We start from the raw sequence: 43,051 nt of genomic DNA, 5'->3' as shown, positions 1-43,051 counted from the left end.
ATAATGTGGTGGTGGCATTGCACCCAATCGCTAAAGGCGAAACCGTTACAGAAGGTGACTTGTCGATTACAGTTAATGATGATATTCCTCAAGGACATAAGATTGCGTTGGTTGATTTAAAAGCAGGGGAAAATGTCATTAAATACGGTGCCCCCATTGGTCATGTGACGAAAGATGTAAAAGCCGGTGATTGGCTACATACTCATAATGTGAAAACCAATTTGCATGATGAACTAGAATATAGCTACCAACCAGACTTACGCCCAATCACTTATCCGAAAGATACGCGAACTTTTAAAGGTTATCGCCGAGCAAATGGAAAAGTAGGGATCCGAAACGATCTATTTATCGTTCCAACGGTGGGCTGTGTCAATGGAATTGCAGAACGGATTGTTGAGCTTTTTAAAGCCAATCACAGTGATATTGCGCCTTTTGATAATATCACGATTTTAAAACATCCCTATGGTTGCTCCCAATTAGGAGATGATCATGAAAATACACGGCGGGTGTTGGCCGATGCCGTCAAACATCCTAATGCAGGCGGCGTTTTAGTCTTTGGACTAGGTTGTGAAAACAATACTGTAGATGCTTTTCGGGAATTGTTAGGAGAAGTGGATCCTGATCGCGTAAAATTCTTAGTCGCTCAAAAAGTGGATGACGAAATCGAAGCCGGAGCGGAATTGCTTGAAGAAATCTATCAAGCAGCTAAAAATGATCAGCGAGAAGAGTTACCGTTATCTGAATTGAAGATTGGTTTAAAATGTGGTGGCTCTGATGGATTTTCGGGAATTACCGCCAATCCATTACTAGGCATGTTTTCTGACTTCTTAATCTCACAAAATGGCAGTACCGTCTTGACAGAAGTTCCAGAGATGTTTGGGGCGGAACAAATTCTCATGGCCCGGGCCAAAGATGAAGCTGTTTTTGAAGAAATCGTTCAATTAATCAATGGCTTCAAGCATTACTTTACCAGCTACGGAGAACCTATTTATGAAAATCCTTCACCAGGTAATAAAGATGGCGGAATCACAACCTTAGAAGATAAATCATTGGGCTGTACTCAAAAAGCGGGAACGGCTGCTGTGATGGATGTACTGAAATACGGTGAAAAAATCAAAAAACAAGGCTTGAGTTTGTTGGAAGGACCAGGGAATGACTTGGTTGCCGCAAGTAATCTAGCTTCTGCCGATTGCCAATTGGTGCTCTTTACAACCGGTCGCGGTACGCCTTTTGGTTCTTATGTTCCGACTATGAAAGTTGCTACTAATAATGAGATTTTTAATAAGAAAACCCACTGGATGGACTTTAACGCTGGTCGCTTATTGAATGAAGACAAAGAACAAGTGCTAAATGATTTTATCGATAAAATTATCGCCGTGGCTAGTGGGGAAGAAACCCGGAATGAAATGAATAATTTTAGAGAAATCGCTATTTTCAAAAACGGTGTAACACTATAAAAATGAGAAGGTGTAGAAATGCTTCGAATTGAAAATGATTTTTTAGTTGTTGAAATTGATCAAAAAGGGGCCCAGTTGACCCGTGTCGTAAATAAGCAAGCGCAATTTGATTACATCTGGAATGGAAGCCAGTGGCCAAAACATGCGCCATTGTTGTTTCCTGCTATTGGACGCTCCACCCAAGACAGCTACCTGATTGAGGGAAAGACTTACCCTATGCAGCAACATGGATTTGCCAGTGATTATCTTTTTGAGGTTGCCCAGCAGTATTCAAACAAACTCATTTTACGTTTGCGAGATAATGAGGAGACGTTCAAAAGCTATCCTTTCCATTTTGAGCTTCAAGTAACTTTTGAACTGGTCGATCAGCAATTGCGACATACCTTTACCGTTAAAAACTTGGATGAACAAGAACTGTCCTATTCATTTGGTTTCCATCCCGCTTTCAATGTACCGATAGACGATGAGGGAAGTTTTGAAGAGTATCAAATTTTGTTTGAAACCTCGGAGGCGACTTTAGAACAATTTGAAATCAAAAAAAATCCCTATCCGTATCGTTCAGGGAAGAAACATTTATTTAACAATGGGGCAAAAGTATTGCCACTAACTAGAAAGATCTTTGAATCGGGCTTGATCATATTAAACAATCAAATCGATCAAGTGATTTTACGTTCCGAAAAGTCCGCTCATCAAGTAAAAATGGCATTAAATGGCTTTCCATATTTCTGTTTGTGGACGAAAGAAGACGAAGACTTGGATTTCATCTGTTTAGAACCATTTTGTGGCTTGCCAGATGTCATTGATCAAAGCCAAGAAATCAGTCACAAAGAAGGAAACGCACACCTTGCACCAAAGAGTGAACAATCCTTAACTTGTACGCTAACCTTTGAATAAGCATAATTTAATCACAAGCTAAAATCACAAACAATCAGTAGTTCTTTAAAAATGCAGGAATCAAATGTGTAAGTTAGACATTTGGTTCCTGATTTTGGTAATAAGGAGATGTAAAGAATGAACTATCCTGCTCAGAAAAGCAGTTTGATTCATACGTTAGGTTTCAAACGGGTGTATCCCTCAGTTTTAATCCAATTGAAATTAACGCAACTGCCTCAAGTAAAACGACTAGAAGAAGCGATTGAAAAACTAATCGAGATTCTTCCTCAAATTGCTTGTGGCTATGATTTTACTGAAAACTGTTTTTATCTAGTCACCGAAAAAATTCTACAAGTCATAGATGGCAAAGGTAATATTTATGATACAAAACTTGATTTTCTACACCAGCCACAAGTAAAAATCTATTTACGCCAGCAAGGAGATACTGGCGAATTGATAATGATGGGTAGTCATATTTTTTCAGATGCTTCGGGTTTTAAACAACTACTCTATGCACTAATTGCTTTATATAATGGGGCTGAGGCTAGCGAATTAGGAGAAAACCAGTGGGAAATCATGGATGTGTACCGTTCTTTTAAACAAAAGACCTCCTCAGTCAGTCGGTCCGATTCATCCGAGCCTTTGAATCTCCCTTTTGCCAGTAATCAAGGAGAAAAAACATATAAAATGGCCAATCGAATCACGCTTTCAGTCGAAGAATTGGCTAAGCTGAAAGCCTACGGAAAGCAACGAGGCTTTTCGCTAAACGATAGTCTATTGGCAGGTTATATGCGCTTTTTGGCTAAATACAATCCGACACATTCAGAAATTCAGCTAGCTTGTCCCACTGATACACGGCAGTTTTTGGCTGAGGACAAAGGTTTGCGGATTGGTAACTATACGGCACGCTACAATCCGATTGTTTCTCTTACTCACCACGAACCCTTTTGGCAATCGGTTGCAAAAGTTCATGAAGAGATGGCTTTACTTAAACGCAATCGTGAGTTTATTGAGTCAATTCAGCCATTATTGTCTGATTCAGCTCAAAGCTTAGATGAGATCCGGGCGGCCTTAAAACAAACGTACCATCCTCGCAAAATTTCTTATACGAATATGATGACAATTGATGAAAAACGGCTAAATTTTGAAGATGCTCAAGTAGTGGATGCTTTTATGTCAGGATCTTTTCGCAAAACTCCCGGGTATCAAGTTTGCTTCAATACTTTTAAACAACAGTTAAATTTAGTCTGTACGGTAGAAGGCAGCCAAGAAAATCAACGACAGGCAATGAACTATCTATTTGAAATCAAACAAGAATTATTGACTGGTTTAGAGGAAGAATAGATAAATGGCTTTACTTTTGAAAAAAGGTGAATAGAGAAAGCATAAAATCTCATTGACGAATTTCCAAAAGAGTAGTAAGGTTTTACTGAATTGAATAAGAATCTTCGGGGCAGGGTGTAATTCCCGACCGACGGTGACAAGGCATACCTTGAAGTCCGTGACCCGCATAAGTATTTGCGGTTGATCCAGTGTGAATCTGGAACCGACAGTTAAAGTCTGGATGGGAGAAGAAAAACTTATCGAAAAGGATAGGAGAAGTGTCAGCTTTTTTTGTCGTAGTTTCTTTGAGTTTGCCTATTTAAGGCCTCGTGTGATGAATTGCACGAGGCCTTTTTCATTTGGAAAGGAGGAAGATGAATGCATGAAACCTATATGAGACTTGCCATTCAGGAAGCACTGAAAGGGGCGGGAAAAACCTTTACGAACCCTTTAGTCGGGGCCGTAATCGTCTCAGAAAATCAAGTAATTGCCGTGGGAAGTCACTTAGCTTATGGCCAGCCCCACGCAGAAATGAATGCTATTCAATCATGTAATACTCCCGAAAAATTATTCAATTCAACCATTTATGTGACCTTGGAACCTTGTCATCATTATGGGAAACAGCCACCTTGTACAAAGACCATTTTAGATAGTGGCATTAAACGAGTGGTGATTGGGCAATTAGACCCAAATCCATTGGTGGCAAGAAAAGGAAAACAGTTTTTAGAAGAACAAGGGATAGAAGTTATCAGTGGTGTGATGACTGAAAAAGTACGCCAACTAAATCCCTTTTACAATTTCTTTTATGAACATCAAAGGCCTTACATTACTTTGAAACAAGCAATTTCCTTAGATGGCAAAATTGCTTTAGCTGGTCAACGTACCTCTTTAACCAATGAGGAAGTATCACAAAGAGTTCATGAGGAACGGGGTGATTATCAAGCTATACTAGTGGGCAGTCAAACTTTGTTAATTGATAATCCCACTTTGGGCACGACGAAAGATGTCTTATTTCCACCGCTACGAATCATTCTTGATCGCAAAGGACAGACTTTGGAATACCCAGAACTAAGACTCTTTCAAGAGGACAAAGGACAGATATTAATCTTTACGGAAAGAAAGCCCGTTGCCAAAATGCCCAAGTGGGTGGAGGTCCTTTCATTTCCTGAGGTAACTATTGAACTGGTAATCGGTGAGTTAACTCGGCGAGGGATTCAATCTGTTTACGTTGAAGGAGGCGCACAAATCCATGATGCGTTCTTGGCCAGTGGGCTGTGGGATGAACTGATAACTTATGTAGCGTCTAAAGTGATTGGCGGAAATAGCACCTCGAGTTTTTCCAGTCAACGGCTAGTAGAATCTGTTACAAATCTTAGTGACTTAACAGTTGAAACCATTGACGGAAACCTCCGCATCGTTGGGAGGAGAAGATAGGATGTTTACAGGATTAATCCAAGAACAAGGACGAATTAAACAGATTCATCATCAAGGCAAGACGATTTTGTTAACTTGCCAGGCTTCCGAATCGCTAGTAGCGGATTATGCCATTGGCGACAGTATGGCTATTAATGGAGTTTGCTTGACTGCAGTGAAAAAAGAACAAACCCATTTCACGGTGGATATCATGCCGGAAACCTATCAACGAACGACCTTTGCCACAGCCAAAATCAACGACCTTGTGAATTTGGAACGGGCATTGCAGTTTAACGGTCGCTTGGAAGGACATCTGGTGGCAGGGCATGTGGACTGTACCACCCGGCTGGTAGACAAACGAGTCCTAGAAAATGCCTTGTTATTAACCTTTGATTACCCCAAAACGCTCCAAGGTGAAATTATTCCTCAAGGTTCCATTGCGATTAATGGGGTAAGCTTGACGGTGACGGCAGTTTCACAACAACGCTTTTCAGTGGGATTGATTCCTCATTCTAAAGATCAGACGAATTTAGGAAAGTTGAACCGGGGAGAACGAGTGAATATTGAGACGGATTTAATTGGTAAATATCTCAAAGCCCAAGGACAACAGGAAATCAGAAAGGAAATGGCATATGAGTGAAAGAATTGAAACTGCAATTAAACAATTACAAAACGGTGGATTGGTGATTGTGGCAGATGATGAGAACAGGGAAGCAGAAGGAGATTTAATCGGTATCGCCAACTTGGCAACTAGTGAAACCGTGAATTTCATGACGAAATTTGCTCGAGGATTGATTTGTGCCCCAATTTCCCAAAGGATTGCCCAACGTCTGGCACTTTCTGAAATGGTGGAACAAAATACCGATAGTTTTGGGACAGCCTTTACGGTGAGTGTGGATCATCGGAGTACGACTACCGGGATTTCTGCTTTTGAACGAGCCAAAACGATTCAAGCTTTGGCCAATCCACAAAGCGAGGCCGATGAGTTTCATCGTCCGGGACACATTTTTCCATTGATTGGGAAATCCGGAGGTGTGTTGATAAGAAGAGGCCATACGGAAGCAGCTTTGGATTTAGCCAAACTCGCCAATCAAAGCGAAGCGGCCTATATTTGTGAAATCCTCAATGAAGATGGCACTATGGCGCGACGCCCCCAATTGGAAGAACTAGCAAATAAATGGCAGTTACCTTTTATTACCATTGAAGAATTGGCAACGTATTTGTCCGCAAAAGGGCAATTGACCGTGGCATTACCAACAGCCTATGGGGACTTTCAACTCTCCCTATTTGAAGATCAAGAACAGCGGGAACACTTGCTTTTGTCAAAAGGAGATATCCAAAATTCTGAACAACCACTCCTAGTGCGGATTCATTCCGAATGTCTAACCGGAGATGTTTTTGGCTCTCATCGTTGTGATTGTGGGGAACAACTGCATCAAGCGATGAAAATGATTGAAGCAGAAGGTGCCGGTGCGATTCTTTACTTGCGACAAGAAGGGCGGGGAATCGGGCTGAAAAATAAATTGCGGGCTTATCAATTACAAGAAAAGGGTCGGGACACCGTAGAAGCCAATTTGGAATTAGGCTTTCATGCCGATGAACGGGAGTATCACTTTGCCGTTGAAATGTTGCAAGCGATGCAGATAAAGCAAGTTCGACTCATGACCAATAATCCTGACAAAATCCAAGAATTAGAAAAAATGGGGATTGAAGTGGTGGAACGCGTGCCATTAGAAACAACCCCGTTTAAAGAAAACCAAAACTATTTGAAAACCAAAAAAGAAAAATTTCATCATTTATTGACGGTTTAGTAAAGTATTTTAGATTTTCTATTAAAAAACAATTTTAGGAGGAATAGACAATGACACAATTTGAAGGCACATTTTCAGAAAAAGGAATCAAGGTAGGCATCGTAATTGCTCGTTTTAATGAGTTTATTACGGCAAAACTTTTAAGTGGCGCCAAGGACAATTTATTGCGTCACGGCGTGAATGAAGTGGATATCGATGTTTACTGGGTTCCGGGAGCATTTGAAATTCCATTTATTACAAAGAAATTAGTTCAGACGGGTAAATACGACGGAGTGATTACTCTCGGTGCGGTAATTCGCGGGGCTACCACCCATTATGAACTGGTGAGCAATGAAGTGGCCAAAGGAGTGGCCCAAATCGGCTTAAATTCAGATATTCCGGTGATGTTTGGTGTGTTAACTACGGAAACTATCGAACAGGCCATTGAAAGAGCTGGAACGAAAGCCGGAAACAAAGGATCGGAAACGGCCCAAGGGTTGATTGAAATGATTTCGTTGAATCGTCTGATTTAAAGCGTCACAGTTGGGGCTAGGCAAGTTTTTCATAGTGAGAGTTTAAGTCGTTTGTGAATTAATAAGAAACGCTCATAGTCACAAATTTTTCAAATATATTATCACGATGACCCGCAATCCTTCGTTTATGTTCGTAGGATTGCGGGTTTATTGGCGAAAAGGTGATTCAAAACTGTAAATACAGATATTTTAGTAGGCAATCTACATAATTCACCATATAATAGCTTACGAGTAGAAGTTAAAGGAGTGTATGATAAAGGAAGTAATTATATTGGCGATCTTCTGGCAAAACACCCATATTGAAAAAAATGAAGCACGTCGCTCGTATTTTAGTAGTCATTCGGCAGAAGTACCAGTGAAAACGAATTGGTCAATGCCTTTTTTCTCAGTTGTATTTTTAAGCAAAAGAAAATAAACTATCTCGAAACTTTGATGAGTGTTATAGGATAAAAAATTTAGTGTTGGAGAATACCAAAACAAATCAACTTGGAGGAAGAAATGAATAATAATGATCGATTATTGCGCTTGCGTTATGCCATCGACTTGAAGGATAGCGATTTAATCAAAGCCTTTGAGCTAGGAGGTGTACCCCTGACGAAAGACGAGGCGCGGGCGGTACTGACCAAAGTGCAAGACAAGCATGAAGACGATGAAAAACGCAATGTGTATGAAAAAGCCATCAATAATCAAATGTTTGATGCTTTTTTAAATGGCCTAATTCTTCTAGCCAGAGGACCACAAAAAGATAAACCGACAGAAACGGCAGTGCAACAGAGCAAAGAAATCAAACACATCAATAATGTGTTACTAAAAAAGCTAAAAATCGCTCTTTCCATGACTACAGAAGATATTTTAGCTATTTTTGCCGAGGTTGAGTTATATCCATCAAAAGGAGAAATCGGGGCTTTTTTGAGAAAAGAAGGGCAACGAAATTTTAAACCTTGTGGGGATAAATACATGCGTAATTTTCTCAAAGGCTTGGGTATTTATAATAGAAGAAAATAGCTAGGCTTAGGCTAACTATCTGCCAGAATCATCGAGATTCGCAGGGAGATCAAAGGAAAAAAGAGGGCGTTACTTAAAGGAAGGCCTGTTAAAAGAGGCAATCTTTATAGAAAAGAAGGCTAACGCTAATCTTAGCGCCTAACTTAAAATGATACTAAAAGTTGAAAAACCGCGAATCTACATTTAATGAGATTTGCGGTTTTTGTTTTCCTTGCATTTTTTAAGAGTACTTTTGCAAAACAGATAAAGTGACAAGTCGTCATAAATAATCGTATACTGTTCTTTGCACAGAAATAGGATAGATTTCGAGAAATAAGGAATGCAATCTAAGGAGGATGGAAAGAGATGTTCTTAGCCCGTAAAGAAATGCGTTATGCCAAATTACGGTATAGTTTAATCATCGGCATTATGGTGTTGGTGTCTTATGTGGTCTTTTTGCTTTCAGGCTTGGCGACGGGACTGGCTCATGAATTTGATCAAGGGATTGTCAATTGGCAGGCAGATGAAGTGGTTTTAGCCTCGGATGCCAATCAAAGCTTAAATGCTTCTCAACTAACCCAAGAAGATTTAGAGCGGGTTACGGCGAGTGAGAAAGCGCCAGTTGGAATCTTCAGTGGAGCGATTAAAAAAGAACAGGCAAAAGAAGACATCAATCTATTTGCAACGGAAAAAGATGCGTTTATTTTGCCCCAAGTGACCAGTGGCAAGAGTTTTTCTGCTAAAAATGAGATTATCATCTCACAAAATTTGGCGGATAGTGGCTATGAAATCGGTGATCAAGTCACGATTGGGAAATATGCGGAACCTTTGACGATTACGGGAATTTTTCCAGCTACTTATTATTTAGTATCACCAGTGATTTATACGTCATTAGAGACGTTTACTAGTCTGAAATATGGTGGGCAAGAATTTGCTGAGGCGACGCAAGAACCAATCAATGCGGTGGTAGTGAAAGGTGCGGCAAAGGTAGATAATGCTGATGCAGCTAGCGAAACTTTGGAAGCGATAAAAACCGCGGATTTCATCGAAGCGATTCCTGGTTATGCCGCTCAAAATCTGACTTTAAATGGAATGATTTACTTCCTATTTGTGATTGTAGCTGCGGTGGTGGGGATTTTTATGTACGTCATTACCATGCAAAAAGCCCCAATTTTTGGAGTGATGAAAGCCCAAGGAATTTCCAATGGCTTTATCGCAAAATCCATCATTGCGCAATCTTTTTTGGTAGGAATTATTGGTGTTGCGGTAGCGATTTTGTTAGCGCTGGGAACTAGTTTGATTTTACCGGATGCCATGCCGTTTTTAGTTGTGCCACAACAGTGGGGACTGTATAGTGTCATCTTATTAGTGGTAGCGATTCTCGGCGGACTCTTTTCGATTCGAACAGTGACGAAGGTTGACCCGATTACGGCGATTGGAGGATGAGAAAAGTGGAAAAAGCATTGGACATGCGTCAGATAAAAAAAGTTTTCGGGAGTGGGCATACTGAAGTTACTGCCCTAAAAGACATTGACTTTAGCGTTGCACCGGGAGAATTTGTCTCCATCATCGGGCCTTCTGGTTCGGGGAAGAGTACTTTTTTGACCATTGCAGGAGGCCTACAAAATCCTACCAGTGGCCAGATTTTTATCAATGGTCATGATTTTACCAGTCTCTCAGAAAAAAAGCGCAGTAAGCTACGTTTTAAAGAAATCGGCTTTATTTTGCAAAGTTCAAATTTGATTCCTTATTTGAAAATCGAGGAACAATTTTATTTAGTGGATAAAGTGAAAAAGGAAGCTCTTAATAAAGAGCGGGTCACCCAATTGTTGACTTCCTTGGATATTTTAGATTTAAAAGACAAGTATCCCCGTGATCTTTCCGGTGGAGAACGACAACGAGTGGCGATTGGCCGGGCTCTTTACAATGATCCAAGTTTGATTTTGGCCGATGAACCCACAGCTTCACTGGATACGGATCATGCCTATGACGTGGTCAAATTACTAGCCAAAGAGGCCCACGAAAATCAAAAGGCAACGATTATGGTTACCCATGATCCCCGGATGACCCAATGGAGTGACCGGATTTTTAGAATGGAAGATGGACTTTTGGTGCCAGAAGAAATGTCTTGAGGAAAATGATAAAAATTTTTTAAAAAGTGTTTTTTTAGAGCTAATCTTTTTGGAGTAGAGAAATCTACTCTTTTTTGTTGTCTAAAAAAACTGAGCGAAAGAGTGGGGCATCATGTAATCTTTTGAGGCTAGCGCTTAGTTTTAGTAATAGCTACACATAAAATGAAAGAATTATTAAAGTTATGCTTTGTTTGGAAATGGATAATCCAGTTATGATATAACCTTCAATTAGGTTGATAGAAAGAAATCAGAATTCTAGTTTTTATGAATTAACCATTGATAATAAAGAGAATTATGGAAATATCTAACTAGAAAAATTGAATCAATCGGCTCGTTAAATTTTTTTGTAGGAATTGATTTTATTATACTTTCTACTTTTTGCACATCATATTCTTATTGTGTTACTATTAAATTATAAAACAATAAGAAAGAAGGGCTGTCAGTGGAGGCAAGAAGGCGATTATTGGAAGCTAGTGATATCTATGACCAAGAGCAAACTAGTGAGGACTTTTTAGAAGCCATGAGAGATGTGGTTAATTGGCATGGGCAACAGAATGATTTTTATCAAAAGCTACTGGATGCAAAAGGATTTAGCTCTGATCAGCTACAAACAGAGGCTGATTTAGCGAAGATTCCTTTTATGCACGCCAATTTTTTCAAATACTATGTTTCGCTATCTGTGCCAGAAGAACAAATCGCCCAGCGCGCCACCAGTTCGGGAACTAGTGGTCAAAAGAGCCAGATGTTTTTTGATCAAGATAGTTGGGACTATGGTCAAGCCATGGTGAAGCAACAGTTTGGCTATCACGACTTTTTATCCGAGGAACAGACGAACTATTTGCTCTATACCTATGAACCTGTAGGAGAAAATGAACTAGGAACCTCTAAAACGGATCAAGGCTTATTACAGTATGCGCCAGTTCATGATACTTTTTTTGCTTTACGGTACAACGGTCAGGAACATGAATTTGATTTTTTTGGTACGATTGACTGTCTGAAACGCTATGAAAAACAAGGACTACCGATACGAATCTTTGGTTTTCCTTCTTTTTTATACTTTACTTTAAAACAAATGAAAGCGTTAAAAATGCCGCCTTTAACGTTACACCCAGATTCGATGACCATGTTAGGGGGCGGCTGGAAAGGTTATGGCGAGCAACAAATCAGTAAAGAAGCATTGTATCAATTGGTGGAAGAAATGCTTGGCTTTTCTGAGAAAAATTGTCGGGATGGCTACGGCTCCACCGAGCATTCCGTGCCGTATTTTGAGTGCAGTCATCATCAATTCCATATTCCTGTTTATTCCCGTTTAATTGTGCGGGATGTGAAGACGTTGGAGTCAGTAGCGGATGGCCAGCCGGGTTTTGCCAATTTTATTACGCCGCATTTACGCAGTGTACCCGCGGTTTCTGTATTAATGGGAGATTTGGTTTCCAAACATGCTGGTGCTGAATGTGGTTGTGGGATTTCTGCGCCTTTTATGAAAATTCTAGGTCGAGCCGGAACGTCCCAGGCGAAAAGTTGTGCCATCACAGCCAGTGAATTATTGAAAGGGTAGGGGGAAATGTCATGTGGTTATATCGGGGAAAACTACAAAGAAGAGCACAACTGCCAGAGTTCATGGCAAAATTAAATGAACAAGTCCAAGTAGATTTAAATCAAGAGTTACCCATCCGCACTGTTTTACAAGCTTTGGATCAATTAGGGCAACGTCTTGTGGAAGATCCATTGTTTTTAACAGAAGCTCTGACAAGACAAGGATTGGCTGAAGAACAAATTCAAGAAACCATTCAAGAAGCGGTGGGAATTTTAAATCAAGAAGCATTGATGAAAAAAATTCAGCGAGAACTTGGCGGTATTCCAGGGGAAATTGAGCACATCAATGAAGAGCAAAAAATTTTAGAGGGATGGTTGCCAGTAGGAGTTCTAGGGCATGTGACCAGTAGCAATGATCCATTAATTGGTTTTTTGAGCCTAGTGGAAGGCTTGATTACCGGGAACATTAATTTAGTCAAGACGTCCGTGGACAATTACGAAATTCCCTTGTTACTTTGCCAAGCATTGCTTGAGATTGAGCCTTTATTGGCCAGTCGTATTTATCTTTTTCCTATCCCTTCAGCAGAGCAAACTTTATTGGGAGAAATCTTTGCCTGTTGCGATAAGATTGCGGTTTGGGGTTCAGAAAAGGCAGTCTCAGGGGTGAAAAAATTAGCTCCTGTAGGTGTTGAAGTAGTGAGTTGGGGGCATCGGATTAGTTTTGCATATTTTACACCGGCTGGGAGAAATACTGAAGCGATGCAAGCATTAGCCAAAGAGGTTTGTCTTAACGAGCAACAGGCTTGTTCGGCACCACAAGTGGTCTATTTTGAGACCGCAGATAGAAAAGAATTAATGGCTTTTTCAAAGGAACTAGCGGCAATTTTTGAGGGAGTTTCTCCCAATTATCCCCAAGGCAAGTTGTCCATTGCCGAGCAAGCAGAACTCACCACCCAAGTGGAAGTTGCCAAACTAGCAGAAATTATGGGAGACCAAAACGTACTTGAAGGAGCGGATTATCGTTTATTCGTAAAATTTGATGCCAACTTAGAAGCAAGTCCCCTTTATCGCACCCTTATTGTCAAACCAATGAATCGCCAGGACATTATTAGCAATTTACGAGGTTTTCGTCATTATTTGCAAACGGTAGGACTGAGCTGTGGACAAAGTGAAATCGCTGAAATCAGCAGCAAGTTATACGCTGCTGGAGTGACTAAGATTACGAATCCAGGTCAGATGTTAATGGGGTATACAGGGGAACCCCATGATGGTGGCTATGCCTTGGCCCATTACGTAAAAAAAGTCAGTCTGTCTAATCAGAGTTTGCCAAAGGGACTAGCTTTATTAGCAGAAATGAAACCTCCTCAACCTATGAAAGTCAATACGCCAGTGCTACACAAAGAGGCGTTTGGCAAACAAGAATCCCCCACAGCAAATGGCCAATTAATCATAAAAAGTGGCGGGAGCAGTGGTCAGTCTGTATATGCTTATCATACTTATCCAGATGCTGCTGAAACGTATCGGTCCACGGCCCACGCTATGATTTCAGCAGGGATGAGAGCCGATGATCGTGTGATGAATCTTTTTTATGGTGGGGAGCTCTACGGTGGTTTTATCAGTATGTACGAAGCGGTAACAAGGGTTGGTGCCACGCAATTGCCGATGCAAGCGGCACCAGATTTGCAGTTTGTGGCTAAAGAAATCAAAGCTCATAAGGTAAATGTTCTAATTGGAATGCCTACTTATTTAATCAAGCTCTTTACAGAGGCTGGCGAGCAGTTGAAAGCGGCTAAACTTGAAAAAGTTTTTTACGGTGGGGAGCAGTTTGAGCCCGCTTTACAGCAACAGTTAGAAAAAGAGTTTGGGATTACCATTCACTCTTTGACTTATGGCTGCAATGAAATTGGTACCATCGGCTATGTGTGTGAATACTGTAAAAATGGAGAGCATCATTTGCATCCTACTAAATATTTAGAAATTTTGGCTTTGGATCAAGATGAGCCGGTACCTATGGGCGAAACGGGGCGCATAGTACTAACACCAGTCAACGGGGAAGCTACCAGAATCAAGCGGTATGAGCTTGGTGATTTAGGGCGTTTCGTAGTGGAACCTTGTCCTTGTGGTCGGCAAACACCAAAATTCGAATTACAAGGACGTTTTGGCGATAGCTTTAAATTTGCGACTAATCTAGTGAGCTACCAAAAGTTTCAACAGATTTTGGCTGAGCACTATGATTACCATGATTTTTTACAATTGGTGATTGATTATTATCACGACAAAGAACGACTGTTGATTGTAGCTGAAGAATATTTTCCTGATTTGGAGGCTACCTTGAAGAGGGAGTATCCAGAAATTAAAGAAACTCTCCAATATCAACTAGGAATCGTGACCCAGCAACTACAGGAGTATCAAATTAGCTCCAGTGGCAAAATGCGGCGAGTGGTGGATTTGCGGGTGGCTAGTACTTTAAGCGGGACTAAGACGTGTTAAGAAAAATGTCCCTAGACTATGTGAATTATTTGCTGAAATTTTAAATAGTCTGAAACTTACCAGAAAGGAAGAGAGTCGATGATTCAGTTAGTCAACCTGTCTTTTATTAATCATGAACGCTATTTGCCGGCTACATTAGATTTGATTGGAAAAACTGCAAAAGCTTTGGGATTACCCCATGAAAAAGTCAATAATCTGGTATTGGTAGCAGAAGAGCTTATTTTGCGCCGCTTGAAAAATGCCTTTGAAAAGCGAGGCTATCTTACCATGGAATTAGCTTGTAACGAAAAAGAGTTTGAATTTAGTCTTCAAGACAGAGGGACTCCTTACTGGTCTGTGGCAGCAAAAATTGGGGAGCTGGTCTACAATCCTAAACTAAGCGACAAAAGTTATGACCAGATTCGCCAAATGGTGGATTTTATCGGTACGGAATTCTTAGGTTTGGCGGGACAAAAAACCATTATTCGCATGAATATTCCCCGAGTGGAAATTAGAGAGCGAACCTTTTCTGAAAATAAGCCTAAAGATTTGAACTTTCACATTATAGAGGTGACCAGTGAACAAGAAATTCTACAAGCAGAGTTATGTATCTGGGATGAATATGGCTATTCTTATTCTTTTGAAAAATTCTATCAGCCTCCCTTGTTAAAGGAAACCATTGAGTCCGGTGAAATTCGTTCTTACTTAGTTCTAAATGAGCACGGCGAAGTGGCCGGGCACTATGCGTTGATGTTTTCTCGAAATCATCCTGGGCTGCCAGAATTAGCAAGTGTGGTTGTGCGCCATAACTTTCGGCGCTATGGGGTCTTTTCCATGATGATGGCCCATGGTGTGGAGCAAGCTCAAAAATTAGGTTATTCGGCGTTATTAACCAAGCCAGTCTTGTACCACACAGCGACTCAACATGTGGCTACAAAATTAGGCTTTGTACCTACCGCGGTGGCCTTTGATCACTTATTTGACAAAGTAGAAAGTGAATACAATCATGGAAAACGCCTTTCAGTGGCTTGTAGTGTGCTTTTATTTCAAGAAAAAACGGCAACTCTTTACGCCCCTGTTGAATTACAACCGCTGATTGAACAGACTTACCAAAAACTAGGAAAAGACTATCAATTTGTTCTGGAAGAAAGTAAAAGTCTAAATGAGACTAGCTGTGTACGCAGTGACAGTGATTGTTTGACTCAATCTGGGGGAATCACGGTGGAAGTTATCGGCAAAGACTTTGCGACCATTATTAAAGAAATTGATCGAGACTTCACCGCTAGAAAAATAGAAGTTGTAGAAGCCTTATTGCCTTTGGAAAAAACAGGCTGTCAGGAAGGGTATCGTTTATTAAAAGAATTAGGCTATTTCTTTACCGGTGTGATTCCTGGAGGTGTGACAGGGGATTTATTGATGATGCAAAAAGTCATTACCGCGCTTCCGAGCTGTGAAGGTATCGTCACAGAAGCCCCTTATACAGAACTTGTTACGGCCATTCTAAAAGAAATCGAGGAGTGAATTATGAAAAGTTATCCTTTATCTTATCTCATTGACTATGCGAGAAAACATTCTCCTTTTTACCAAGAACTTTACCGTGATTTACCAGAAGAACTGGATTTTTCTCAGCTTCCTTTCGTGGATCAAGGAACTTTCTGGAAAAATCCCCGCCAAGTATTGACCTATGCGCCAAAAGACGGTCATGTTTTTCGCAGTGGCGGTACCACCGGAAAGCCAAAGTTGACTTATTATGCTGAAGAAGAATGGCAAACCATGTGTGAATCTACTGCCTTTATGATGCCGCAATCTGGTTTGCAATACGGGGATCGGGTAGTGAATTTGTTTTATAGTGGCAATATGTATGCGAGTTTTTTGTATAGTTATAGTTTGTTTCGTTTATCGCCAGTGAAAGTGCAGCAGTTTGACGTCTCAGGGCAAGTGGCTATTGAGGTGGTTGCAGATTTGATTTTAGACAATCAGATTAATGTTATTGCCGGATTGCCTTCGATGATTATGAAAGTGGTCGCTTACGCACGGAAACAAAATTATGATTATTCTTTTATTACGGCCATTTATTATGCAGGAGAACCTTTATTTGAAGACCAAATGGCGGAAATTCGTCACTTTCTACCCAATGTTGATTTTCGTTCCATAGCCTACGCTTCCAATGATGGAGGGATTATCGGCTTTTTTGATACGAGTTGTGAATTAAATGAACATCGAGTCTTTGAAAATGTTTGTAAGCTGGAACTTTTGGATGAAGATACAGGAGAAGTCATTACAGAAGCGTATCGCCCTGGGAAAGTGTACATTACTTCCTTGTATCGGTTGTTAATGCCGATTATTCGTTATCCTGCAGGTGATCGAGCTCAGTATACGGAACCTGAAGGCATCCACCATCGGAAGTTTCAACTGTTAGGTCGCAGTGAAGAAGGCGTGCGGGTAGGGTATGCGACTTTTAAAATGGAACATTTCCAACGAGCCTTAGAAAAAGCCGATATTCAATGTCAAAATTATCAATTTGTTATCACCCACGAGGAGCATAAAGATCGTTTGGTAATTAAAATTGCAGAGGCTAGCCATCAAGATAGTGAAAGGCTATTACAATGTTTAACCGAAGAAGTTAGCCTTTTGAAAGAAGTCTTAGCAACGAAAGAAATCCATCCCATTGAAATTCAGTGGGTCACATTAGCTGATTTAAGCTATCATCCGGTAACAGGGAAATTGAAACGGATCTTGGACCAACGGATAAAAGCCAAAAGTGAATAAATAAGAACTAGTCAAAATGGACTGAAAAGGAGAAATTGATGGATCATTTGCACGAGCAAGCAAAAAAAGCTTTTATTATCGGCTTTCCCCTAGTTTTCAATCTAGAACAAATGCAACGCTTTACCAATCAAGGAGTGGGGAATTTACCTCCAGCACCTTTTAATCATTTTAGCCATGCAGTAACCAAAGCCAAACCTACAGATGAATTTGTCTCGGTGAACAATGATACATTGTATTCTGTCAGCCAAGTAGACCTATCCCAAGGGCCAGTGCTATTTCGAATTCCCGTAATTTCTAAGCGTTATTATGTCTTTCAATTAGTAGATACTTGGACAGAAAACTTTGCCTATTTGGGGCAACGTTCTTTAGGGGAAGCCGGTGGGGAGTTTTTACTGGTGCCACCGGGCTGGACTGAAACACTTCCCAAAGATCGAGAAATCATTCATTGTCCTACGAAATTAATTTCCATCGTGGGGCGTTGGGCCTGTGGCGAAGAAGAACTTGCTACAGTCAAAGCTTTGCAGGCACAAGTTACCTTAGAAAGTTTGACTCAAAGTAAAAGCGGCTACCAATGGCCTGAATTTACGGAACACAAACTAGTTTTTTGGGAAAAATTATGGCGTTATTTGCAAGATTTTCCCCTTAGTCCTGCTTTTGCCGATTTAGAGCCTATATTAGCCGATTTAAACTTATTGGCAGCTAAAAATCCCTTCCCCAATATGGAAGAGTCGCTACAATCAGCCTTGTTAGCAGGCGCTGAGGAGGGGGTAAAAGCCATTGATTACTGCTTATTAAATGGGAATGGGGAGCAGGAAAACGGTTGGCAAAAAAATTATCACATCTTTGATTACAATGGGGAATTTTTTGAGCGAGGAACGTTGAATCATCCAGATTGGATCATGCCTTGTGACACCCCAGATCAATTACTGGAACTTTCTTTGCGGCGGGCCGCGGCAGCCAAAGGAGGTCTGTGGGGCAATCACGGGTATGAGGCAATTTATTTACCGATTTACGTGGATGAACAAAAGGAACAATTAACTGGCAGTAAGAACTACAAAATTACTTTTCAAAAAACGCCACCAACCAATGCCTTTTGGTCGCTGACGATGTATGCTTTGCCAGATTATTATCTCGTCGCTAACGAGATAAAGCGCTATTCCATTGGCGACCGTACGCCGGACTTAGTCTATGAAGGGGAAGAATTGACCATTTATTTGTCTCATACACCACCCAAAGAGCCTACTCAAAAGCAAAATTGGTTGCCCACGCCAGCCGGTGATTTTCGCCCTTTATTAAGAGTCTATTTACCAAAAGAAGAATTCTTTAATGGCAGCTATCAATTGCCAGCGATTGAAGTGAGCTCGTTTTAGCATAGATGTTAAAAAAGAAAGCAGAAAAGTGATGCCCCCACAAAGAAGGGCATCACTTTTTAGTTATTGAAATTATCCGTGGTGTTAAGAATTAATAAGTTACAAGACAAATGTTGAGTGAGGTAAGTGGAGACAGAGCCGTATTTCAAAATATACTCTAGTTTTGAGTAATGGTGGTTGCCACAGATCACTAGACCACTTTTTTCTTCATTGGCTGTTTTTACAATTTCTTTTTTAGGATTCCCTACCGCGACTTTTGCAGCAAGGGAAAATGGAAGTTGCTCGTTGATTTTAACTAGCAATTGTTGCATTTTTGCTTCCCGTTCTTTTTGTTCCGCTACTACAATATCTCGTTGTTCCGCTTCGATAAGTTCCAATTCCACTGTGTCGATAATGTCCAAAAGAATCACTTCTTCTGGCGTGAAAAGTTTAGCAATCTTCAACCCTTCTTTTAAATAGGCTTGTTGATCTTGAAGTATGTCGAAGGTTAAAATGATGTTTTTCATGATATCCCTCCTTTAGAAAAATAAATAAGCACTAGTTCCAGCTAATAACAATAAACAAACAGAACCTAAAAATGAGGCTAAAAAGACATTACGTCCCCGAGCGATGATAACTTTAAAGTTCACGCTCATCCCTAAAGCAGCCATTGCCATGCCCAGACAGAGATAAGCTAAGGCGACTAAAGTATTGACTAAGCCAGCAGATAAAGGGCCGAAACTACCAATGGCACTGGTAATCAAAAAGCCTAGCATAAACCAAGGAATCGGCAATTTTTGTTTTTCAGTAGAATCTTTTTGGTGTTTCTTCTGGTAAATCACACCGACGATTAAAGCAGCAGGGGCTAACAATAAGACCCGAGAAAGCTTCATAATAATGGCATTGTCTAAAGAAATCGTCCCGCCAGCGCCACCTGCAGCTACGGCATGGGCAATTTCATGAAGAGAAGCGCCAGCCATTACTCCAAATTGGGTTTTGTCAAAGGGCAAGACATTCATCAAGCCTACTTCCACTAAAGTAAAAATCGTTCCCATAATACATACTACAGCTACTGCTAAAACAGAATTGTCTTTATTGGCTTTGACTTGTGGGGAAATCCCCATAACTGCTGCGGCACCACAAATGGCACAACCGAAGCTAGCTAAGAAGGACAACTCCTTGTCCACTTTGAATAAGCGACAAAAGCCATAGACCACGGCGATGGTAAAAGAAACCACCACAAAAGCTAAGAGAATCGTTTTAATCCCGGATTCAGCTAAAGTTACCAGGTTCAAGCGGAACCCCAATAAAATAATACCTAAACGTAAAAATTTATTCGAAATAAAGCTGACACCTTCTGCACTTTCATACATCAGTTTTTGATTAACTTGGAACAGCATTCCGACGATTAAGGCGATAACCAAAGCGCCAATCAGATTTAATCCTGGCAACAAGGCCAGATACTTACCTAATAAAGAACACACCAAGGTGGCGGCAAAGGCAAGCCAAAAACTTTTTTTCTTTACTATTTCAACCATTTTTTACATTCCTCCTAACCTACTAAGTGTATCTGGATAAAAGCAAATGTAAAATGAAGAATTCTAATCATACTCATTAAGTAATGTTATGGAAAGGCTTTGATGGATAGAAGATTTTGATAAAAAAAGTTCGGGAAGTTTTCATCCCGAACTCTTTTATCAACTTTATAACAATAGGGTAACTTTAATCAACGTAAGGATGACGTCCTTTTGAATTAACGCCAACCTAACTCAGGGGCAACATCTTTTAAAATAGAATTTAGCAGATGAATATTGTATTCCACCCCTAAAGTATTCGGAATGGTCACTAATAGAGTATCCGCTTCTTTAATTGCTTCATCTTCAGCCAATTCCTTGGCAATTTGATCAGGTTCCCCAGCAAAAGTTTTACCAAAGATAGTTGGATTTTGATGGTAAGCCAAGAAGCCCACGGAATCATATTTGGCATCGTCGCCTTGATTGCCGAATAATTGACGATCAAAATCGGTTGTGATTGGTTGAATGGAGCGGGTGACTAAGGTCCGAGGCTCAAAGTCGTGACCAGCTTTTTTCCAAGCTTCTTTATAAGCACGCAGTTGTTTTGCTTGTTGGATATGGAAGGGTTCTTTGGTTTCAAAGTTGACCAAGGTGGAAGACTGGAGATTCATCCCTTGTTCTGCTGCCCAAATGGCTGTCTCTGTAGAACCGGCGCCCCACCAAATCCGCTGGCGCAACCCTTCTGAATAAGGTTCCAAGCGTAATTTTCCTGATCCTTGAGGAAACATTGGTTGAGGATTTGGTTCTGCGAAAGGTTTACCTTCGAGAAGTTTTAAGAATTCCAAAGTCCGTTGCCGGGCGATCTCTTTAACTGCTTCTTCACTATAATCGTAGCCAAAATATTTCCAACCATCTAAAACTTGCTCCGGTGAACCACGACCAACGCCTAATTCCACACGGCCTTTGGTGATGATATCTGTTAAGCCAGCATTTTCCGCCATCATATAAGGATTTTCATAACGCATGTCAATTAAGCCCGTACCGATTTCAATCTTACTAGTTTTGGCACCAATCGCCGAAAGCAATGGAAATGGTGAGCCAATTTGATTAGCAAAGTGGTGAACGCGATAATAAGCACCGTCGATACCGATTTTTTCCGCTTCCACGGCAAGTTCAATGGATTGTAAGTAGGAGTCTTGAGCCGTTTTTACTACAGAACCTTGGTTCATCCAATGACCAAAACTCAAAAAGCCAATCTTTTTCATTTTATTACCTCCTAAATTCTTCGTGAGATACTTACTTTTTATAAGCAAATTGATTGTACATTCTTTTATTTGAAAAAGCGAGTAATTGTTCTCGAAAGAAGTGTAGGAAAAAATATCGGTAAGAGAAGTGGTAAAATAAAAATTAAACTGATGTTTTCTTGTTACTGAACCTGTTGAGGACTAAATGTAAAAGAAAGGAGGACAAGTATGAAGTTAAAAAAATGGCAAAAGATTATCTTAGGTGGGGTTATCATCTTAGTGATAATGGTAACCGGGGGACTGGCTTTTTTGAAAAGCAGTACCTATAATCCTTCGACAGCAGCGATTGTCAGCAGTGAAGCAAGTAAGGAACAGAAGGACTATTACTTATTTTCTGCCCCAGAAGAAAGTGATAAAAATCTGATTTTTTATCCTGGAGCTTTGGTGGAGCCGGCCAGTTACAACATTTGGGCAAAAGAAGTCGCAGCAGCGGGCTACAATGTGTATCTTTTAAAGATGCCGTTTAATCTGGCTATTTTTGGAGAAAATAAAGCTCAAGAAATCATTAATAAAGCACCCAATGAAACATATGTCTTAGCTGGACATTCATTAGGGGGCGTGATGGCGAGCCGTTTTGTGGCAAAACATGAACAAGAAGTGGTGGGGATGATTTATTTAGCAAGCTATCCTGATGAAAAGGGAGATTTGGCTAAAGCTAAACAATCTGTTTTGTCTATTTCAGCTACTGAAGATCAATTGGTCACAGCAAAGGATATCGCAAATACGAAAAAATATTTGCCAAAAGAGACTCAATACACGGTTATCGAAGGGGGCAATCACGCTGGCTTTGGTAGCTATGGTGCTCAGAAAAAAGACGGTCAAGCAACGATTTCCAATCAAACGCAACAAGAACAAATCAGCCAACTGATCATCAATTGGCTACAAGAAAAAATTACTGACTAAAAAGACAAGTAAGGATGGCTGATGATTAACCGTCCTTACTTGTCTTTTGTGGTTTTATAAAAGATTAGGATGCCAAATCTAAATCTTTTTCTTTAAAGGTATCTCCGTGTTCCAAATCGCCATACTTGTAGCCACGATTAAACCAGTTGATTCGTTGTTGGCTCGTACCGTGGGTGAAGCTGTCCGGCACCACATAGCCTTGGTATTCCTTTTGCAAGGTGTCATCCCCAATGGCGTTGGCTGCGGTAATCGCTTCTTCAATATCCCCAGCTTCTAAGATTGGTTGTCCATCGTGGGTTTCCCCAGCGAGGTATTTAGAAAAACAGCCGGCCAAGTAATCTGCTTGTAATTCTAATCGGACACTGTATTTGTTGTATTCCGTTTCAGAGACTTGCTGGCGAATTTTATTCAATTGATCGGTGATTCCCAGCTCATTTTGCACATGATGACCAACTTCATGGGCGATGACATAAGCCATGGCATAGTCCCCTGTGGCTCCATATTTTTGGGATAATTCATCAGCAAAACTTAAATCCAAATAGACATTTTCATCTCCGGGACAGTAAAAAGGACCGACTTGAGAAGTGGCTTGCCCACAAGCAGAATTCACACTATCTGTAAATAATACTAGATTTGGATTTTGGTAACTCTCATTCATCTGGGAAAATTCTTCATTCCAATAATCTTCTAGATGGGCAAAAACTACCGCAGCAAATTCCTTTTGTTCGGTGTATTCTGTGGACTGGACATTTTCGGTTTGATAATCTGCCGGGGTGATGCCCCCTCCTAGGGTATTGGTCACCGTACTTAAATCGCCACCGGAAATAAAGAAAACGATAATAGCAATTACAATGGCACCAATTCCACCGCCACCAGCTAGTTTACCCATGGAACGTCCGCTACTACCTGTACGATCGTCTATGTTTGAACTTTGCCGATCTCCTCGCCAACGCATAATAATTCCTCCTTTTTCATTTCACTTTAATTCTAATCGAAAAGAGCCTTTCTGCCAACGAATAGCCTTTCGCCACACTTTTCGTTCATTGGAGAAGGCTTATTTTGTTGGTTGGAAGGATAATCAACTATAATAGAGAAAACGAGCTTTAATAAAAGAGGTGAGAAAATGACAAATTGTCCATTTTGCCAAGCAGATTTAACTATTGTTTTTTAAAATCGTAGTTGTGTTGCTATTTTTGATTGTAATCCAGTTTCACCGGGGCATTTATTATTACTACCTAAGGCGCATCGTTTGGATTATTTTGCCTTAACTGAGGCAGAGAAAAAGGATATGGAAGACTTGATTTTGAAAAGTCGAGTTTATCTAGCCCAACACTTTGTACCAGATGGGTATAATATTGGCTACAATTGTGGTATTGCTGCCGGACAGTCGATTTTACATTGTCATTGTCACGTGATTCCTCGTTACTTGGGGGATACACAAGAGCCAAAAGGTGGCGTTCGTGGCGTAATCCCGGCAAAACAATCTTATTAACCAAATTAATTATTAGAAGAAGGGCTATTATGGAGTTAAAAAAAGCTGATTTTCAACTGTTTCACCGGACACATTTCGCTTTTAAGCAATTAAAGGCAGAGTTATCAGAAGTAGAAATCGCCAGTCTCAAAAATGAGTACCAACAACATTGGCAACACTGGAAACTTTTACAACTGACCGTAGCGGAGAATTTGCCGGAGGGTTTCGCCATGAATAAACCAAAAATCGAAAGCTGGACCAATGGCTGGAATTTGCGGAATCATTTTTGGTGCGCTTATCGTAGTGAAAACAGGCAAAAGGAAAATGCTTGTTTGGCTACATTGCTGAATCGAAAACAATATCAAGTTTATGTAATGTTTCAACATTACCAAAGCGAAAAGCGCAAAGGTAGTCCAGAAGCTTATAATCAATTGTTGGAATTACTTCCTCAATGGAGCCAAAATGTGGATTTAGAAAATTACTATATTTGGCCTAAAAGTGAAGATGAGCTAGCTGATCATTTACCTTTGACAACGTATTTGGCAGACGAACAAGTGCAAAAAGAATTTCGAAATTCTTTAAAGGGAGAAACTTTTCAGTTAGGCAAGTTGTTTTTTGAAGGAGAAATTTCTCAAGCAGAACAGATTACCATGGCAACTTTACAGGAATTAATGCCGTTGTATCAGTCTTTAGCAGAAGGTGAATAACTAGAAACGTTTTTATGTTACTATTGGGACTGATTACGATAGAAGCAATTTTTTTATTTAGATCCATGCTAAAATAAAGTTAGAAAATCAGAAATAAAGGAGCAAAGTCATGCGCAATCTCAAACTCACTCTAGAATACGATGGCAAGCGCTATTTAGGTTGGCAGCGTCTAGGGGATTCCGATAAAACCATTCAAGGAAAAATAGAAAAGGTTATTACCCAGATGACTGGAGAAACCATTGAAATTGTGGGATCTGGCCGCACGGATGCCGGAGCCCATGCCAGAGGTCAAGTGGCCAATTTCAAGACGAACGCACAACTCTCTTTAAAAGAAATGCTAGTTTTTTTCAATCGCTATTTGCCAGATGATATCGTGGTTAAGGAAATGGAAGAAGTTCCAGAACGTTTCCATGCCCGCTACAATGCTTTAGGCAAACAGTATAGTTACTATGTTTGGAATAGTCCGATTCCGACAGCTTTTGAGCGTTACCATAGTTTTCAAATTTCTCAACCTTTGGATATAGCAAAAATGGAGGCAGCCTGTGAACTGCTAGAAGGAACTCACGATTTCCTTGGGTTTTCTGCCTTGAAGAAATCAAAAAAATCCACCGAACGACGGATTGACAGTATTAAAATTAGTCAAGATGGAGAGATGTTGCACTTTACCTTTGTAGGCAATGGCTTTTTGTACAAAATGGTGCGCATTTTGATGGGTACCATCATTGAAATTGGTGCCGGCAATTTGCCAATTTCTATTATTGAAGAAGTCTTTACGAGTAAAACTCGTAGTCAAGCTGGGGAAACTGCTCCAGCTCAAGGTTTGTTTTTAGATGAAGTCTATTATTAGGAAGTAGGCTGAAAAATTGTAACAGCAACTCGCCAGTAAGATTTTCTTTGCTGGCGAGTTTTTCTATGTAAAATTACCAAAAGACGATATTCTTGCTACCGAAATGGTGCTGCGTTAGACTGAAGACAATAAATAGAAAGAAGGAGAACCTTCATGAATATTTTCGTAGTGGGTGCCACAGGTCGTGTGGGACAAATGTTAACGGAAAAATTAACCGCAAAAGGTCATACCGTTTATGGAGCTAGTAGAAGTGCAGAGAAAATCAAAGAGACAGAACTAGTAAAACCGGTTCATTTTGATTTACATGAGACCGTGGCACAAATGGCTCAGCAGATTCGCTTAATGGATGTAATATACTTTGTAGCCGGCTCTCGAGGAAAAGATTTGTTGCAATCGGATCTTTATGGAGCGGTGAAGCTGATGCAAGCAGCAGAAGAAGCGAATGTGGGGCGCTATATTCAGCTGAGCTCGCTATTTGCCTTGGAACCAGAGCGGTGGCAAGAAGATTATCTCGCTGATCTTGCAGATTATAATATTGCCAAATATTTTTCTGATAAATATTTAATCGAGAATACTGATTTGGATTATACAATTTTACAACCGGGAGGTTTGACAGAAAAAGCTGGTAGCGGTCATGTTGCTTTACAAGTGACTGATACAGGAAAAAATGCCATTGAGGATGTAGCAGAAGTTTTGGCAAGTCTGATTGATTTCCCCGATACCGTTGATCAAGTAATTACAATGCATGAAGGCACTACACCAATTGCTACGGCATTAGCCGATATTTAGACAAAAGTCCTCTGAAAAGATGTTTTCAGAGGACTTTTTATCATAACTTTTTCGTTATTTTAAAATCTACAGGAAGTGACGTTTTAAGAATGCGAACACCTTGAGAATAAGTGTAAAGAATATTCTAAAGATTTTTACGCAAGTGATTTTTCTTGCGTATTTGTTTTTTTAAGTGTATCGTGGTATTCAAGGATTTTTTTAGACTGGCGATTTTATAGACAAATTTTGCTTCGTAATAATTTGAGAGCAAGAAAATTCTTAAAAAAATGAATAGGAGTGGTTTCATTGTCTAAAGCAGGAAAAGGCATGACATTAGGTGCTTTGGCCATGATGATTTTTACCACGGTATTTGGGTTTGCCAATGGTCCGGTGGCTTTTTATCTCATGGGTTACGGCTCGATTGTTTTTTATGTCATTGCAGCAATTCTTTTCTTCATCCCCTTTGCCTTAATGATGGCGGAATATGGTTCTGCGATTAAAGGGGAAAACAGCGGGATGTACAAATGGTTGGAGGTCAGTGTGGGCCCCCGTTTTGCTTTTATCGGTACTTTTATGTGGTTTGCTTCTTACGTAATCTGGATGGTTTCCACTGCGTCAAAAGTTTTTATTCCACTGACGACGGCTTTTGCAGGAAGTGACCAAACCCAAAAACTGGGGATGTTCGGCTTAAATTCAACTCAGATGGTGGGCTTGTTGGCTTGTCTCTGGATGATTGTGGTTACCTTTGTTTCTCTAAAAGGGGTCAAAGGAATCATCAAAATCACTAGTTTAGGTGGCTTAGCAGTTACTAGTTTAAATGTAATTTTGTTGATTATTTCCGGGATTATTTTAGTAGCTAATGGGGGACATCTTGCGCAACCCTTACACGCTATTTTAACTTCACCAAATCCCACTTATCAAACACCAGTTAGTCTGTTGAGCTTTGCCGTTTTTGCAATCTTTGCTTACGGTGGTTTAGAGGCCATTGGGGGCATGGTGGATAAAACGCGCAATGCTGAGAAAAACTTCCCCCGAGGAATTTTGCTATCGGCGGTGATTATTTCAGTAGGGTACGCTTTAGGGATTTTCTTGTGGGGTGTTAGTACCAACTGGGAGGCAGTATTGTCCAGCAACAGTACCAACCTAGGAAATATCAGTTATGTCATGATGAATAATCTAGGCTTTGAGTTTGGCAAGAGCATCGGTCTTAGCCAAGCTGCCGCTTTAACTATGGGGAACTGGTTTGCTCGTTATACGGGGATTGGCATGTTCTTAACGTACAGTGGTGCTTTCTTCACCTTGACGTATTCGCCATTAAAGACTTTGATCATGGGTACCCCTAAAAAACTATGGCCAGCTAAATTCACTAAGTTAAATAAAAACGATATGCCAAGCTACGCGATGTGGGCGCAATGTGCCTTAGTAGTAGCAATTATTTTACTCGCTTCCTTTGGGACACCGGATTCTTCTGCCTTTTATCGGATTCTAACTTTAATGGCTAATGTATCCATGACATTACCTTATCTATTTTTGATTTATGCTTTCCCGAAATTCAAGCAAAAAACAGATTTGGAACGGCCTTTTGAAGCTTTTAAAAATTATAAGGTGACTGTTGCCATTAGCGTAGTGGTTTTCTTATTAGTTTTAGGCGCTAACGGATTTACGATTTTCCAACCAATGCTAGATGGCGCAGGTATAAATGACACCTTGTGGATGATTGCTGGACCAGTGGGCTTTACTGTCTTAGGAATTATCTTGTATGAAAACTATGTACGCCGGAGCAAGAAAAACAAGTAATCACATTACTGAATTGAAACCAAACAAAATGGGTAATCCCCGTTTTGTTTGGTTTTTTTATCGTAAGGCTAAGGAAGTTTTACATAAGCTTGTATGAGCAGTCGTTTGTTTTTATCTTGTTTGACACTGGAGAAAACTCCTGTAGACTAAAGCGTAAGAGTAATTTTTGAGAACGAAATAGAAAGGGTAGAAGAATGAAGAAAAATTTGAAACGAGCAAGACGGAAACGGATTTTGTTTCTCATTATTTTTGTTTTATTGGCCGCTTCGGTTGTTTATGCAGCGGTAATGTTTACTCAGGCGCCTTCTGGGGTTTCCACCAAAGAGTCAGAACTAGTAAAAAGTGATTATGTATTGATGATTCTTCAGTGTATTGTGGGGATGATTGTGATTTTTCTGCCGGCACAAGCTGAACAGCGTTTTGGTATTGATGTACCAGATATGATGGAAATGATTTATTTTATCTTTTTATTTTGTGCTATTTATTTAGGTGAAGTCCAAAATTTTTATTACCGAGTGCCATTTTGGGATACGATTCTCCATGGTTTTAGCGCCGTGATGTTAGGTGCGTTAGGTTTCTTTTTAGTAGATTTTATGAATCGCAGTAAGACGCTCCATCTTAAGCTAAAGCCGTTTTTCGTCAGTTTCTTTGCCTTTTGTTTTGCGACTACTTGTGGGGTGGTTTGGGAAATTTATGAATACAGTGCCGATCAACTATTAGGTACGAATATGCAAAAATTTATGACGGCTCAAGGAGTTGTTTTACAAGGCCATGATGCGTTAGGAGATACCATGAAAGATTTAATTGTGGATATGGTCTGTGCCTTAGCGATCGTATTACTGGGTTTTTGGAATTTAAAACGGATGGAAAAAAGAAGTATGAGCCGGAAACCTACACTGCTGAATATGACTTCAGAGCTAACAGAAAATAAAGGAGAGGCAAATGAAGATTGAATTAGCAGAAATTCCAGCACCAGAACTGAGCACTGGTTTGCCTGTAATCTTAAGCGATGAGACATTGGCCAGTCGTAAAAAGGCACTTTTAAAAAGGATGAATCAAGCCCAACTAGATGTAGTTATCATTTATGCTGATCGGGAACATGGCGCCAATTTTGAGTATTTTACCGGTTTTGTCCCCCGCTTTGAAGAGGCCTTATTAGTCGTTCAAAAAAATGGGGAAGCCAGCTTATTATTAGGAAATGAAAACCAAAAAATGGCTGCCCATTCTCGCCTGAAAGCCCAACTGATTCATGTACCTGAATTTTCATTACCGAATCAACCTATGGCAGCCCAGCGTCCCTTTGAGGAATATTTAAAGGTAGCTAAGATTGAACAAAATCATCAAATTGGCTTAATTGGTTGGAAACTTTTCACTGGGATGTTAGGACAAAAGCAACAGGCTTTTGATTTGCCTTATTTTATTGTAGAGGCGGTCAAAAAACGAGTTGATCAAGGAAAAGTAGTCAATGCCACAGAATTATTACTAGACCCGGATACTGGTCTGCGTAGTGTCAATAATGCAAATGAAATCGCCCATTACGAATATGGTGCGACCTTAGCTGGTAAAGGTATTTTAGCGACTTTAAATCAAGTGGTTTTAGGCAAGACGGAAATTGAATTAGCGGAAAACTTAGCTCAATCCGGGCAACCAAATACAGTGACTACGATTTGTGCCACAGGGGAACGTTTTACTAAAGGAACTTTGTATCCTAGACAAAAAGCAGTTAGTTTAGGGGATACTTTTTCTACTACGGTAGGTTATAAAGGTGGACTTTCCAGTAGAGGAGCTTATGTGGTCACGGGAGCTTGCGATTTGCCCCCAAAAGTAGCTGATTACGTAGAAGTTTTGGCTAAACCTTATTATGGCGCGCTAGTTACTTGGCTAGAAGAAATTAAGATTGGCATGACTGGGGGAGCTTTGTATGGGATGATCCAAGATGTCTTGCCCCAAACTGTTTACCATTGGAGTTTAAATCCCGGTCATCTTGTGGCAGATGAAGAGTGGTTGTCTTCACCGATTTATCCAGATTCTATGGCTCGCTTAAAAAGCGGACAGCTTTTGCAATTGGATATCATTCCTAAAATACCCGGCTATGGTGGCGTTGGCTGTGAAGATGGTATTGCCTTGTGTGATGCAAATTTACGCCAGCAATTACAAAGTCAGTATCCAGAAATGTGGCAACGAGTTCAAAAGCGCCGAAATTATATTCAAAACACATTACAGATTCACCTACCTGAAGAAGTCTTACCGTTAAATGATGTCTTAGGGTATTATCGACCTTATTTATTAGATCAAACTAAGGTTTTTCGAGTTGTCCGATAATAAAAGTGCCTCCTTTTCAAAAATGAAAAGAGGCACTTTTATTTGTATTATGGGCGAATTAACAAGTTGTTGTCTAAAATACCAGCATTGGTTTTAAGGGAGAAGGTGCTTAGTCGATCATTATAATCCAAGGTGATATCTTCATTAATAAAATCCTTTTCACCAGCTGAGATATACACATGAAAGTGAGGGGTCTCTAAAGGAATGTTGTAATTATCTTTTGGACCTTGGCTAGCCAAAATTTGAAATTTATCTCCCACTGCACAAGAACCACCCACTGTGGAAAACTGATTTGTACCATCATTTAAAGCTAGTATAAAAGTAGTATTGTTCAGGCGCTTTTCTAAGGCCGTCGCCGCGGAATCAGAAATAGTTAGTTTCATAAGATTACCTCCTTTTCTTTCTAGTATACTCACCCTCATTTAAACTGTTAAATCATCTGCTTCCTATTAAAAATGAATCTAGGCTACTGAATGAATTTTAGGTTGTTGTTAGTTCTTAGAAGAAAAGAAGTGGATTTCTTAATTTTTCTTTACTTCTTTAGAATTCATCAAATTAAGATAACATAGTAATTTTATCTTAGTATTTCTTTTGAAGTGTTGTAGCATTTTATTTTCAATAAAAGATGAAAATAGCTCTTCTAAAATTTAGGAAGTGTCTACGTTATTTTGTTTTTATAACGATAGTAAAAAGTTTCTGAAAGTATACTGATTGAAAATGAATAGAGGAATTCTTATTGTAAATTAATGATAGTTATCTGTTGTTGAAAGAAAAAATTGTATTTTTTTCATTTTCTCATTACAAAAATTACCGATAAATAATGAGCCGACAGTAAGTAGTACAGCACTGTTAACTGTTCTATTACAATGGATAAAGATTGTGAAGAAAATCCGATGTAACAATCCAAAATCAGCTATATAAAGCGCTATCTCGTCATTTTGAAAAGTTTTTTTGCGGAAATGTAACGAAAAAATTCACAAGTATAAACTTTGCTTTCTGTATAAGTTTGGCCTAAACTGTCAGTGTATTCAATATGAAGGAGGAAGAAAGAAAATGACCAAAACAGTAATTGTCGGCGCCAATCATGCAGGTGTCGCCGCGGCGAATACAATTTTAGACAACGCCCCAGATCAAGAAGTAGTGATGATCGACAGCAACACCAATTTAAGCTATCTTGGCTGTGGTACGGCATTGTGGGTTGGCCGCCAAATTGATTCTTATGAAGGTTTGTTTTATACGAAAAAGGAAGATTTTGAAAATAAAGGTGCCACCATTCATATGGAAACCTCAGTGGATCTGATTGATTTTGAAAAAAAAGTCGTGCATTGTGTTACAAAAGACGGGGAAACTTTCAGTGAAGGCTATGACAAATTGGTTTTAGCTACTGGCTCTACTCCCATTTCACCGAAAATTCCCGGAAATGATTTGAAGAATATCCAATTTTTAAAACGGTTTCAAGATGGGCAGGCAGTGGATCATATCTTAGGCGATGAAACCACTAAAACTGTGGCAGTTATCGGGGCAGGTTATATCGGCGTGGAAATTGCGGAAGCTGCCAAACGTCGAGGAAAAAATGTTCTCTTATTTGATGCTGTAGATCGTGCTTTACCAAATTACTATGACAAATGGTTTACCGATGATATGGATAAAAACTTAGCTGACCACGGCATTGAACTACATTTTGGTGAGTTAGTCCAAGAATACAAAGGAAATGACAAAGTGGAGGCAATTGTCACTGCTAAGGGGGAATACCCAGTAGACTTGGTAATCAATGCGATTGGTTTCTTACCAAATGCGAAATTGGGGAAAGATCATTTGGAACTCTTTAAAAATGGAGCTTATTTAGTGGATCGTCATCAAATGACCAGTGATCCTGATGTGTATGCTGTCGGGGATTGTGCAACCGTGTACTCCAACGCATTACAAGCAACTACTTATATCGCTTTGGCAACCAATGCGATTCGCTCAGGACTAGTGGCAGGGTATAATATTGCTGGTATCACTGTGGAATCAGAAGGGGTTCAAGGCTCTAATGGGATTTCTATCTTTGGCCTAAACATGGTTTCCACCGGTTTGTCAGTAGAAGCTGCTAAAAAGCAAGGACTGGAAGTAGCATACACGGATTACGAAGACTTGCAACGGCCAGACTTTATGAAGGAAAATGCCAATGTGAAAATTCGCATTGTCTATGAAGTAAGTTCTAGACGAATTGTCGGAGCCCAGCTGTCTTCCAGAGAAGATATTGCGGGGACGATTCACATGTTCAGTTTGGCGATTGCTGAGAAATTCACCATCGACAAGTTGAAACTATTGGATATTTTCTTCTTACCTCATTTCAACCAACCTTATAACTACATTACAATGGCAGCGTTACAAGCTAAATAATTAAAGCTGTATCCTTTCAAAAAACGACCGGAATCCTTGTGATTCTTGGTCGTTTTTCTTTTAGTAAACAAAAACATTGGTAAATAAAAATAAAAGTATAGACTTGTTTTAAAACTTATATATAATGTAAATAGAGAAGCAATACCATAAGCAGGCTGGCTAATGTCAGCTAACAACAGGAGGAATAATAATGAATTTGATATTTCCCGAAAATTTCTGGTGGGGAGCTGCCACTTCCGGTCCTCAAAGCGAAGGGCGCTTTGGCAAAGAACACGCTAACTTATTTGACTATTGGTATGATATTGAACCAGAAGTCTTTTATGACCAAGTCGGCCCTAATGTAGCTTCGAATTTTTACAATAGTTTCAAAGAAGATATTCGTTTGATGAAAGAAATCGGATTAAATTCGGTACGAACATCCATTCAATGGACGCGTTTAATTGATGATTTTGAAACTGCTAGTTTAAACAAAGCCAATGTGGACTTTTACAACCAAGTGATTGATGAGTTTATTGCCAATGGGATTCGTCCAGTAATTAATTTGCATCACTTTGATTTACCGGCTGATTTATATCACAAATATGGTGGTTGGGAAAACAAACACGTAGGGGATTTATTTGTGAAGTTTGCCCAGCAATGTTTCCGCTTGTTTGGCGATCGAGTGACAGACTGGTTTACGTTTAACGAGCCAATGGTAATTGTAGAAGGAGAATACTTGCATCAGTTTCACTACCCCAATCTTGTAGATGGAAAAAAAGCGGTCCAAGTAGCGTACAATATCCAACTAGCTTCTGCGAAAACCATCGCTGCTTTTAAAGCAATCAATCGAAATCCCAATGGCAAAATCGGCATTATCTTGAATTTGACTCCAGCTTATCCTGCTAGCCAGTCAGTTGAAGATTTGGCAGCTTCTGAATTTGCGGACTTATGGTTGAACCGCTTGTTTATGGACGCTTCTGCTTTAGGGGCTTTTCCTGATGCTTTAGTGGAACGCTTGAAAAAAGACCACGTGCTCTGGGAAGCAACCACAGAAGAGTTGGCCATTATCAAAAACAATACTATCGATTATTTAGGAGTAAATTTCTACCATCCTCATCGCGTACAGGCACCAGCAGTTTCTGCCAACAGTTTAGCTGTGGACTGGTTACCAGAAAAATATTTTGATGAATATGAAATGCCTGGCCGGCGAATGAATGTAGACAAGGGTTGGGAGATTTATCCTAAAGCAGTCTATGACATCGCTTTGGATATCCGAGATAATTATGACAATCTGGAGTGGTTTATTTCCGAAAACGGGATGGGGGTTTCGAGAGAAGAACGCTATTTGAATGAAGCTGGCGTAATTAAAGACGATTATCGCATTCAGTTTATCCAAGAACATCTTTACTGGTTGCACAAAGGAATTGAAGAAGGTTCCAACTGCTTTGGGTATCATTTGTGGACACCGATTGATTGCTGGTCATGGAAAAATGCCTACCGCAACCGTTATGGTTTTATTTCCAATGATATTCGTAATCAAAAGAAAACCATCAAAAAATCTGGTCACTGGTTTAAAGGGATTGCTGATACGGACGTGTTAGAAATGCCTGAAAGCTTAGCCGCATCACTGGAAGAATAAAGGAAAATGATAAAGAGGATGATATTTGCTTACTTGGTGTGAGGAAAACGAATGAGTAGTGATAACAATTTAATGATTGCTAGTATCTCTATCGATTTGACCAAAGAATGAATGAATCCTATAAATGAGTATCAAATGAAGGGGCGGGTATCGTGGATATCCACCCCTTATTATTTTTCAGGGAAGTAACTCAGTTTTTATTATGAGTTAACGCAATGTAAAAGGAACCCTTTCCTCAAAGTATTTCTTGCATTGAAAACTGAGGATTTGTCGTTGTGAATAGTCATATTTATAATTAAATTCATGTATTTAATTATAAAAGTATAGACTATTTTGGCGTGGCATGGTATTCTTTAAATGTAATCGATTACGAAAAAAATTATGAGGTGATTTGAGTGAACGGGTTTATGGACAAATTAAGTGAAAAAATCATGCCTTTAGCCAATTGGTTAGGTCAAAATCGCTATTTAACTGTGTTGCGGGATGCGTTTATGCTCTCATTTCCTTTGACGATGTTTGGTTCTATTATTGTTGTACTGAATAATCTGCCCTTTTTTAGCGATGAATTAAAAGGAACGTTAGGCAATTTATTAGGCAATGGTCAAAATGCCACCATGAGTATTATGACTGTTTTTGTAACATTTGGTATTGGCTATTATCTTTCTCAGTCTTATGATGTGGATGGTATTTTCGGTGGTGCGGTAGCTTTTGCCAGCTTCTTGATTTTGACGCCTTTCTTTATGACCACAGAAACAGGGGATACAGTTAGTGGTATCTTAAGCTTGGATCGTCTAGGAGCAAAAGGAATGTTCTTAGGGATGTTGGCTGCCTTCTTAGCCACGGAGCTGTATTGCCGAGTTACCAAAAAAGGCTGGCAAATCAAAATGCCAGATGGTGTGCCACCGGCAGTTTCTAAATCCTTTGCTGCGTTGATTCCTGCAATTTTAACTTTAAGTGTCTTTTTAGTCATCAATGCAATTATGGTAGGGGTCTTCAACGCCAACTTGCACGATGTGATTTATGAAGTAATCCAAAAACCATTAACCGGACTGGGTGGAAGTTTACCCGCAACATTAATTGCATTGTTCTTTGTACAATTCCTATGGTTCTTTGGTCTTCATGGACAAATCATCGTAAACTCGGTAATGGATCCAATTTGGAATACGTTGATGCTAGACAACTTGGAAGCTTACCAAGCAGGGGAAAAACTCCCTCATATTGTGACGAAACCATTTATGGAAACCTTCACAGTTGGTCTGGGTGGGTCTGGAATGACTTTAGCAGTAGTCATTATCTTAGCTTTCTTTATGAAGAAAAAACAGTACAAAGACATTGGTCGCCTGGCCTTGGGACCTGGTATCTTTAACGTTAATGAACCAGTGATCTTCGGGTTGCCAATCGTGTTAAATGCTACAATTTTAATTCCTTGGGTGTTAGCACCGCTAGTGGTCACTACCTTGAATTATTTGGTGATGGCCGCAGGGATTGTTCCAGCGCCAACAGGAGTTTCGGTTCCTTGGACGGTGCCAATTATTGCTAGCGGTGTCTTAGCCACCAATTCTTGGCTAGGGGGCTTGCTACAAGTAGTGGATTTTGTAATTGTAGCGTTAATCTGGTTCCCATTCATGAGAGCATTGGACCGGGAAGTGGAAGTAGAGATTTAAACAAGAGCATCAATAACAAAAAAAGATAGTTAAAGTCCTCATCTTTGGATGGGGGCTTTAACTATCTTTTTAGCGCGAGAAAGGATTCTATTTAATTCATAGATAAATAATGATGGACAAAGCATTGAGCTGCTCAATTTTCAAAAAGAGATGTTTTTTTAAATGAAAGCGTTGACATATTATAAGTTTAACGTTAAACTATTCATGAGGTTGAACGTTAAACTTAAGGAGGAAGATCTCATGAAAAAAAGTAAGCTTTTTGCTGCATTAGGTACTTTACTAATGGTGGGAACATTGGCAGCTTGCGGTAGCAGTGGTGGTAAAAGTGATGCCAAAGGAACCACGGATACCAAAGAAGACAAGCAAATGGAAGTGTTGGGCAATAATGTTCAATTTGATCCCAATAAGTTAGTGAACGATGGCAAACCGATTGAGATGGAATACTGGACATGGAATGAAGGGGATCCAGCGATTACCATGGCCAAGGAATATGAAAAAATCTACCCGAACGTAACCATTAAAGTCGTTAACCATCCCTGGGAAGATTACTGGACGAAATTACCTTTGGCTTTGAAAGGAAAAAATGGGCCGGCAATTTTTAACGTACACAATTCACAACACGATATTCTCATTCCTTATATGGCTCCTTATGATATTGATATTACGGACTTACAATCTGATTTTACTTCAGTGGATTCCCATATCATTGATGACAAAATTTATTATATTGATAGTCTGATCAACACCGGAAATATTTATTACAATAAGACAATGTGGAAAGAAGCTGGCTTGACGGAGGCAGATATTCCAAAAACTTGGGATCAATTTAGAGAAGTGGCGAAAAAATTAACCAAAAAAGATGGGGATAAACTTACTCAAGCTGGTTTCAACTGGAATGCAGAAACGTACAGTGCAATTTATCAAGGTTTGAATTATCAAAAAGGTGAGCTTTTATTTGATGAATCTGGGAAAGTTGCCAATTATGATAACGAAGTGTCTAAAGAAAACTTGCAGTTCTTAATTGATCTCTATGATAAAGATGGTGTTGGCTCTAAGGACTTTGGTGCTGAATCTTCTCAAAGTTTTGGGAATGGACAAGCAGCCATGGTTTACAAATGGGGCTGGTATCAAAGTGAATTAAGAAACAACTATCCAGACATTGACTTTGGCGTATTTGCCACACCAACACCAACAGAAGATGTCCCTTTTGCTTATGACCGTTATAATGGGGAAAGCACACCGGGTATTAACAAGAACCAAACCGAAGAAGAGCAAGCATTGGCTCAAGACTTCTTGAAATATTGTCTAGCAAATGATGAATACTCTAAAACAGGTGCGCTGGCTTTGGCTTCCTTCCCAACGAAAAAATCATTGGCAGACGATAAAGATATTTTAGCGGATCCAGTATTAAGTGCGATTGCGCCACGGGTAGAACGCTTGATATGGCCTGGACCATTCCCGGCAACTGTAGAAACTAGTGCAACTCAGACTATGGAAGATGTCTTGTTCAATGGTAAAAATATTGATGAAGGTCTTACAGAAGGCCAAGCTAAAATGGATAAAGATATGAAAGATACCGATTTTACATCGTTAGAAGATAGCTATGCCTTCTTTGATGAATTGAAATAGCCAATAGGGGTGCTGAGGACCAAGTGTTTCTTGGCATCCTGTCTTTTTTGAAGGGGTGAACATGATGGAAGCGACAAAACGAACAAAAATTTTTAATTTGCGAAATATAGCAGTAATTTTGTTGATAATCTATTTTGCTATCTTTCTAATTTATCCAATTTATAAAGCCTTTGCAGGGAGTTTACACGATTGGAATCCATTGATTGATAAATACAATTTTGTGGGCTTAGAAAATTTTAAGGACGTTTTAACGAGTCAGCTATTTTGGAAATCAATGGGTAATACTTTTTTCTTTGCGTTCTTCTCTGTATTATTTCGAGTAGTGATTGGACTAGGTTTAGCACTTTTGCTCTCTTCTAAACTGACCAAGATGAAGACTGCGTTTCAAGGATTATTTTACATGCCGACGATTACACCACTAGTCGCTGTTTCATTTGTTTGGATGTGGATGTTTGATCCTCAATTTGGGTTGATTAACAAAATTTTCCATTTGGACATTAACTGGTTAAAAGATACTCAATGGGCTTTACCAGCGATTATCATTATGACTATTTGGAAGGATTTTGGTTATGCAACGGTGCTTTTTTTAGGTGGATTGATGGGCTTGCCGGAAGATGTTTTTGAGGCAGCGAAGATTGATGGAGCTAACAGCCGTCAAACTTTTCGAAATATTACTTTGCCGTTGTTAAAACCCACAACACTTTTTGTGGTGATTACCTCATTGATTACGTATTTACAAGCTTATATCCAGATTTTGATCATGACAGAAGGTGGGCCAGGAACTTCCACCTACGTGATTTCGTATTTGATCTTTGACGAAGCCTTTGTGAAGTACAATTTCGGTTCGGCCTCGGCCATGGCAATCATACTCTTTGTGATTATCGGGATTTTAACCATTATCATGTTTAAAGTCACGGAAGAAAGGAAGCAGACAGCATGAATAAAGTCAAAACAGTTCTTTTAAACGTCATCTTACTGGCCTTGGCAATCGTGACCATCGTGCCATTTATTTGGATGTTACTGTCGGCATTTGCTCCCAATAGTGAAATCGTTAAAATTGGTGGTTCCTTATTTCCGACACCGTCTACCTTTGATAACTTTATCAACATCCAAGAGAAGTTCAACTTTTTAGGAATGTTTGCCAATAGTTTATTTGTTGCTTTGGCAACAACGGCTATTATTATCTACACTAGTGCATTAATGGGTTTTGTTTTTGCTAAGTTTCAATTTAAAGGAAAAAATTTACTTTTTGGAGTGGTTTTAAGCACTATGATGCTTCCGTGGGCAGTGACTATTATTCCTAAATATGAAATGATGGTAGATTTTGGCTGGTTAGATACATATAAAGCCTTGATTATTCCTTCCATGGTTAGCGGCTTTGGAATTTTTATGTTTCGCCAATCCATTGCTCAAATTCCTGACGAGTTGATTGAAGCAGCTCGGGTGGATGGGGCGACGGATACTTATATCTTTCATCGCATTATTATGCCTATGTCCCGTAACTCCATTGCCAGTTTAGCGATATTTCAATTTCTTTGGAGTTGGGAAGATTTCCTTTGGCCATATTTGGTTATTAGTGATGAATCTAAGCAACTCCTTTCTGTGGGGCTACGTTTATTCAATGGGCAATACGGCACCGATTACGGTGGCTTATTTGCAGCCACTTCAATTTCAATCATCCCAGTAGTAGTAATTTATTTAGTCTTCCAAAAACGCTTTATTGCCGGCGTGGCCAGTGGCTCAATTAAGTAGTTGAAGTTTTTTGGGAAGTGTTATAATTGTCTAAGGAACTAAGGAAAGGGCGAAGATTATGAAAGTAACCATCAAGAAAATTGCAGAAGAGGCTGGCGTTAGTGTCACTTCGGTATCCAATGTGATCAATAATAAAGCACATCGGGTTTCCAAGGAAAAACGTGAGCTGATTAATGCGATTATCAAAAAATACAATTATTCGCCCAATATGAACGCTCGAGCTTTAGTCCAGTCGTCTTCTCGATTGATTGGCTTATTATATTACTCCCAAAAACCGCGTTTAGACTTTTCGGATCCTTTTGTTACAGATATTTTAGAGGGAATAGAAAGCCTAGCAAAGCCTCAAGGATTTTTTACTTTAGTGCATAATGTTAGCTCCGTAAAAGACATAGAAGATATCCAAAAAAATTGGAAATTTGATGGCTTAATTGCAGTTGGATTCAATCAAACATTGTTTGAAAAAATTCATGAGAGTATTTCTGTTCCTATTGTTTTTATCGATACTCATTTAGATCAAGAGTTTTATCATAATATTTCTAATTATCCGGATCGCTATTTTATTAATACCGATGACCGCTTGATGGGGACTACAGCAACAGAATTTCTGATTGAAAATCACCATCAGCAGATTGCCTTTTTATCCTATGGCTTTGACGAACAAGAACCTAGTGTTATTCAACAGCGTTATTTAGGCTATAAGGAGGCTTTAAAAAATCGTCATTTGGCTTTTTTACCTGAGTTAGTTTATACCGATGAAGAGTTTGACAAGCTACTGGCTGACCAAAAAAAATACACGGCTGTTTTTGTTACTGCAGATTATTTAGCAATGCAATTTATCCAATTTATGAAAAAAAATAAGGCCTTTAGAGAAATTGGCTTGTCTGTTATTAGTCTTGATGATATTAAATACGCTCAACTGAATGATCCACCTTTAACGACTATACGCTTGGATCAAGTTCGGAAAGGCCGACTAGCCATGGAAAAAATCGAAAAGCTAGTAAAAGAGAAGGCTGAAGTGGAGCAGATGACTGTTTTACCTGGGCAACTAATTATCCGGGAAACGGTACAAAAAAGAAAATGAGGTGTCAAAATGGCGAAAGTTGCCGATTTGTATTATCAACTTGATCCATGGATTATTAAAGAAAATGGCTTCGATATAGAACATAGTGAGGTTTCAGAAGCTATCTTTTCCTTGGGGAACGAGTACATGGGTGTGAGAGGTTATTTTGAAGAAGGAATCTCCAGTCCAAGTTTATTAGGAAGTTATTTCAATGGTATTTACGAAAACAGTCACGAAGAAAATCGGGTGCAATACAAAGGTATTGTCAAACGTAGCCATTTTATGGTTAATGCGGTAGATTGGCTTTATACTCGACTAACAGTGGCAGAAGAAACCTTAGACTTTGCTAAAAGTACCATTCATTCCTTTCAACGCAATTTAGATTTACGTAGTGGTATCTTGCAACGCTCTTTCATCTGGGTAACCAAACAAGGGCCGGAAATTAAAGTGATTTTTGAACGCTTTTTAGATATGGAACAAGCGAATTACGGCTTCCAGAAAATTCAATTGCAGACAAGTGAACCCGTAGCTGTAGAACTCGTTATGGGGGCGGATTTTAATACTATTCACCAGTCTCAGGAAATGAATTTCTGGCAACAAGAAAAAGCTGAATTTTATGATTCTGGCGCGATGATTTTAGGTAAAACCTTAACTAGTAACCAACAAATCTATTCTCGGTTTACTCTGGAGAACAATCAATCCCTTACAGCAGAACGTTTGGTAAGGGATAAATTTATCGCTCTTAAGTTTAACGTTAAACTGGAACCGGAGAAAATTTTCGAAACCAAACGATATACAACAAACGTAGTGGCCAAAACACCAATGCCAGAAGAAGATTTAATTGAAACAGGAGTTAAACTGCACAAAACTCAACTAACTAAAAATTTCGATGACTATCTTCAAGCACAAGTCACTTATTGGCAACGAGTGTGGCAAAAATATGATATTGAAATTGAAGGGGACGAACTAAACCAACAAGGAATCCGTTTTTGTATTTTTCAACTGCAACAAACTTATCACGGACAAAATCCATCTAATAATATTGGAGCAAAAGGTCTAACGGGTGAATCTTATGGAGGGCATGCCTTTTGGGATACGGAAACCTGTTGTTTGCCTTTTTATCTTTTGAATAATTTGGAAGCAGCGAAGAATCTTTTGGAATTTCGTTATCAAACATTACCAGAAGCGCGGAATCGAGCAAATGAATTGGATTGCCAAGGTGCTTGTTATCCAATTGCAACGCTAAATGGAAATGAAGCTAGTGATTTGTGGCAACATGCGAGCTTACAGTTTCAACCAAGTACTGGAGTAGCTTACGGGATTTGGCACTATGTCAATTTGTCAGATGATCAAGCTTTCTTAACTGGACATGGGATTGAAATGTTAATTGAAATTTCACGTTTCTTAGCTTCCCGGGGAGATTGGGGTGCAAATGGGGAGTTTGGTTTCTTTGGAGTGATGGGACCCGATGAGTTTCAAATGATGGTCAATCACAATGCTTATACGAATTATATGGCCATGAAGACTTTCCAATATACTTTAGCAACGTTAAATAGTATTAAAAAAAGCAATCGAGAACGTTATGAAGAATTGCAAGCTACTTTGTTGTTAAACGTGGAAGAAGAAAAATTGTGGCAACGGTGTGTGGATCACACCTTGATCATTCAAACTGAAGAGGGACTAATTGAACAACATGACGGTTTCTTCAAATTGCCCCATGTGGACATTCACCAGATTCCAATCACCGATTTTCCTTTGTATCATCACTGGTCTTATGATCGAATTTATCGCAATGATATGATCAAACAACCGGATGTTTTAATGTTCCAATTCTTGTACAACCAAGATTTCACTAAGGAAAGCAAGCGCATTAACTATGATTATTACGAACCGAAGACGATTCATGAATCATCTTTATCTCCATCTATTCATTCTATTTTGGCAGCCGAACTTGGGAAAAAGCAAGAAGCTTATGACTTTTTTGGTTTTGCTACCCGTATGGATTTGGATAATTACAATCGTAATACAAGAGAAGGCCTACACACTACGTCTATTGCTGCGGCTTGGATGAATATTGTTTACGGTTTTGGGGGTATTCGTACAGATGGGCCAGAACTTTTAGTGGCACCGTCGATTCCAGATAAATGGTCAAGTTATACTTTTAAAATCACCTACCAAGGAGCTTTGATAGAGGTAAAGGTCAGTCAAAGCTTAGTTCAGCTACGTTTGTTAGAAGGTGAACCAGTAACATTCCGCCTTTATGATCGAGTAATCAGACTTGGAGAAGAACCGATTTTACAAGCAGTGGAAGGAGCAGGTTAAGATGCGTTGGGTCATTTCGGAAACATTTCAACCAGAAAAAAAGGTTGATTTTGGAAATAAATTTCTTTTGGCCAATGGCTATATGGGCTATCGAGGAACCATGGAAGAAGATCGTAAAGAAGATTTAGTGGCCAACACTATCCTTGGTTTCTATGATCAAGTAGGGGAAAAGTGGCGAGAACCCGTTAATGCACCTAACGCTCTTTACTTTGCGGTGACGAAACCTGACTTATCTTTGAAATCTTGTAAACCAAGTAGACACCAACAATCTTTAAATCTCAAAGAAGGATTGCATACTCGTATCACGGAGTATGAACTAGTGGATAATACTATAACTCTTGAAGCTAAACGCTTTATTAG

At 39.6% G+C, this 43,051-nt stretch carries 36 protein-coding genes, 1 pseudogene and 1 riboswitch; of the genes and pseudogenes, 32 read left to right on the top strand and 5 right to left on the bottom strand.

Features of this window, described 5'->3' with window-relative positions:
• From AB5754_RS07370 to AB5754_RS07300, 15 genes are all read left to right on the top strand, one after another.
• Nucleotides 1-1,457: UxaA family hydrolase (locus AB5754_RS07370; protein ID WP_368259530.1), on the top strand; the 1,457-nt coding region annotated here is incomplete at its 5' end.
• An 18-nt stretch (nucleotides 1,458-1,475) separates the two neighbouring features.
• Entirely contained in the window at nucleotides 1,476-2,351 is an 876-nt protein-coding gene (locus tag AB5754_RS07365; protein WP_368251112.1) for an aldose 1-epimerase family protein, read from the top strand.
• A 117-nt stretch (nucleotides 2,352-2,468) separates the two neighbouring features.
• Nucleotides 2,469-3,674 (top strand): hypothetical protein, encoded by a 1,206-nt coding sequence (locus AB5754_RS07360; protein ID WP_368251111.1) that lies wholly within the window; start codon nucleotides 2,469-2,471, stop codon nucleotides 3,672-3,674.
• Between the two features lie 96 nt (nucleotides 3,675-3,770).
• Nucleotides 3,771-3,910: riboswitch (FMN riboswitch) on the top strand.
• Between the two features lie 121 nt (nucleotides 3,911-4,031).
• Nucleotides 4,032-5,087: a bifunctional diaminohydroxyphosphoribosylaminopyrimidine deaminase/5-amino-6-(5-phosphoribosylamino)uracil reductase RibD gene (gene ribD, locus AB5754_RS07355; RefSeq protein WP_368251109.1), complete on the top strand. Its 1,056-nt coding sequence runs from the start codon at nucleotides 4,032-4,034 to the stop codon at nucleotides 5,085-5,087.
• Between the two features lies 1 nt (nucleotide 5,088).
• Nucleotides 5,089-5,706: a riboflavin synthase gene (locus AB5754_RS07350; RefSeq protein ID WP_368251108.1), complete on the top strand. Its 618-nt coding sequence runs from the start codon at nucleotides 5,089-5,091 to the stop codon at nucleotides 5,704-5,706.
• Nucleotides 5,699-6,877: a GTP cyclohydrolase II gene (gene ribA / locus AB5754_RS07345; protein WP_368259529.1), complete on the top strand. Its 1,179-nt coding sequence runs from the start codon at nucleotides 5,699-5,701 to the stop codon at nucleotides 6,875-6,877. The genes AB5754_RS07350 and ribA overlap by 8 nt, the downstream gene beginning before the upstream one ends.
• A 50-nt stretch (nucleotides 6,878-6,927) precedes the next feature.
• On the top strand, nucleotides 6,928-7,389 hold the full coding sequence (gene ribE / locus AB5754_RS07340) for a 6,7-dimethyl-8-ribityllumazine synthase (RefSeq protein ID WP_368252499.1): 462 nt from the start codon (nucleotides 6,928-6,930) through the stop codon (nucleotides 7,387-7,389).
• A 498-nt stretch (nucleotides 7,390-7,887) separates the two neighbouring features.
• Nucleotides 7,888-8,394, top strand: a complete 507-nt coding sequence (locus AB5754_RS07335) for a DUF1456 family protein (RefSeq protein WP_311832630.1) — start codon at nucleotides 7,888-7,890, stop codon at nucleotides 8,392-8,394.
• Nucleotides 8,395-8,739: 345 nt separating this feature from the next.
• Nucleotides 8,740-9,819 (top strand): ABC transporter permease, encoded by a 1,080-nt coding sequence (locus tag AB5754_RS07330; RefSeq protein WP_368252333.1) that lies wholly within the window; start codon nucleotides 8,740-8,742, stop codon nucleotides 9,817-9,819.
• A 5-nt stretch (nucleotides 9,820-9,824) separates the two neighbouring features.
• The gene (locus AB5754_RS07325; protein WP_368252332.1) at nucleotides 9,825-10,505 is read left to right on the top strand and encodes an ABC transporter ATP-binding protein; all 681 of its coding nucleotides are present in this window, start codon (nucleotides 9,825-9,827) and stop codon (nucleotides 10,503-10,505) included.
• A gap of 442 nt (nucleotides 10,506-10,947) precedes the next feature.
• Nucleotides 10,948-12,063: a hypothetical protein gene (locus AB5754_RS07320; RefSeq protein WP_368252331.1), complete on the top strand. Its 1,116-nt coding sequence runs from the start codon at nucleotides 10,948-10,950 to the stop codon at nucleotides 12,061-12,063.
• An 11-nt stretch (nucleotides 12,064-12,074) separates the two neighbouring features.
• Complete coding sequence (locus AB5754_RS07315) at nucleotides 12,075-14,531, top strand: acyl-CoA reductase (protein WP_368252330.1); 2,457 nt, start codon at nucleotides 12,075-12,077, stop codon at nucleotides 14,529-14,531.
• A 78-nt stretch (nucleotides 14,532-14,609) separates the two neighbouring features.
• Nucleotides 14,610-16,031, top strand: a complete 1,422-nt coding sequence (locus tag AB5754_RS07310; protein ID WP_368252329.1) for a GNAT family N-acetyltransferase — start codon at nucleotides 14,610-14,612, stop codon at nucleotides 16,029-16,031.
• Between the two features lie 3 nt (nucleotides 16,032-16,034).
• On the top strand, nucleotides 16,035-17,279 hold the full coding sequence (locus AB5754_RS07305; protein ID WP_368252328.1) for a phenylacetate--CoA ligase family protein: 1,245 nt from the start codon (nucleotides 16,035-16,037) through the stop codon (nucleotides 17,277-17,279).
• A 38-nt stretch (nucleotides 17,280-17,317) separates the two neighbouring features.
• Nucleotides 17,318-18,649, top strand: a complete 1,332-nt coding sequence (locus tag AB5754_RS07300; protein ID WP_368252327.1) for a DUF1254 domain-containing protein — start codon at nucleotides 17,318-17,320, stop codon at nucleotides 18,647-18,649.
• A gap of 59 nt (nucleotides 18,650-18,708) precedes the next feature.
• Here the strand turns inward: AB5754_RS07300 and AB5754_RS07295 are convergent, their stop codons facing one another.
• The 3 genes from AB5754_RS07295 to AB5754_RS07285 form a co-directional block, all read right to left on the bottom strand.
• Entirely contained in the window at nucleotides 18,709-19,155 is a 447-nt protein-coding gene (locus AB5754_RS07295) for a universal stress protein (RefSeq protein WP_368252326.1), read from the bottom strand.
• 12 nt (nucleotides 19,156-19,167) lie between these two features.
• Nucleotides 19,168-20,166 carry a YeiH family protein gene (locus AB5754_RS07290; protein ID WP_368252325.1) on the bottom strand — a complete coding sequence of 333 codons (999 nt, stop codon included), beginning with the start codon at nucleotides 20,164-20,166 and terminating at the stop codon, nucleotides 19,168-19,170.
• 215 nt (nucleotides 20,167-20,381) lie between these two features.
• Nucleotides 20,382-21,407: an LLM class flavin-dependent oxidoreductase gene (locus AB5754_RS07285; protein WP_368259528.1), complete on the bottom strand. Its 1,026-nt coding sequence runs from the start codon at nucleotides 21,405-21,407 to the stop codon at nucleotides 20,382-20,384.
• A gap of 207 nt (nucleotides 21,408-21,614) precedes the next feature.
• Here AB5754_RS07285 and AB5754_RS07280 point away from each other — a divergent pair, with 207 nt between their 5' ends.
• Nucleotides 21,615-22,349 (top strand): alpha/beta family hydrolase, encoded by a 735-nt coding sequence (locus AB5754_RS07280; protein ID WP_368251647.1) that lies wholly within the window; start codon nucleotides 21,615-21,617, stop codon nucleotides 22,347-22,349.
• 64 nt (nucleotides 22,350-22,413) lie between these two features.
• Here AB5754_RS07280 and AB5754_RS07275 read toward each other — a convergent pair whose 3' ends face one another.
• Complete coding sequence (locus AB5754_RS07275) at nucleotides 22,414-23,304, bottom strand: neutral zinc metallopeptidase (RefSeq protein ID WP_368251646.1); 891 nt, start codon at nucleotides 23,302-23,304, stop codon at nucleotides 22,414-22,416.
• Between the two features lie 234 nt (nucleotides 23,305-23,538).
• Here AB5754_RS07275 and AB5754_RS07270 point away from each other — a divergent pair, with 234 nt between their 5' ends.
• The 7 genes from AB5754_RS07270 to AB5754_RS07240 all read left to right on the top strand — a co-directional run bounded on the left by AB5754_RS07270 (nucleotide 23,539) and on the right by AB5754_RS07240 (nucleotide 30,261).
• The gene (locus tag AB5754_RS07270) at nucleotides 23,539-23,841 is read left to right on the top strand and encodes an HIT family protein (protein WP_368251650.1); all 303 of its coding nucleotides are present in this window, start codon (nucleotides 23,539-23,541) and stop codon (nucleotides 23,839-23,841) included.
• Nucleotides 23,842-23,870: 29 nt separating this feature from the next.
• Nucleotides 23,871-24,527 carry an HI_0552 family protein gene (locus AB5754_RS07265; protein ID WP_368251645.1) on the top strand — a complete coding sequence of 219 codons (657 nt, stop codon included), beginning with the start codon at nucleotides 23,871-23,873 and terminating at the stop codon, nucleotides 24,525-24,527.
• Nucleotides 24,528-24,636: 109 nt separating this feature from the next.
• Entirely contained in the window at nucleotides 24,637-25,374 is a 738-nt protein-coding gene (gene truA / locus AB5754_RS07260) for a tRNA pseudouridine(38-40) synthase TruA (RefSeq protein ID WP_368251644.1), read from the top strand.
• 153 nt (nucleotides 25,375-25,527) lie between these two features.
• Nucleotides 25,528-26,163 carry an NAD(P)H-binding protein gene (locus AB5754_RS07255; RefSeq protein ID WP_368251643.1) on the top strand — a complete coding sequence of 212 codons (636 nt, stop codon included), beginning with the start codon at nucleotides 25,528-25,530 and terminating at the stop codon, nucleotides 26,161-26,163.
• A 306-nt stretch (nucleotides 26,164-26,469) separates the two neighbouring features.
• The gene (gene yjeM / locus AB5754_RS07250) at nucleotides 26,470-27,939 is read left to right on the top strand and encodes a glutamate/gamma-aminobutyrate family transporter YjeM (protein ID WP_368251649.1); all 1,470 of its coding nucleotides are present in this window, start codon (nucleotides 26,470-26,472) and stop codon (nucleotides 27,937-27,939) included.
• A gap of 194 nt (nucleotides 27,940-28,133) precedes the next feature.
• Entirely contained in the window at nucleotides 28,134-28,892 is a 759-nt protein-coding gene (locus tag AB5754_RS07245; protein ID WP_368251642.1) for a hypothetical protein, read from the top strand.
• On the top strand, nucleotides 28,882-30,261 hold the full coding sequence (locus tag AB5754_RS07240) for a M24 family metallopeptidase (RefSeq protein WP_368251641.1): 1,380 nt from the start codon (nucleotides 28,882-28,884) through the stop codon (nucleotides 30,259-30,261). Before AB5754_RS07245 ends, AB5754_RS07240 begins: the two co-directional genes overlap by 11 nt.
• Before the next feature lie 47 nt (nucleotides 30,262-30,308).
• Here AB5754_RS07240 and AB5754_RS07235 read toward each other — a convergent pair whose 3' ends face one another.
• A complete protein-coding gene (locus tag AB5754_RS07235; protein WP_311832651.1) occupies nucleotides 30,309-30,644 on the bottom strand; it encodes an iron-sulfur cluster biosynthesis family protein in 336 nt (111 codons plus the stop codon).
• Between the two features lie 670 nt (nucleotides 30,645-31,314).
• Here AB5754_RS07235 and nox point away from each other — a divergent pair.
• From nox to AB5754_RS07190, 9 genes and pseudogenes are all read left to right on the top strand, one after another.
• Nucleotides 31,315-32,646 carry a H2O-forming NADH oxidase gene (nox, locus tag AB5754_RS07230; RefSeq protein WP_368251640.1) on the top strand — a complete coding sequence of 444 codons (1,332 nt, stop codon included), beginning with the start codon at nucleotides 31,315-31,317 and terminating at the stop codon, nucleotides 32,644-32,646.
• 190 nt (nucleotides 32,647-32,836) lie between these two features.
• Nucleotides 32,837-34,264, top strand: coding sequence for a glycoside hydrolase family 1 protein (locus tag AB5754_RS07225; protein ID WP_368251639.1), 1,428 nt, complete (start codon nucleotides 32,837-32,839; stop codon nucleotides 34,262-34,264).
• Nucleotides 34,265-34,659: 395 nt separating this feature from the next.
• Nucleotides 34,660-35,928 carry a PTS cellobiose transporter subunit IIC gene (gene celB, locus AB5754_RS07220; RefSeq protein WP_368251638.1) on the top strand — a complete coding sequence of 423 codons (1,269 nt, stop codon included), beginning with the start codon at nucleotides 34,660-34,662 and terminating at the stop codon, nucleotides 35,926-35,928.
• A gap of 240 nt (nucleotides 35,929-36,168) precedes the next feature.
• Complete coding sequence (locus tag AB5754_RS07215) at nucleotides 36,169-37,557, top strand: extracellular solute-binding protein (RefSeq protein WP_368251637.1); 1,389 nt, start codon at nucleotides 36,169-36,171, stop codon at nucleotides 37,555-37,557.
• Between the two features lie 64 nt (nucleotides 37,558-37,621).
• Complete coding sequence (locus AB5754_RS07210) at nucleotides 37,622-38,497, top strand: carbohydrate ABC transporter permease (RefSeq protein WP_368259527.1); 876 nt, start codon at nucleotides 37,622-37,624, stop codon at nucleotides 38,495-38,497.
• Complete coding sequence (locus tag AB5754_RS07205) at nucleotides 38,494-39,309, top strand: carbohydrate ABC transporter permease (RefSeq protein WP_368251635.1); 816 nt, start codon at nucleotides 38,494-38,496, stop codon at nucleotides 39,307-39,309. The genes AB5754_RS07210 and AB5754_RS07205 overlap by 4 nt, the downstream gene beginning before the upstream one ends.
• Nucleotides 39,310-39,367: 58 nt before the next feature.
• On the top strand, nucleotides 39,368-40,390 hold the full coding sequence (locus AB5754_RS07200; RefSeq protein ID WP_368251634.1) for a LacI family DNA-binding transcriptional regulator: 1,023 nt from the start codon (nucleotides 39,368-39,370) through the stop codon (nucleotides 40,388-40,390).
• 9 nt (nucleotides 40,391-40,399) lie between these two features.
• Complete coding sequence (locus AB5754_RS07195) at nucleotides 40,400-42,691, top strand: glycoside hydrolase family 65 protein (protein ID WP_368251633.1); 2,292 nt, start codon at nucleotides 40,400-40,402, stop codon at nucleotides 42,689-42,691.
• A gap of 1 nt (nucleotide 42,692) precedes the next feature.
• Nucleotides 42,693-43,051 (top strand): annotated as a pseudogene (locus tag AB5754_RS07190) (glycoside hydrolase family 65 protein); the annotation flags it as partial.

The organism is Enterococcus sp. 2201sp1_2201st1_C11_2201SCRN_220225 (genome assembly GCF_040925905.1).
GTDB classification, from domain to species: Bacteria; Bacillota; Bacilli; order Lactobacillales; family Enterococcaceae; genus Enterococcus_C; species Enterococcus_C asini_A.
This window is presented reverse-complemented; position numbering and strand designations above follow the sequence as displayed.

What these genes read in the sequence shown, in the direction of transcription:
- AB5754_RS07365 (WP_368251112.1), top strand. Translation starts at nt 1,476, where the DNA reads ATGCTTCGAATTGAAAATGATTTTTTAGTTGTTGAAATTGATCAAAAA.
- AB5754_RS07360 (WP_368251111.1), top strand. Translation starts at nt 2,469, where the DNA reads ATGAACTATCCTGCTCAGAAAAGCAGTTTGATTCATACGTTAGGTTTC.
- ribD (WP_368251109.1), top strand. Translation starts at nt 4,032, where the DNA reads ATGCATGAAACCTATATGAGACTTGCCATTCAGGAAGCACTGAAAGGG.
- AB5754_RS07350 (WP_368251108.1), top strand. Translation starts at nt 5,089, where the DNA reads ATGTTTACAGGATTAATCCAAGAACAAGGACGAATTAAACAGATTCAT.
- ribA (WP_368259529.1), top strand. Translation starts at nt 5,699, where the DNA reads ATGAGTGAAAGAATTGAAACTGCAATTAAACAATTACAAAACGGTGGA.
- ribE (WP_368252499.1), top strand. Translation starts at nt 6,928, where the DNA reads ATGACACAATTTGAAGGCACATTTTCAGAAAAAGGAATCAAGGTAGGC.
- AB5754_RS07335 (WP_311832630.1), top strand. Translation starts at nt 7,888, where the DNA reads ATGAATAATAATGATCGATTATTGCGCTTGCGTTATGCCATCGACTTG.
- AB5754_RS07330 (WP_368252333.1), top strand. Translation starts at nt 8,740, where the DNA reads ATGTTCTTAGCCCGTAAAGAAATGCGTTATGCCAAATTACGGTATAGT.
- AB5754_RS07315 (WP_368252330.1), top strand. Translation starts at nt 12,075, where the DNA reads ATGTGGTTATATCGGGGAAAACTACAAAGAAGAGCACAACTGCCAGAG.
- AB5754_RS07310 (WP_368252329.1), top strand. Translation starts at nt 14,610, where the DNA reads ATGATTCAGTTAGTCAACCTGTCTTTTATTAATCATGAACGCTATTTG.
- AB5754_RS07305 (WP_368252328.1), top strand. Translation starts at nt 16,035, where the DNA reads ATGAAAAGTTATCCTTTATCTTATCTCATTGACTATGCGAGAAAACAT.
- AB5754_RS07300 (WP_368252327.1), top strand. Translation starts at nt 17,318, where the DNA reads ATGGATCATTTGCACGAGCAAGCAAAAAAAGCTTTTATTATCGGCTTT.
- AB5754_RS07295 (WP_368252326.1), bottom strand. Translation starts at nt 19,155, where the DNA reads ATGAAAAACATCATTTTAACCTTCGACATACTTCAAGATCAACAAGCC.
- AB5754_RS07290 (WP_368252325.1), bottom strand. Translation starts at nt 20,166, where the DNA reads ATGGTTGAAATAGTAAAGAAAAAAAGTTTTTGGCTTGCCTTTGCCGCC.
- AB5754_RS07285 (WP_368259528.1), bottom strand. Translation starts at nt 21,407, where the DNA reads ATGAAAAAGATTGGCTTTTTGAGTTTTGGTCATTGGATGAACCAAGGT.
- AB5754_RS07280 (WP_368251647.1), top strand. Translation starts at nt 21,615, where the DNA reads ATGAAGTTAAAAAAATGGCAAAAGATTATCTTAGGTGGGGTTATCATC.
- AB5754_RS07275 (WP_368251646.1), bottom strand. Translation starts at nt 23,304, where the DNA reads ATGCGTTGGCGAGGAGATCGGCAAAGTTCAAACATAGACGATCGTACA.
- AB5754_RS07265 (WP_368251645.1), top strand. Translation starts at nt 23,871, where the DNA reads ATGGAGTTAAAAAAAGCTGATTTTCAACTGTTTCACCGGACACATTTC.
- truA (WP_368251644.1), top strand. Translation starts at nt 24,637, where the DNA reads ATGCGCAATCTCAAACTCACTCTAGAATACGATGGCAAGCGCTATTTA.
- AB5754_RS07255 (WP_368251643.1), top strand. Translation starts at nt 25,528, where the DNA reads ATGAATATTTTCGTAGTGGGTGCCACAGGTCGTGTGGGACAAATGTTA.
- yjeM (WP_368251649.1), top strand. Translation starts at nt 26,470, where the DNA reads ATGACATTAGGTGCTTTGGCCATGATGATTTTTACCACGGTATTTGGG.
- AB5754_RS07245 (WP_368251642.1), top strand. Translation starts at nt 28,134, where the DNA reads ATGAAGAAAAATTTGAAACGAGCAAGACGGAAACGGATTTTGTTTCTC.
- AB5754_RS07240 (WP_368251641.1), top strand. Translation starts at nt 28,882, where the DNA reads ATGAAGATTGAATTAGCAGAAATTCCAGCACCAGAACTGAGCACTGGT.
- AB5754_RS07235 (WP_311832651.1), bottom strand. Translation starts at nt 30,644, where the DNA reads ATGAAACTAACTATTTCTGATTCCGCGGCGACGGCCTTAGAAAAGCGC.
- nox (WP_368251640.1), top strand. Translation starts at nt 31,315, where the DNA reads ATGACCAAAACAGTAATTGTCGGCGCCAATCATGCAGGTGTCGCCGCG.
- AB5754_RS07225 (WP_368251639.1), top strand. Translation starts at nt 32,837, where the DNA reads ATGAATTTGATATTTCCCGAAAATTTCTGGTGGGGAGCTGCCACTTCC.
- AB5754_RS07215 (WP_368251637.1), top strand. Translation starts at nt 36,169, where the DNA reads ATGAAAAAAAGTAAGCTTTTTGCTGCATTAGGTACTTTACTAATGGTG.
- AB5754_RS07210 (WP_368259527.1), top strand. Translation starts at nt 37,622, where the DNA reads ATGGAAGCGACAAAACGAACAAAAATTTTTAATTTGCGAAATATAGCA.
- AB5754_RS07205 (WP_368251635.1), top strand. Translation starts at nt 38,494, where the DNA reads ATGAATAAAGTCAAAACAGTTCTTTTAAACGTCATCTTACTGGCCTTG.
- AB5754_RS07200 (WP_368251634.1), top strand. Translation starts at nt 39,368, where the DNA reads ATGAAAGTAACCATCAAGAAAATTGCAGAAGAGGCTGGCGTTAGTGTC.
- AB5754_RS07195 (WP_368251633.1), top strand. Translation starts at nt 40,400, where the DNA reads ATGGCGAAAGTTGCCGATTTGTATTATCAACTTGATCCATGGATTATT.